Source organism: Pseudomonas sp. W22_MBD1_FP4, from assembly GCF_052113765.1.
In the GTDB taxonomy this organism is placed as follows: domain Bacteria; phylum Pseudomonadota; class Gammaproteobacteria; order Pseudomonadales; family Pseudomonadaceae; genus Aquipseudomonas; species Aquipseudomonas sivasensis.
The window spans coordinates 1-56,244 of record NZ_JBGQOI010000027.1 but is presented as its reverse complement, the minus strand read 5'-3'; the positions used below and the strand labels follow the sequence as shown (position 1 = coordinate 56,244).

The 56,244-nt window shown below is 59.3% G+C and carries 55 protein-coding genes (1 of these 55 only partly in view); 23 read left to right on the top strand and 32 right to left on the bottom strand.

Going from position 1 to position 56,244, the window contains the following annotated elements:
• Window positions 1-286: the 3' portion of a cytochrome c oxidase assembly protein gene (locus ACEN2T_RS26375; protein WP_032885075.1), read on the top strand. 266 nt of this gene lie to the left of the window's left edge; only the last 286 of its 552 coding nucleotides appear in the window; its start codon lies off the left edge, out of view; the stop codon is at window positions 284-286.
• 35 nt (window positions 287-321) lie between these two features.
• A complete protein-coding gene (locus ACEN2T_RS26370; RefSeq protein ID WP_095185294.1) occupies window positions 322-1,209 on the top strand; it encodes a cytochrome c oxidase subunit 3 in 888 nt (295 codons plus the stop codon).
• A gap of 6 nt (window positions 1,210-1,215) precedes the next feature.
• On the opposite strand, the gene ACEN2T_RS26365 is transcribed toward ACEN2T_RS26370, so the two are convergent.
• Window positions 1,216-1,419, bottom strand: coding sequence for a twin transmembrane helix small protein (locus tag ACEN2T_RS26365; RefSeq protein WP_032885073.1), 204 nt, complete (start codon window positions 1,417-1,419; stop codon window positions 1,216-1,218).
• Between the two features lie 47 nt (window positions 1,420-1,466).
• Here ACEN2T_RS26365 and ACEN2T_RS26360 point away from each other — a divergent pair, with 47 nt between their 5' ends.
• From ACEN2T_RS26360 to ACEN2T_RS26340, 5 genes are read left to right on the top strand one after another with little or no spacing between them, the layout of a single operon-like run.
• Window positions 1,467-2,231: an SURF1 family protein gene (locus ACEN2T_RS26360; protein WP_442117798.1), complete on the top strand. Its 765-nt coding sequence runs from the start codon at window positions 1,467-1,469 to the stop codon at window positions 2,229-2,231.
• Window positions 2,197-2,781: a hypothetical protein gene (locus ACEN2T_RS26355; RefSeq protein ID WP_099601830.1), complete on the top strand. Its 585-nt coding sequence runs from the start codon at window positions 2,197-2,199 to the stop codon at window positions 2,779-2,781. The genes ACEN2T_RS26360 and ACEN2T_RS26355 overlap by 35 nt, the downstream gene beginning before the upstream one ends.
• A gap of 10 nt (window positions 2,782-2,791) precedes the next feature.
• Entirely contained in the window at window positions 2,792-3,871 is a 1,080-nt protein-coding gene (locus ACEN2T_RS26350) for a COX15/CtaA family protein (protein WP_032885071.1), read from the top strand.
• Complete coding sequence (cyoE, locus tag ACEN2T_RS26345) at window positions 3,859-4,758, top strand: heme o synthase (protein WP_032885070.1); 900 nt, start codon at window positions 3,859-3,861, stop codon at window positions 4,756-4,758. The genes ACEN2T_RS26350 and cyoE overlap by 13 nt, the downstream gene beginning before the upstream one ends.
• Window positions 4,755-5,390, top strand: coding sequence for an SCO family protein (locus ACEN2T_RS26340; protein WP_032885068.1), 636 nt, complete (start codon window positions 4,755-4,757; stop codon window positions 5,388-5,390). Before cyoE ends, ACEN2T_RS26340 begins: the two co-directional genes overlap by 4 nt.
• A 142-nt stretch (window positions 5,391-5,532) precedes the next feature.
• Here ACEN2T_RS26340 and ACEN2T_RS26335 read toward each other — a convergent pair whose 3' ends face one another.
• The 3 genes from ACEN2T_RS26335 to ACEN2T_RS26325 are packed head-to-tail and all read right to left on the bottom strand — an operon-like array spanning window position 5,533 to window position 8,036.
• Window positions 5,533-6,303 (bottom strand): MetQ/NlpA family ABC transporter substrate-binding protein, encoded by a 771-nt coding sequence (locus ACEN2T_RS26335; protein WP_032885066.1) that lies wholly within the window; start codon window positions 6,301-6,303, stop codon window positions 5,533-5,535.
• A gap of 51 nt (window positions 6,304-6,354) precedes the next feature.
• On the bottom strand, window positions 6,355-7,029 hold the full coding sequence (locus tag ACEN2T_RS26330) for a methionine ABC transporter permease (RefSeq protein WP_032885064.1): 675 nt from the start codon (window positions 7,027-7,029) through the stop codon (window positions 6,355-6,357).
• Window positions 7,029-8,036: a methionine ABC transporter ATP-binding protein gene (locus ACEN2T_RS26325; protein ID WP_032885062.1), complete on the bottom strand. Its 1,008-nt coding sequence runs from the start codon at window positions 8,034-8,036 to the stop codon at window positions 7,029-7,031. Before ACEN2T_RS26325 ends, ACEN2T_RS26330 begins: the two co-directional genes overlap by 1 nt.
• A gap of 265 nt (window positions 8,037-8,301) precedes the next feature.
• Between ACEN2T_RS26325 and katE the strand changes: the two genes are divergently transcribed.
• Window positions 8,302-10,443 (top strand): catalase HPII, encoded by a 2,142-nt coding sequence (gene katE, locus ACEN2T_RS26320; protein WP_122756174.1) that lies wholly within the window; start codon window positions 8,302-8,304, stop codon window positions 10,441-10,443.
• Window positions 10,444-10,545: 102 nt separating this feature from the next.
• Here the strand turns inward: katE and ACEN2T_RS26315 are convergent, their stop codons facing one another.
• Genes ACEN2T_RS26315 through zur form a run of 4 tightly spaced genes read right to left on the bottom strand, consistent with a single transcriptional unit; the run spans window position 10,546 to window position 13,351 of the window.
• On the bottom strand, window positions 10,546-11,265 hold the full coding sequence (locus ACEN2T_RS26315) for a PA5502 family lipoprotein (RefSeq protein ID WP_442117797.1): 720 nt from the start codon (window positions 11,263-11,265) through the stop codon (window positions 10,546-10,548).
• Window positions 11,266-11,302: 37 nt separating this feature from the next.
• The gene (znuB, locus tag ACEN2T_RS26310) at window positions 11,303-12,091 is read right to left on the bottom strand and encodes a zinc ABC transporter permease subunit ZnuB (RefSeq protein ID WP_032885058.1); all 789 of its coding nucleotides are present in this window, start codon (window positions 12,089-12,091) and stop codon (window positions 11,303-11,305) included.
• The gene (gene znuC, locus ACEN2T_RS26305) at window positions 12,084-12,869 is read right to left on the bottom strand and encodes a zinc ABC transporter ATP-binding protein ZnuC (protein WP_032885056.1); all 786 of its coding nucleotides are present in this window, start codon (window positions 12,867-12,869) and stop codon (window positions 12,084-12,086) included. The genes znuB and znuC overlap by 8 nt, the downstream gene beginning before the upstream one ends.
• Entirely contained in the window at window positions 12,869-13,351 is a 483-nt protein-coding gene (gene zur / locus ACEN2T_RS26300) for a zinc uptake transcriptional repressor Zur (protein WP_032885055.1), read from the bottom strand. Before zur ends, znuC begins: the two co-directional genes overlap by 1 nt.
• Before the next feature lie 58 nt (window positions 13,352-13,409).
• Between zur and ACEN2T_RS26295 the strand changes: the two genes are divergently transcribed.
• Window positions 13,410-14,339, top strand: a complete 930-nt coding sequence (locus ACEN2T_RS26295) for a zinc ABC transporter substrate-binding protein (protein WP_442117796.1) — start codon at window positions 13,410-13,412, stop codon at window positions 14,337-14,339.
• A 128-nt stretch (window positions 14,340-14,467) separates the two neighbouring features.
• Here ACEN2T_RS26295 and ACEN2T_RS26290 read toward each other — a convergent pair whose 3' ends face one another.
• The gene (locus ACEN2T_RS26290; protein WP_122754125.1) at window positions 14,468-15,421 is read right to left on the bottom strand and encodes a homoserine kinase; all 954 of its coding nucleotides are present in this window, start codon (window positions 15,419-15,421) and stop codon (window positions 14,468-14,470) included.
• A 56-nt stretch (window positions 15,422-15,477) separates the two neighbouring features.
• On the bottom strand, window positions 15,478-15,768 hold the full coding sequence (locus ACEN2T_RS26285; RefSeq protein WP_032885051.1) for a DUF2782 domain-containing protein: 291 nt from the start codon (window positions 15,766-15,768) through the stop codon (window positions 15,478-15,480).
• Between the two features lie 74 nt (window positions 15,769-15,842).
• Here ACEN2T_RS26285 and polA point away from each other — a divergent pair, with 74 nt between their 5' ends.
• The gene (gene polA, locus ACEN2T_RS26280) at window positions 15,843-18,620 is read left to right on the top strand and encodes a DNA polymerase I (protein ID WP_442117795.1); all 2,778 of its coding nucleotides are present in this window, start codon (window positions 15,843-15,845) and stop codon (window positions 18,618-18,620) included.
• A gap of 269 nt (window positions 18,621-18,889) precedes the next feature.
• Here polA and yihA read toward each other — a convergent pair whose 3' ends face one another.
• Window positions 18,890-19,531, bottom strand: coding sequence for a ribosome biogenesis GTP-binding protein YihA/YsxC (gene yihA, locus ACEN2T_RS26275; RefSeq protein WP_032885049.1), 642 nt, complete (start codon window positions 19,529-19,531; stop codon window positions 18,890-18,892).
• 204 nt (window positions 19,532-19,735) lie between these two features.
• Between yihA and ACEN2T_RS26270 the strand changes: the two genes are divergently transcribed.
• The 6 genes from ACEN2T_RS26270 to ACEN2T_RS26245 all read left to right on the top strand — a co-directional run bounded on the left by ACEN2T_RS26270 (window position 19,736) and on the right by ACEN2T_RS26245 (window position 25,202).
• Complete coding sequence (locus tag ACEN2T_RS26270) at window positions 19,736-19,945, top strand: cytochrome (protein WP_233896924.1); 210 nt, start codon at window positions 19,736-19,738, stop codon at window positions 19,943-19,945.
• Between the two features lie 33 nt (window positions 19,946-19,978).
• Window positions 19,979-20,605, top strand: a complete 627-nt coding sequence (locus ACEN2T_RS26265; protein WP_095185302.1) for a c-type cytochrome — start codon at window positions 19,979-19,981, stop codon at window positions 20,603-20,605.
• A gap of 168 nt (window positions 20,606-20,773) precedes the next feature.
• The gene (gene dsbA / locus ACEN2T_RS26260; protein ID WP_032885047.1) at window positions 20,774-21,409 is read left to right on the top strand and encodes a thiol:disulfide interchange protein DsbA; all 636 of its coding nucleotides are present in this window, start codon (window positions 20,774-20,776) and stop codon (window positions 21,407-21,409) included.
• A gap of 10 nt (window positions 21,410-21,419) precedes the next feature.
• Window positions 21,420-22,301: an endonuclease/exonuclease/phosphatase family protein gene (locus ACEN2T_RS26255; RefSeq protein WP_442117794.1), complete on the top strand. Its 882-nt coding sequence runs from the start codon at window positions 21,420-21,422 to the stop codon at window positions 22,299-22,301.
• Entirely contained in the window at window positions 22,298-24,337 is a 2,040-nt protein-coding gene (locus ACEN2T_RS26250; RefSeq protein WP_442117793.1) for a diguanylate cyclase, read from the top strand. The genes ACEN2T_RS26255 and ACEN2T_RS26250 overlap by 4 nt, the downstream gene beginning before the upstream one ends.
• An 88-nt stretch (window positions 24,338-24,425) precedes the next feature.
• Window positions 24,426-25,202, top strand: coding sequence for an N-acetylmuramoyl-L-alanine amidase (locus ACEN2T_RS26245; protein ID WP_442117792.1), 777 nt, complete (start codon window positions 24,426-24,428; stop codon window positions 25,200-25,202).
• A 3-nt stretch (window positions 25,203-25,205) separates the two neighbouring features.
• Here ACEN2T_RS26245 and ACEN2T_RS26240 read toward each other — a convergent pair whose 3' ends face one another.
• A complete protein-coding gene (locus ACEN2T_RS26240; protein ID WP_032885043.1) occupies window positions 25,206-26,993 on the bottom strand; it encodes an ATP-binding protein in 1,788 nt (595 codons plus the stop codon).
• Between the two features lie 10 nt (window positions 26,994-27,003).
• On the bottom strand, window positions 27,004-28,350 hold the full coding sequence (gene algB, locus ACEN2T_RS26235) for a sigma-54-dependent response regulator transcription factor AlgB (RefSeq protein ID WP_032885041.1): 1,347 nt from the start codon (window positions 28,348-28,350) through the stop codon (window positions 27,004-27,006).
• 377 nt (window positions 28,351-28,727) lie between these two features.
• Between algB and ACEN2T_RS26230 the strand changes: the two genes are divergently transcribed.
• From ACEN2T_RS26230 to ACEN2T_RS26210, 5 genes are all read left to right on the top strand, one after another.
• Window positions 28,728-29,027: a hypothetical protein gene (locus tag ACEN2T_RS26230; RefSeq protein WP_032885189.1), complete on the top strand. Its 300-nt coding sequence runs from the start codon at window positions 28,728-28,730 to the stop codon at window positions 29,025-29,027.
• 85 nt (window positions 29,028-29,112) lie between these two features.
• A complete protein-coding gene (locus tag ACEN2T_RS26225; RefSeq protein WP_003170804.1) occupies window positions 29,113-29,277 on the top strand; it encodes a DUF1328 domain-containing protein in 165 nt (54 codons plus the stop codon).
• A 2-nt stretch (window positions 29,278-29,279) separates the two neighbouring features.
• A complete protein-coding gene (locus tag ACEN2T_RS26220) occupies window positions 29,280-29,747 on the top strand; it encodes an inhibitor of vertebrate lysozyme family protein (RefSeq protein WP_442117791.1) in 468 nt (155 codons plus the stop codon).
• Window positions 29,748-30,459: 712 nt separating this feature from the next.
• A complete protein-coding gene (gene gltP / locus ACEN2T_RS26215) occupies window positions 30,460-31,791 on the top strand; it encodes a glutamate/aspartate:proton symporter GltP (protein WP_442117790.1) in 1,332 nt (443 codons plus the stop codon).
• A 97-nt stretch (window positions 31,792-31,888) separates the two neighbouring features.
• Window positions 31,889-33,118: a nucleoside recognition domain-containing protein gene (locus ACEN2T_RS26210; protein WP_048721443.1), complete on the top strand. Its 1,230-nt coding sequence runs from the start codon at window positions 31,889-31,891 to the stop codon at window positions 33,116-33,118.
• A 93-nt stretch (window positions 33,119-33,211) separates the two neighbouring features.
• On the opposite strand, the gene ACEN2T_RS26205 is transcribed toward ACEN2T_RS26210, so the two are convergent.
• From ACEN2T_RS26205 to ACEN2T_RS26115, 19 genes are all read right to left on the bottom strand, one after another.
• The gene (locus ACEN2T_RS26205; protein ID WP_095185305.1) at window positions 33,212-33,823 is read right to left on the bottom strand and encodes an ABC-type transport auxiliary lipoprotein family protein; all 612 of its coding nucleotides are present in this window, start codon (window positions 33,821-33,823) and stop codon (window positions 33,212-33,214) included.
• A complete protein-coding gene (locus tag ACEN2T_RS26200; protein ID WP_032885033.1) occupies window positions 33,820-34,758 on the bottom strand; it encodes an MlaD family protein in 939 nt (312 codons plus the stop codon). The genes ACEN2T_RS26205 and ACEN2T_RS26200 overlap by 4 nt, the downstream gene beginning before the upstream one ends.
• A 1-nt stretch (window position 34,759) precedes the next feature.
• Window positions 34,760-35,563 carry an ABC transporter ATP-binding protein gene (locus ACEN2T_RS26195; RefSeq protein ID WP_095185306.1) on the bottom strand — a complete coding sequence of 268 codons (804 nt, stop codon included), beginning with the start codon at window positions 35,561-35,563 and terminating at the stop codon, window positions 34,760-34,762.
• Window positions 35,560-36,708 (bottom strand): ABC transporter permease, encoded by a 1,149-nt coding sequence (locus ACEN2T_RS26190; RefSeq protein WP_122754118.1) that lies wholly within the window; start codon window positions 36,706-36,708, stop codon window positions 35,560-35,562. Before ACEN2T_RS26190 ends, ACEN2T_RS26195 begins: the two co-directional genes overlap by 4 nt.
• Window positions 36,709-36,763: 55 nt before the next feature.
• A complete protein-coding gene (locus tag ACEN2T_RS26185) occupies window positions 36,764-37,795 on the bottom strand; it encodes a DUF5924 family protein (RefSeq protein ID WP_032885028.1) in 1,032 nt (343 codons plus the stop codon).
• Window positions 37,796-37,867: 72 nt separating this feature from the next.
• Window positions 37,868-39,250 carry a M16 family metallopeptidase gene (locus ACEN2T_RS26180; RefSeq protein WP_095185308.1) on the bottom strand — a complete coding sequence of 461 codons (1,383 nt, stop codon included), beginning with the start codon at window positions 39,248-39,250 and terminating at the stop codon, window positions 37,868-37,870.
• 57 nt (window positions 39,251-39,307) lie between these two features.
• Complete coding sequence (locus ACEN2T_RS26175; protein WP_095185309.1) at window positions 39,308-40,966, bottom strand: Na/Pi cotransporter family protein; 1,659 nt, start codon at window positions 40,964-40,966, stop codon at window positions 39,308-39,310.
• A 214-nt stretch (window positions 40,967-41,180) separates the two neighbouring features.
• Window positions 41,181-41,948, bottom strand: coding sequence for a TerC family protein (locus tag ACEN2T_RS26170; RefSeq protein WP_032885024.1), 768 nt, complete (start codon window positions 41,946-41,948; stop codon window positions 41,181-41,183).
• A 64-nt stretch (window positions 41,949-42,012) separates the two neighbouring features.
• Window positions 42,013-43,320 (bottom strand): CitMHS family transporter, encoded by a 1,308-nt coding sequence (locus tag ACEN2T_RS26165; RefSeq protein WP_032885023.1) that lies wholly within the window; start codon window positions 43,318-43,320, stop codon window positions 42,013-42,015.
• Between the two features lie 379 nt (window positions 43,321-43,699).
• The gene (locus tag ACEN2T_RS26160; RefSeq protein WP_442117789.1) at window positions 43,700-45,661 is read right to left on the bottom strand and encodes a DUF7844 domain-containing protein; all 1,962 of its coding nucleotides are present in this window, start codon (window positions 45,659-45,661) and stop codon (window positions 43,700-43,702) included.
• Window positions 45,658-45,978, bottom strand: a complete 321-nt coding sequence (locus ACEN2T_RS26155; protein WP_027608008.1) for a DUF2388 domain-containing protein — start codon at window positions 45,976-45,978, stop codon at window positions 45,658-45,660. The genes ACEN2T_RS26160 and ACEN2T_RS26155 overlap by 4 nt, the downstream gene beginning before the upstream one ends.
• Before the next feature lie 39 nt (window positions 45,979-46,017).
• A complete protein-coding gene (locus ACEN2T_RS26150; RefSeq protein WP_032885019.1) occupies window positions 46,018-46,326 on the bottom strand; it encodes a DUF2388 domain-containing protein in 309 nt (102 codons plus the stop codon).
• 105 nt (window positions 46,327-46,431) lie between these two features.
• A complete protein-coding gene (locus tag ACEN2T_RS26145; protein WP_032885017.1) occupies window positions 46,432-46,752 on the bottom strand; it encodes a DUF2388 domain-containing protein in 321 nt (106 codons plus the stop codon).
• Window positions 46,753-47,035: 283 nt separating this feature from the next.
• Window positions 47,036-47,251, bottom strand: a complete 216-nt coding sequence (locus ACEN2T_RS26140; RefSeq protein ID WP_442117788.1) for a DUF1127 domain-containing protein — start codon at window positions 47,249-47,251, stop codon at window positions 47,036-47,038.
• A gap of 318 nt (window positions 47,252-47,569) precedes the next feature.
• A complete protein-coding gene (locus ACEN2T_RS26135; protein ID WP_099601843.1) occupies window positions 47,570-49,063 on the bottom strand; it encodes an acetyl-CoA hydrolase/transferase family protein in 1,494 nt (497 codons plus the stop codon).
• 179 nt (window positions 49,064-49,242) lie between these two features.
• The gene (locus ACEN2T_RS26130) at window positions 49,243-50,679 is read right to left on the bottom strand and encodes an NAD(P)(+) transhydrogenase (Re/Si-specific) subunit beta (RefSeq protein ID WP_095185312.1); all 1,437 of its coding nucleotides are present in this window, start codon (window positions 50,677-50,679) and stop codon (window positions 49,243-49,245) included.
• Window positions 50,679-51,002 carry an NAD(P) transhydrogenase subunit alpha gene (locus ACEN2T_RS26125; protein ID WP_005783507.1) on the bottom strand — a complete coding sequence of 108 codons (324 nt, stop codon included), beginning with the start codon at window positions 51,000-51,002 and terminating at the stop codon, window positions 50,679-50,681. The genes ACEN2T_RS26130 and ACEN2T_RS26125 overlap by 1 nt, the downstream gene beginning before the upstream one ends.
• A 15-nt stretch (window positions 51,003-51,017) precedes the next feature.
• Entirely contained in the window at window positions 51,018-52,139 is a 1,122-nt protein-coding gene (locus tag ACEN2T_RS26120; protein ID WP_442117787.1) for a Re/Si-specific NAD(P)(+) transhydrogenase subunit alpha, read from the bottom strand.
• A 452-nt stretch (window positions 52,140-52,591) separates the two neighbouring features.
• Window positions 52,592-53,491, bottom strand: a complete 900-nt coding sequence (locus ACEN2T_RS26115) for a LysR family transcriptional regulator (protein WP_032885011.1) — start codon at window positions 53,489-53,491, stop codon at window positions 52,592-52,594.
• 157 nt (window positions 53,492-53,648) lie between these two features.
• Here ACEN2T_RS26115 and ACEN2T_RS26110 point away from each other — a divergent pair, with 157 nt between their 5' ends.
• Window positions 53,649-54,830: an acyl-CoA dehydrogenase gene (locus ACEN2T_RS26110; protein WP_003187423.1), complete on the top strand. Its 1,182-nt coding sequence runs from the start codon at window positions 53,649-53,651 to the stop codon at window positions 54,828-54,830.
• Between the two features lie 12 nt (window positions 54,831-54,842).
• Complete coding sequence (locus ACEN2T_RS26105; RefSeq protein ID WP_032885010.1) at window positions 54,843-56,063, top strand: CaiB/BaiF CoA transferase family protein; 1,221 nt, start codon at window positions 54,843-54,845, stop codon at window positions 56,061-56,063.
• Window positions 56,064-56,244 lie beyond the last annotated feature (181 nt).

The following is a 56,244-nucleotide window of genomic DNA, read 5'->3' as shown; positions in this document are numbered from 1 at the left end:
CGCTGTGACCGAGATGCTGTTCGTGGCCCACAACCCCACTGACAAGCCGATGACCGCCCAGGCCGTGCCAAGTATTTCCCCGGCCGAAGCGGCGATGTACTTCCACAAGACCGAGTGTTTTTGCTTCACCCAGCAAGTGCTGCAGCCAGGCCAGCGTATCGAGATGCCCGTGCGTTTCATCGTCGATCGCGACATGCCCAAGGATGTGAAGCATTTGACCCTGGCGTACACGCTATTTGATATCACTGCGCGCCAACCGCCCGTGGCTTTGCATACCGGCGGCTAGCTACTGTTTGCCCCCTCAATCGGGAGAGTGAATACATGTCGAATCATGATACGTACTACGTACCGGCACAAAGCAAGTGGCCGATAATTGCCACGTTTGGCCTGCTGATCACCGTGTATGGCCTGGGCGTGTGGTTCAACGATCTCAAGGCCGCTCGCCCGGAATCCCACGGCCCGTGGATCTTTTTCGTTGGTGGGCTGCTGCTGGCCTATATGTTGTTCGGCTGGTTCGGTGCGGTGATCAAAGAAAGCCGCGCGGGTTTGTACAGTCCGCAGATGGACCGCTCGTTTCGCTGGGGGATGAGCTGGTTCATCTTTTCCGAAGTGATGTTCTTCATCGCCTTCTTCGGTGCGCTGTTTTATGTGCGGCACATGTCCGCGCCCTGGCTGGCCGGTGAAGGCTCAAAGGGCGTCGCGCACATGCTGTGGCCGAATTTCGAATTTGCCTGGCCATTGCTCAACAACCCTGACCCGAAACTCTATCCCGCCCCCGAGGGCACCATCAGCCCGTGGGGCTTGCCGCTGGTCAACACCATCCTGCTGGTGAGCTCCAGCGTGACCATCACCATCGCCCACCATGCCTTGCGCAAAGGCCATCGCGGCGCGCTGAAAATCTGGTTGGCGCTTACCGTGCTGCTGGGCCTGGCGTTTCTCGGGTTCCAGGCCGAGGAATACATCCACGCCTATAAAGAGCTGGGCCTGACGCTGGGCTCCGGTGTGTATGGCGCGACGTTCTTTATGCTCACCGGATTCCACGGTGCCCACGTGACCATCGGCACGATCATTTTGTTTGTGATGCTGATGCGCATCCTGCGTGGCCACTTCAACGCCGAGCACCAGTTTGGTTTCGAGGCAGCCAGTTGGTATTGGCACTTTGTGGATGTGGTGTGGATCGGGCTTTTTTTCTTCGTCTACGTACTGTGAGGCGTCTTACCACGGCGCGTGAGAAACCAGCTGGCCGCTGAAAAATCCCCAGGTAATCAGCATGAGGGTGATCACGGCCAGTACGACACGCACGGTCAAGGCAGTGACGAGGCGGTTGGAGTTGCCCTCATCCTTGACCAGAAAGAACAGGCCACTGAACAGGCTCACAACAGTCGCGATCAGCATCAGGGCAATGGCTGCTTTGAGCATGGTCTGGCTCCTGGATTTTGATGGGCATTGATGAAGAGCGGCGGGCAATGAAAACAAGTATAGCCAGCGCCATAAAACAGTTTCGCCCCGGTATTGCGCCGACATTGGTGGTGTTGGTGCTGCTGCCGTTGATGGTGGGATTGGGTTGCTGGCAGCTGTCGCGCGGGCATGAAAAGCAGCTGTTGCTCGACAGCTATGCCGAGCGCCGCGCGGCTGAGCCGATGAGCAGTGAACAACTCAATGACACGGCAGACCCGGCGTTTCGCCGTGTGCATCTGCGCGGTCAATTCGACGCCGACCATAGCGTCTTGCTCGACAATCGCATGCGCAATGGCAAGGCCGGTGTCGAGTTGCTGCAACCCTTCCACGATCAGGCCAGCGGCCTGTGGCTACTGCTCAATCGCGGCTGGCTGCCCTGGCCGGACCGCCGCACACCGCCCGCCTTCACCACACCAGAGCAGCCGTTGAATATTGATGCGTGGGTGTACGTCGCCCCTGGCGAAACCTTCCAACTGCATGCCGACCCCGCAGCCACGCAATGGCCGCGATTACTCACGGCGCTGCATCCCGCAGTGCTTTGGACGGAGTTGGGCCGCAGTGGCTTTGCCTACGAACTGCGCGCTGAAGCCGGCCCCGGTACCTACGAAACGACTTGGCCGGTGGTCGCCATGGGCCCGGAGAAACACCTGGCCTATGCCGTGCAGTGGTTCGCCATGGCGCTGGCGCTGCTGGTTCTTTACCTCTATCTCGGATCGCATAACAAGAAGGAGAAGCCCCATGGGAGCGGCCACGAATCCACTCAACATGTCTGACCTGCCCGATCGGCGCAAAGGCCGTTGGCAACTGCTGCTGATCCTGCTGATGGTGATCGGCCCGATGGTGCTGGCCACGTTTATGTACAAGCTGCAGTTCTGGGTGCCGGACAGCCGCAGTTATCACGGCGAGATGATCGGCAATGGCCAGACCCGCGCCGATATCGGCGTGCAGGCGGATGAACTGCGCTGGCAACTGCTGGTGACTGCGCCCGCCGCCTGCGCCGCCGATTGCCAGCAGTTGGTGTACCTCGCGCGGCAATTGCAGATCGGCCTGGGGCGCGATGCCTCGCGCGCCAGTCACGCGTTGGCCGGTGCGCAACCGGTCGGTGCCGATTACGAAGCCAAGCTGAAAGCCGAATACCCGCAATTGCAGCGCTATCAACTGGACCTTTCGACGTTTAACAAAAACGCTGCCGCGCCGGGCGATGCGCAGCTGTGGATCGTCGATCCCCACGGCAACCTGGTGCTGCGCTACGACGCCAAGGTCAAGGGCAAGGACCTGCTCAACGACCTGCGCCACCTGCTGAAATTGTCGAACATCGGATAAGGGCATCGTCATGGCCAAACCTGGATTTCGCCTCGCGTTGTTTGCCACCTTGCTGGCGCTGATCGTCGTGCTGCTCGGCGCCTATACCCGCCTGACTCACGCCGGCCTCGGTTGCCCGGACTGGCCGGGTTGTTATGGTTTTATCAGCGTGCCGCAAAGTGAAGCCCAGTTGGCCCATGCCGAATTGCATTTTCCTGACACGCCAGTGGAGGCCGACAAAGGCTGGGCCGAAATGACCCATCGCTACTTCGCTGGCACTCTGGGTCTTTTGATTGCGTTGTTGGCGGCGCGCTCTTGGAGTCATCGGCGTGACCCAGGCCAGCCGGTCAAGTTGCCGTTGTTTCTGCTGGCGGTGGTGTTTGCCCAGGCGGCGTTTGGGATGTGGACGGTGACCTTGAAGCTGTGGCCGCAGGTGGTGACAGGGCATCTGCTTGGCGGCTTTGCCACCTTGAGTCTGCTGTTTTTGCTGACCTTGCGCCTGTCCGGTGTACTGCCCGCGCTAATCGTGCCCAAGCGCCTGCAATATTGGGCGACGGCTGGTTTGGTGCTGGTGATCGGGCAGATTGCGCTCGGTGGTTGGGTCAGCTCCAATTACGCGGCCGTAGCCTGTGTCGACTTGCCCACCTGCCATGGACAGTGGTGGCCGGCGGCAGACTTTGCCAATGGCTTTCACCTGACCCAACACATCGGCCCAAATTATTTGGGCGGCCAGCTCGACAGCGAGGCGCGCACGGCCATTCACCTGACCCATCGTATCGGCGCAGTACTCGTGACCCTGGTCCTGCTCGGCCTGGCCTGGCAGCTGCGCGCGGTGGGCATGACGCGTCTGTCGGGCTTGTTGCTGATCGCCCTCGGCGTGCAAATCTGCCTGGGGTTGAGCAATGTGATGTTCGGCCTGCCGCTGGCGGTAGCGGTCGGGCATAACGCGGGCGGTGCCGGGTTGCTGCTGACCCTGGTGCTGGTCAATTACCACGCCCGCACCAGCCTGGTTCGGGTGCGCAATCAGTTGCCGTTCGGCTGGCGCTTCATCCCGCGCAAACACGTATCAGGCCTCATCACCCTTAAAGGAGAGATGCCATGGCGACCTTGATCGGCGCGCGTCACGATCAGGCGATCTGGCGTGACTATCTAGAGCTGACCAAGCCGAAAGTAGTGGTGCTGATGCTCATCACGTCCCTGGTGGGAATGTTCCTCGCCACCCGCGCGGGCGTACCGTGGACGGTGCTGATTTTTGGCAACTTGGGCATTGCCCTGTGCGCGGGCGGCGCGGCGGCCGTCAACCATGTTGTGGATCGGCGGATCGATGCGGTGATGGCACGCACTCACAAGCGGCCCCTGGCGGAGGGTCGCGTGTCGCCGGTTGCGGCGCTGGCCTTTGCATTGTTTTTGGCTGTTGCAGGGCTGGGCCTGTTGCTGGCGTTCACCAATGCCCTGGCGGCGTGGCTGACCTTGGCCTCGCTGCTCGGCTACGCCGTGATCTACACCGGATTCCTAAAGCGCGCGACGCCGCAGAATATTGTCATCGGCGGGTTGGCTGGCGCTGCACCGCCGCTGTTGGGTTGGGTCGCCGTCACCGGTCACATCAGCGCTGAACCGCTGCTGCTGGTGCTGATCATCTTCGCTTGGACCCCGCCGCACTTTTGGGCCCTGGCCATCCACCGCAAAGAGGAATACGCCAAGGCCGACATCCCCATGCTGCCAGTGACCCACGGCGAGCACTACACCAAGGTGCATATCCTGCTCTACACCTTTGCCCTACTGGCGGTGAGCTTGATGCCCTATGTGATCCATATGAGCGGCCCACTGTACCTGGCGTGCGCGCTGGTATTGGGCGCACGCTTTCTGCAATGGGCCTGGGTGTTGTACCGTGGCGGTCGGCCGCACGCGGCGATCAACACCTTCAAGTACTCTATCTGGTACTTGTTCCTGCTGTTTATCGCCCTGCTCGTAGACCACTACCTACTGTTGAACCTATGACTCGAACTCAAAAAACCGTCTTCATCCTGGTGGCCATCGTCGCGTTGATCATGGGCCTGACCGTCAACAAAGTGCTTAGCGGAAAAGGCCAGGGTGACCCCACCGCGCTGATCGACGCCGGCATCATCCTGCTGCCGCAAAGCCGTCAGCTACCGCCTGTGACCATGACAAATCAGGACGGCCAGCCGGTGGCGTTCAATGAGTTGAAGGGGAAGTGGAGCCTGTTGTTCTTCGGCTACACGTTCTGCCCGGATATCTGCCCGACCACCCTCGCCCAATTGCGCCAGATCAAAAGCGAACTGCCGAAAGAGGCTGTGGATAAGTTGCAAGTGATCCTGGTCAGCGTCGACCCGCATCGCGATACCCCGACTCAGCTCAAGCAGTACTTGGGCTACTTCGATCCGCAATTTGTGGGCCTGACCGGCGCGAATGTGGAGGATGTGCAGAAGGTGTCGAATGCGGTGAGCATCCCGTTTATTCCGGCAGATACCAGCAAGCCGAACTACACCGTCGATCACAGCGGTAACCTGGCGCTCATCGGCCCGGATGGCACGCAGCGTGGGTTTATTCGTTCGCCTTTGAACAACCAGAAATTGGTGGCGCAGTTGCCGGGGTTGTTGCAGCGCAATTAGATGCACCCCAAAACAAATGTGGGAGGTGGCTTGCTCCCGATTGCTGAGTGCCAGTCACTGCATCTGGTGACTGACCCACTGCTATCGGGGGCAAGCCCCCTCCCACATTGTTTGATCTCTGGTGTATTGGAGATCGGGTAGATCAGAACGCCGGCTTGATCGCGCCTTTGTACTTCTCTTCGATGAATTGCTTCACTTCAGGCGTGTGCAGGGCAGCTACCAGCTTCTTCACTGCGTCCGAATCCTTGTTGTCTTCGCGGGTGACCAGGATGTTCACGTAAGGCGAGTCGCTGCCTTCGATCACCAATGCATCCTTGGACGGGTCCAGCTTGGCTTCCAAGGCGTAGTTGGTGTTAATCAGCGCCAGGTCGACCTGGGTCAGCACGCGCGGCAGGGTGGCGGCTTCCAGTTCGCGGAACTTCAGGTTTTTCGGGTTTTCGGTGATGTCTTTGATGGTCGACAGGATGTTGGTCGAGTCCTTCAATTTGATCACGCCGGCTTTATCCAGCAGCAACAGCGCGCGGCCGCCGTTGGTGGCGTCGTTAGGGATCACGACGTTGGCACCGCTTGGCAGCTCGTCCAGCTTTTTGTACTTGCTGGAGTAGGCGCCCAGAGGCTCCAAATGCACCGCGCCGACGCTCACCAGGTGAGTGCCCTTGGCTTTGTTGAATTCATCCAGGTACGGCTGGTGCTGGAAGAAATTAGCGTCCAGGCGTTTTTCCGCTACCTGTACGTTGGGCTGTACGTAGTCGGTGAAGACTTTGACCTGCAGGTCCACGCCTTCTTTGGCGAGGGCAGGTTTCACGAATTCCAGGATTTCCGCGTGGGGTACCGGCGAAGCAGCGACCGTCAGGGTCTCGGCATGGGCGGAAAACGCGGCAACGGCGGCGAAAGCAACCAGTAGTTTTTTCATCCAACAAGCTCCTTGTTCGGGCATGTGCCGGCTTTTGGCCGGCAATGGCCGTTATTTTCGAGAAAAGTGCACCACCAGCCTGTCGCCGACGGTTTGCAGAATTTGCACCAGGATCAACAGCATCACCACGGTGACCACCATCACATCGGTCTGGAAACGCTGGTAACCGAAACGGATCGCCAGGTCGCCCAGGCCGCCAGCGCCGACCACACCGGCCATGGCCGTGTAGGACACCAGCGTAATCGCCGTCACCGTAATTGCCGCGAAGATGCCGGGGCGTGCTTCGGGCAACAGTGCATTGGTGATGATCTGGCGAGTGGTTGCGCCCATGGACTGGGTGGCTTCGATAATGCCGCGGTCCACTTCACGCAAGGCGGTTTCCACCAGACGCGCGAAGAATGGCGTGGCGCCCACCACCAGCGGCGGAATCGCACCGGCCACGCCCAGCGAGGTGCCGGTGATCAGTACGGTGAACGGGATCATCACAATCAGCAGGATGATGAACGGCAGCGAGCGCAGGATATTCACGATCAGCGACAGCAGCGCGTACAGGCCTTTTTGCTCGAACAGCTGGCGCGGGCTGGTCAGGAACAGCAGCACGCCCAACGGCAGGCCCAGTAGCACGGTAAAAAACAGCGAACCGAACAGCATAATCATGGTGTCGCCGGTGGCGAGCCAGATTTCGGACCAGTCGATATTGGCGAAGAAACTCAGGAAGATTTCCATTAGCGCAGCACCTCCATGTGGACGTCTGCGGCGGTGAAGCGGGCAAAGGCCGCTTCCATGTCACCGCCGGTGACCGCGAGGGTCAGTTGCCCATAAGGGATGTCTTTGATGCGGTCGATACGGCCGGCGAGGATGCTGTAGTCCACACCCGTTTCGCGGGCGACGGTACCCAGCAGCGGCGCGTAGGTTGCGTCGCCCTGGAACGTCAGACGTACGATGCGGCCCGGTACGTGGGCGAAGTCATCACGCTGCTCGCCTTCGTCGACCTGTTCGGCTTCTTGTACAAAACGTTTGGTGGTCGGGTGCTTGGGATGCAGGAAAACGTCGGCTACCGAACCTTGCTCGACGATCACGCCGGCGTCCATCACGGCCACCTGGTCGCATACGCGGCGGATCACGTCCATTTCATGGGTGATCAGCACGATGGTCAGCTTCAGCTCGCGGTTGATCTCAGCCAACAGTTGCAGGACCGACGCGGTGGTCTGTGGGTCGAGGGCGCTGGTGGCTTCGTCGCACAGCAAGATCTTTGGCTTGGTCGCCAGGGCGCGGGCGATGCCGACGCGCTGTTTCTGGCCGCCGGACAATTGCGCGGGGTACTTTTTGGCGTGGTCCGACAAGCCGACGCGGGCGAGCAGTTCAGCCACGCGCAGGTCGATGTCTTTACGCGACAGTTCGCCGGCCAGGGTCAGTGGCAGTGCCACGTTATCGGCGACGGTCTTGGACGCCAGCAGGTTGAAGTGCTGGAAGATCATCCCGACCTGCTGACGGAAGCGGCGCAGGCCGTTGGCGTCCAGGGCGGTGACTTCTTCGCCGTCGACTGTGATCTGGCCGCCACTGGGCTCTTCCAGGCGGTTGATCAGGCGCAGCAAGGTGCTTTTACCCGCACCCGAATGGCCAATCAGGCCAAACACTTGGCCGTTTTCGACGCGCAGACTGGTGGGGTGCAGTGCGGGGATATCCTTACCGGCAACGCGGTAAGTTTTATGGACGTTTTGAAACTCGATCACGTAGCGAACCTTGTGGGGCGCATTGAAAAGGGATCAGCGGTTAGCCGGGCGCGCATTTTAGCCTGTCCATCTAGTGTTTCTTAGCATTTATTTCGCATTCAACCTGCGATTTGGCAATAACGCGATCAAAGGTCATAAAAAAGGAACGGCCCAAAACCCCATCAGTCACTACTTAAGCAACTCGATTTCCCAGGTGCCGTGCCTGGGGTTTTGCTCAAACGAGCCGGGCACCGCTCTGGCCACTTTGAATAAGGAGTTTTGACTGATGAGTACCAAGAAGCCAGCCACACCGCCGAAGAGTGACCTTGCGGGCACCGATACCCTGGATCGTGGTAACACCAACGCCAAATTACACAGCCTGGAACAGTTTCGCTCAGACGCCACTGGCCAAGCCTTGCGCACCAACCAAGGTGTGAAGATTTCCGACAACCAGAACAGCTTGAAGGTCGGCGCGCGAGGGCCTTCGCTGCTGGAAGATTTCATCATGCGTGAAAAGATCACGCATTTTGACCATGAACGCATCCCCGAGCGCATCGTGCATGCCCGGGGTACGGGCGCCCATGGTTATTTCCAATCCTATGAGAACCATTCGGCGCTGACCAAGGCCGGCTTCCTACGCGACCCTGGGCACAAAACCCCGGTGTTCGTGCGTTTTTCCACCGTGCAAGGCCCGCGTGGTTCCGGCGATACGGTGCGTGACGTGCGGGGCTTTGCCGTGAAGTTCTTCACTGATGAAGGCAACTTCGACCTGGTGGGCAACAACATGCCAGTGTTCTTCATTCAGGACGCGATCAAATTTCCGGACTTTGTGCACGCGGTAAAACCTGAGCCGCACAACGAGATTCCTACCGGCGGCTCGGCGCACGACACCTTCTGGGATTTCGTCTCTCTGCAACCGGAGTCGGCACACATGGTGATCTGGGCCATGTCCGACCGGGCTATTCCTAAAAGCCTACGGAGCATGCAGGGTTTTGGCGTACATACGTTCCGCTTTATCAATGCCGAAGGCGTCTCCAATTTCGTTAAGTTTCACTGGCGCCCTACCGCCGGTACGTGTTCGTTGGTGTGGGACGAAGCACAAAAGCTCGCAGGTAAAGACACCGACTACCACCGTCGCGACCTGTGGGAGTCCATTGAAACCGGTGATTACCCTGAGTGGGAACTGGGCGTACAGGTAATCCCTGAAGACAAGGAACACGCCTTCGACTTCGATATTCTCGACCCGACGAAGCTGATTCCGGAGGAATTGGTGCCGATTACGCCGCTGGGCAAAATGGTGCTGAACCGCAATCCGGATAACTTCTTTGCTGAAGTTGAGCAGGTGGCGTTCTGCCCTGGGCATATCGTTCCGGGCATCGACTTCTCCAATGACCCACTGCTGCAGGGGCGCCTGTTTTCCTACACCGACACGCAGATCAGTCGCCTGGGCGGCCCGAACTTTCATGAGTTGCCGATCAATCGGCCGGTAGCGCCATTTCATAACGGCCAGCGCGATGCTATGCACCGCACGGTGATTGACAAGGGGCGTGCTGCCTACGAGCCCAATTCGATCGATGGCGGTTGGCCGAAAGAAACGCCACCTGCGGCGCAGGACGGTGGTTTCGAGTCGTACTACGAGCGTGTTGATGCCAATAAAGTGCGTGAGCGCAGTGAATCGTTCGGCGACCACTTCTCTCAGGCGCGCCTGTTTTTCCGCAGCATGAGCAAGCATGAGCAAGAGCACATTATCGCGGCGTACAGCTTTGAGCTGGGCAAGGTCGAGCGTGAGTTTATTCGTGCGCGGCAGGTCAACGAGATCCTGGCCAACATTGACCTGGAACTGGCCAAGCGCGTGGCGCAGAACCTCGGCCTGCCGGTACCGAAAAAAGGCACAGTGGAAGAGCGCGAGACCGCGTTGGCACGCTCGCCTGCTTTGAGCCAGGCGAACTTGCTGCCTGCGGATATCAAGACGCGCAAGGTGGCGATCTTGGCGGCGAATGGCGTGGACGGCGTGGCGATTGCGGCATTGAAGAAGGCCTTGGAAGCCGAGGGTGCGCACGCCAAATTGCTGGGTCCAACCTCGGCACCGGTCACCACGGCGGATGGCAAGAGCCTGCCGGTGGACGCGACGATGGAAGGATTGCCGTCCATTGCGTTTGATGCGGTCTTTGTGCCTGGCGGTAAAGAGTCAGTGAAGGCGTTGAGCGCGGATGGTGTGGCGTTGCACTACGTGCTGGAGGCTTACAAGCACTTGAAGGCTATTACCGTCGCCACTGATGCCAAGTCGCTGTTGGATCTGTTGAAGCTTGAGGTGGATGCGGGGCTGATCGTGGGGTCGGATGCGAAGGCGTTCAAAGCGTTCTTTGCCGCGATTGGGCAGCATCGGGTATGGGATCGTGAGCCTAAGGCCAAAGCAATTCCGGCTTAACTATTTGGGTGTCTGTTAGACCGCTATCGGGAGCAAGCCCCCTCCCACATTTTGAACTGTGAATACACTCAAAATGTGGGAGGGGGCTTGCTCCCGATGCGTTTATCGCGCCTTGCGCGGAATCAACACAACCTGCGCCGGGATGTGTTTCAGAATCTGCCTGTGAATCTTCAGCTCATACGCCGAATCAATGCGTTTCACCCGTTTGGTCAGCAGCGTAGCCAACCACGGGTAATCCTCGGTGCGTGGCGCCTGAATGCTCACGTCGCACTGGTAATTCACCACGTCGGTGGCAATCGCATCCAGTTGATGGCGCAATTCTTCGATATTGGTGAGGTTCAAGGCCACCGTGGTGCTGGGCGCCGCCGGGTCGATGACCTTGGCGGCGGGCTTGGCCTCGGCGGCCTTGAGCGCCTCTTCGGCTTTATCCAGTTCGACCTTGCGGGCGTGGGTAATAGCGCTGTTGACGCCGCCGGTAAGGGCTGGCGCCTTGGGCATCAGCGCGCGGGCGCGGCTCAGGGCGGTGGCGGCGGCGTTGACGTCACCTTTTTGCAGCACGATCTGGCTGCGCTGCAGGTAGGCTTCGGCCAATTGGCGCTGATAAGGCTCTAGTGTCGGGTCGTTAGGCGACTGGGCCTGCAACGCTGCCAACTGGTCTTCGGCAGTGGCGAGCTCGCTGCTGGCGAGGTTTTGCTCCAGCTGCGCGATGGCCGCAGCACGTGGGTCCGGAGCCTCGGGGGCGGCGGGCGGTGTGCTTTGGCAGGCGCCCAGCAGCAGGGAAAATGCGGCAAGGAGCAGATAACGGGAGGTGAACGGCTTCATTCCTGCGACTCTCTATTTGCGCAAAAAGCGAGCAAGTCTACACCCCTCGACGGGGCAGGACAAAACTCAGCAGAAACAGGGCGGCGGCCGCGACCACAATCGATGGTCCTGCTGGCGTGTCCTTGAACCAGGACAGCGCCAGGCCTCCGCACACTGCCAGCATCCCCAGAAGGCTTGCACCGATGGCCATCTGCTCGGGTGAGCGGGCGTGGCGTTGGGCGGCGGCGGCGGGGATGATCAGCAGCGACGTGATCAACAATACGCCTACAATCTTCATCGCGACAGCGATCACCACGGCGATCAACAACATTAGGGCCATGCGCAAAGCCGATACGGGCAAGCCTTCGACCCTGGCCAGTTCTTCATGCACCGTGATTGCCAGCAGTGGGCGCCACAGGACTACCAGAAGCACCAGAACAGCAGCACTGCCGCCGAGGATCCAGGCCAGGTCCGTTGGGCTGATCGCCAACAGATCGCCGAACAGATAGGCCATCAGGTCGATGCGGACTTCATGCATAAAGCTCAGTACGACCAGGCCTAGTGACAACGTGCTCGGCGCCAGAATGCCCAGCAGGGTGTCCGAGGCCAGCGGCTGGCGCTGTTGCAGGGTTACCAGCAGCACCGCCAGCAGCAGGCAGCCCACGGTCACGGCGATGGTCGGGCTTACATCCAGCAGGAAACCCATCGCCACGCCCAGCAGCGCGGCGTGGGACAAGGTGTCGCCAAAGTACGCCATGCGACGCCAGACCACGAATGAGCCCAGCGGGCCAGCCACTAGCGCCAAAGCCAAGCCTGCCAGCAGGGCGTAAAGCAGAAAATCAGCCATGCTTGCAGCTATCTCCATGAACGTGGGTATGAGGTGTGGCCGGGTCGTCAACCACAGCGCCATGCAGGTCATGGGCGTGGTCGTGATGGTGGTGGTAGATCGCCAGGCTCTGGGCATTTTTGCCGAACAACTCGACAAACGCCGGGTCGCCGCTGACCTGTTCCGGGTGGCCGGAGCAGCACACGTGGCGGTTGAGGCACACCACTTGGTCAGTGGTGCTCATGACCAGGTGCAGGTCGTGGGAGACCATCAGCACGCCGCAGCCGTGGCGGTCGCGCAGGCGTGTGATCAGGCTGTACAACTCGGCCTGGCCGGCGACATCGACGCCCTGCACGGGCTCATCTAGCACCAGCAACTCGGGCTCGCGCAGCAGGGCGCGGGCCAGCAGTACGCGCTGCATTTCGCCGCCGGAGATGCTCTGCACCGGGCTGTCGATCACTTGTTCGGCGCCGACTTCCTTAAGTGCAGCCTGTGCGCGGACACGGTCTACGCCAGGCACCAGGCGCAGGAAGCGAAGTACAGAGAGGGGCAAGGTCGGGTCAACGTGCAGCTTCTGCGGCATGTAACCGACGCGCAGCTTGGGCTTGCGCCATACGCTGCCGCTGTCGGGCTTGAGCAGGCCAAGCACGGCACGCACCAGGGTGGTCTTGCCGGCGCCATTTGGGCCGATCAGGGTAACGATCTGCCCCGGCTCTACGCTCAGTGCGATGTTATCCAGCACGCTTTGCCCGGCGAACGTGACCCCAACCTGCTCCAGTCGGATTAACGCGTTGCTCATCAAGCCCCCTGGCAGCCCGCGCACAGGCCGACCACTTCGACCGTTTGCCCTTCGACCCTGAAGCCAACGTCGGCGGAGCTTGTGATAATGGCGTCACTGATGCTTTTTTGTTCAAGTTCGATGGCGGCGTGGCACTCGCGACAGATGAGGAACTGGCCCTGGTGCGCGTGCTCTGGGTGGTTGCAGCCGACAAAGGCGTTGAGCGATGCGATGCGGTGTACCAGGCCGTTTTCCAACAGGAAGTCCAGCGCGCGGTACACGGTTGGAGGCGCGGCGCGGCGGCCGTCCTGCTCGCTGAGCACGCCCAGAATGTCATAGGCGCCCAGCGGCTTGTGGCTCTGCCACACGAGCTCCAGCACCCGGCGACGCAAGGCGGTCAGGCGCAGGCCTTTCTGCGCACACAGGGTGTCGGCTTCCGACAGCGCGGTGTGCACGCAGTGAGAGTGGTCGTGGGGACGGCTGGCAAGCGGTGTTTTAGGCATGAGCGGCGACAGATATTTGATAGAGACGTTATTATGTTACCCGTTCCTACGTCATTGAGTGGTCATCGTGTCCCGACTTTTTCCCGTTTTTGTCGTTTTCATCACCAGTTTGTTCATCGCAGGCACAGTTCAGGCCGAGGTACGGGTACTCACCAGCATCAAGCCTCTGCAGTTGATAGCCGCGGCTGTGCAGGACGGCGTGGCCGTGCCGGAGGTGTTGTTGCCCCCCGGCGCATCGCCGCATAACTTCGCGTTGCGCCCATCCGACGTACGGCGTGTGCAGTCGGTGGATCTGCTGTATTGGATTGGGCCGGATATGGAGAGTTTCCTGCCTCGCGTGTTGAAAGGTCGTACAGCGACGACGGTAGCGGTGCAAGACTTGCCGGGAATGAAACTGCGTCGTTTCGGTGAAGATAGCCATTCTCACGCTGACGATGCCGACGAACATGACCACGATCACCGCCCGGGCAGCCTGGATGCGCATCTGTGGTTGTCCACGGTAAACGCCCGGGTGATTGCTGCACGTATGGCAGCCGACCTGAGCGCCGCTGACCCAGTGAATGCCGAGCGTTACCAGAGCAACGCAAAGGCGTTTGCCGGCCGTCTGGACGCCCTGGATGCACGCCTGAAAAAACGCATGGCGAGCATCGGCGACAAGCCTTACTTCGTGTTCCACGAAGCCTTTGATTACTTCGAAGATGCTTACGGGCTTAAGCACACCGGCGTGTTCAGCGTCGCCTCCGAAGTACAGCCAGGCGCCCAGCATGTAGCGGCAATGCGTACTCGCTTGCAGGAAGTGGGCAAGACCTGCGTGTTCAGTGAACCGCCGTTGCGCCCGCGCTTGGCAGAGACGCTGGTGGCCGGGCTGCCGGTGAAACTGGCTGAATTGGACGCGTTGGGCGGGTATACACCGGCGACGGCTCAGGGTTATGAGCAGGTGCTGGAGAAGCTGGGGAGTGACTTGGCCGGTTGCCTGGAGTCGTTGTAAGCCTCACAACGAAGATCAAATGTGGGAGGGGGCTTGCCCCCGATGAAGGCGCTTCAGTCGATGATAATTTGACTGATGCATCGCCATCGGGGGCAAGCCCCCTCCCACATTTTTGACCGGGTTGCTCCTTAGAGCGCGAATGGCAGGTGGACGTTGACCTGCTGGCGCTGCGCCAACCGATGTTCGAACTCGGCGGGATCGTGAATCAACACGTCCTGGCCGGCAAATGACTCAGCGGCAATCAGCCGTGACAGCCAGAACCGCACGCATGCCACTCGCAACATGGTCGGCCAGAGCTCCGCTTCCTTCGCTGTAAACGGTCGCAGTCCAGCATAAGCGCCCAACAACGCACGAGCGCGTTGTCCGTCGATCACACCATCGTCATCCGAACACCAGTCATTCAGCGCGATTGCCACGTCGTAGAGCATCGGGCCCGAGCAGGCATTGTAGAAGTCGATCAAGCCCGTCAGGTGTGTACCTTCGAACATTGCATTGTCGCGGAACAGGTCGGCGTGCACGTTGGCGCGCGGCAGGGCGAGAATCTCGGCCTTATGGGCTTCGATTTCAGTCAATGCAGCGTTCAGCAGGCTTTGCTGTGCATCGTTCAAATGCGAAATTAGCTGCGCACCTTCGCTGAGCATCCAGTCCAGGCCGCGATCAGTTTTGCGTTCCAGCACCTTCTCGCCTTGCGTCGCCAAGTGCAGGTGACCAAGCAACTCACCTACTTGGGCGCAATGCTGTGCGTTGGCGTCTTTGATGTGCTTGCCGGCCAGGCGTGGTTGCAGCAGTGCCGGTTTACCCTTCAATTCGCGCAAAGCCATGCCATCGGTGGTCCGCAGGGCGTATGGCACAGGCAGATCGGCGTCGTGGAGCACGTCGAGCAGTTCGATGAAGAACGGCATCTCCGCGACAGGGCCGCGCTCAACGAGGGTCAGGACGAATTCGCCCTGCTCCAGGCTGATAAAGAAATTGGTGTTTTCGCTGCCGGCAGCAATCCCCTGGAAGTCAAGCAGGCGGCCGAGCCCGTAAGGGGCGAGAAAGGTTTCCAGCTCGGGCCGAGCCAGGGGGGTGAACACAGACATGGTTAAAACTGCCATTACGGGCGCCGCTGTGGGCGGCGCCAATTGAAGTTAAGAAATCATTTCCATTCGAAGATCTTCCATGACGGGATCAGCATATCCGGCTGGTCAGAGCGGATGAAGTTTGCGTCGGTTCCGTCCGCGCGCACCAGGAAATAGGGAGGAGCACCTTTAACGGTCACCTTGATTGCATACAGGAAGCCGTTTTGACGGTACTCCTGAATAGTCCTGTTGCCTTCCGTGCGAATGGTCACTTCCGGGTCGCCCGAAGGCGCATCGTCTGCCGCCATGGCAGCCATCGGAGCGAGTGCAATCAAGCCAGTCAACAGCAGGCGATTGAATGTACGCATGATAACCTTGTCCCTTTGTTTTCATTGGTCCGGCTATTCTAGCGCCAGACCCGCCGAAAAGGTTGATCCTGCTCATGAGCCAAGCGCCCCTCGTCCTGGTGGACGGTTCTTCTTACCTGTACCGCGCCTTCCACGCGCTGCCACCGCTGACCACTTCCAAAGGCCTGCCGACCGGTGCGGTCAAGGGCGTGTTGAACATGCTCAAAAGCCTGCGCAAGCAGTACCCGGACAGCCCCTTTGCGGTGGTGTTCGACGCCAAGGGTGGGACTTTTCGTGATGACATGTACGCCGAATACAAGGCTAACCGTCCGAGCATGCCCGATGACATGCGCGTGCAGATTGAGCCGCTGCATCAGAGTGTGATCGCCTTGGGCTTCCCGCTGCTGTGCGTTGAAGGCGTTGAGGCCGATGATGTGATCGGCACCCTGGCCCGCAGCAGTGCGGCGGCTGACCGTCCGGTAGTGATCTCCACCGGCGATAAGGACATGGCGCAGTTGGTCGACGGGCACATTACCTTGGTCAATACCATGACCGGTAGCGCCATGGACGTGGACGGCGTAAAGGAGAAATTTGGCGTCGCTCCGGAGCAGATCATCGACTATCTGGCGTTAATGGGTGACTCGTCCGACAACATCCCGGGCGTTCCGGGGATTGGTCCTAAGACCGCTTCCGGCTTGCTGGTGGGTGTGAATGGCGGCCTCAAAGAGCTTTATGAACAGTTGGATATTGTGCCGACTCTGCCGATCCGTGGTGCCAAGACGCTGCCGGCCAAGCTTGAAGAGCACCGGGAGATGGCGTTTCTTTCCTACCAACTGGCGACGATCAAGATTGATGTGCCGCTGGACGTGGGATTGGACGATCTGCACCTGATTGAACCAGACCGCGAGAAGCTGCTGGAGCTTTACACGCTGTTGGAGTTCAAGAACTGGATTGATGAGATTCAGCGCGATGCCAAGCGTGTTGAACTGAAGGCGGTACCGGTGGCTGAGAAAGCTGTTGAACCCCAAGCGCCTGTAGAAGCCTCGTACACCACAATCCTCGACCAGGCCACGTTCGATCTTTGGCTGAAGAAGCTAAACGACGCGAAGTTGTTCGCTTTCGACACTGAAACTACCGGGATCGACGCCCAACAGGCGCAACTGGTCGGGGTTTCCTTCGCTGTGCAGCCCCATGAAGCTGCGTACATCCCGCTGACCCACTCCTACATTGGCGCGCCGGAACAGCTGGATCGTGACACCGTACTGCTGGCCTTGAAGCCGTTGCTGGAAGATCCGTCCAAGCTCAAGGTAGGCCAGCACGCCAAATTCGACATGAATATCTTGGCCAACTGCGCCATTGGCGGCGACCCGGCAAACGGCATCACCGTGCGTGGCATCGCGTTCGACACAATGCTTGAGTCCTACGTGCTGAACTCCACCGCGACGCGCCATGATATGGACAGCCTGGCCAAGAAGTACCTGGACTACGACACTGTCAGCTTCCAGGACATCGCTGGCAAAGGCGCCAAGCAGTTGACGTTTGACCAGATCGCGCTTGAACAAGCGGGTCCCTATGCGGCCGAAGACGCAGATGTAACCTTGCGGTTGCATCAGGAACTGCATGCGCAACTCGCTGCTATCCCGAGCCTGGCCAGTGTGCTGACGGACATCGAAATACCTTTGGTACCCGTGCTGGCCCGCATCGAACGCCAGGGCGCTTTGGTCGATGCGAAGTTGCTCGGCGTTCAGAGTATTGAGTTGGGCAACAAGATGGTTGAGCTGGAACGCCAGGCCTTCGAGATCGCTGGTGAGGAATTCAACCTGGGTTCACCTAAGCAACTCGGGGCGATTCTCTACGAAAAGCTGGGTCTGCCGGTGCTGAAGAAGACTGGCAAAGGACAGGCGTCTACCGCCGAAGAAGTGCTCGCCAAGCTGGCCGAAGATGACTATCCGCTGCCTAAGGTACTCATGCAGTACCGCAGCATGAGCAAGCTCAAAAGCACTTACACCGATCGCCTGCCGGAGCAGATTAACCCGCGCACCGGGCGTGTTCACACGTCATATCATCAGGCCGTGGCGGCAACCGGGCGCTTGTCTTCCAGTGACCCGAACCTGCAGAACATCCCCGTGCGTACCGCCGAAGGGCGGCGGATTCGTCAGGCATTCGTGGCGCCCAAGGGCTACAAACTGCTGGCGGCGGACTATTCGCAGATCGAACTGCGGATCATGGCGCACTTGTCCAAGGATGAGGGGCTTATGAATGCGTTCCGCAACGACCTGGATGTGCATACCGCGACGGCGGCTGAGGTATTCAAGGTCGAATTGGCTGAGGTCACGTCCAATCAGCGTCGCAGTGCCAAGGCAATCAACTTTGGTCTGATCTACGGCATGGGGGCACAGAAGCTCGGCAAGGACATCGGCGTCGATACCAAGACTGCAAAGGCTTACATCGACGTGTACTTCGCTCGCTACCCAGGGGTTCGCGACTACATGGAGCGCACCCGCGCCCAGGCTGCCGATCAGGGGTACGTGGAAACCTTCTTCGGTCGCCGGCTGTATTTGCCGGATATCAATTCCAATAAGCCTCAGGAGCGCGCGGCTGCAGAACGCACCGCGATCAACGCGCCGATGCAGGGCACGGCGGCGGACATCATCAAGAAAGCCATGGTGCTGGTGGACAACTGGCTGACCGACTCGGGCCTCGATGCCAAGGTGATCCTGCAGGTACACGACGAATTGGTGCTTGAGGTGCGTGAGGACTTGGTCGAGCAGGTCAGTGAGAAGATTCGCGAATACATGAGTGCGGCGGCACAGTTGGATGTGCCGTTGGTGGTCGACGTGGGCGTTGGCGATAACTGGGACGAAGCACACTGATATCGGGCGTTTGCCACCACCAGGCGTGGTGGCAGAGTGCTTTAGTTCAAAAGTCGACGTTGGTTATTTCCAATAGTTTTCTGATCCTGCCGGAACTTAACCCGTGAACTGCTACTCAGAGTTACTGAATGGGTGGTGAAGCCCTTCAATGCTCCTATGTTGTGTTAAGTGTTGGCAGATATCTGGGCCCCGCCCTAGCGGTCCAGAACTTGAACCCCGAACTTCCCCTCCCCATACGAAGTCCGGGGTTTTTTTTGCCCGCAGAAAAGTTACTCGGCGATTTCCGCGCCCTTGTCTGCTAATTCCATCCAGCCTGCCAGTACGGTGTAGGCCTCTTCCAGACCCATGCGCTTAGGCGCCGAGAACAGCTGGATGGTGATTGTGTCACCCCAACCTTTACGGATTTCGGCCTGCACTTTGAGCAGAGTGTTTTTGGCGGCGCCGTAGGTCAGCTTGTCGGCTTTGGTCAGCAGGATATGCATGGGCATGCCGCTGGCGACGGCCCAGTCGAGCATCAGCAGGTCGAAGTCAGTCATTGGATGACGGATGTCCATCATCAGAATCAAACCCTTCAAACTCTCCCGGCCACCCAGGTAAGCCTCCAGGTGACGCTGCCAGTGCAGCTTCAGCGGGATAGGTACTTTTGCATAACCATAGCCCGGAAGGTCGACCAGACGCCGATCATCGTCTAGCTTGAAGAAATTGAGCAGTTGCGTGCGGCCCGGTGTTTTCGAGGTGCGCGCGAGGCTGGCGTGGGTCAGGGTGTTCAGCGCGCTGGACTTACCGGCGTTGGAACGGCCGGCAAAGGCGACTTCAAAGCCCTCGTCATCGGGGCATTGGTCTACTTTGGCGGCGCTGAGCATAAAGGTGGACTGTTGGCACAGGCCTAGGATGGGATTCTTGAGTTGCATGAGATTTCCGATGTGGGCGGTGCCGAGAAAGGGTGCGGCAAGCGGTGTCGTTTCCGTTTCAGTAGCGCCAGTATATAATGCCGCAGATTTTGTGTGTGCTTTGTCCCAGCGAAGGATGAGGTACACGGGAGCGAAAGACCTTTATTGCGCATTAGAACGCAAAACGCTCTCAAACCCTGAAAAGGTCGATGTATGACCTGATGGTTGCTCGCTTTTGGTGCCCTGATCCCGCTTTACGGCGCTCAGGCTACACAGGAACCGGAAGCGCTGTACAACCGAGTTTGCGTGGCCACGACAGTGCGACACGTGACCGAGGGTTTCAAGGCAATGCCGCCGCGTGGTTTGTGCATGGACTGCAGTACTGAGGATTACCATGCCGTCATTGAGTTGATGGTGAGTAAACCCGGTAGATAACTCTTAAACCCTTAGCCGTAGTTGGATTAGCTGATGAACAAATTGATCGTGAGTCTGCTGTTGACCTTGGGCATCACTGGCGCTGCCGTCGCTGCAGAGGGCCCCATTAAAGGTGATGCCACTGCCGGTCAAGCGAAAGCCGCTGTGTGTGGTGCCTGCCACGGACCGGATGGCAACAGCCCGGCGCCGAACTTCCCCAAACTCGCTGGCCAGGGTGAACGTTACCTGACCAAGCAGATGCAGGATATCAAGAGCGGCAAGCGCACTGTGCTGGAAATGACCGGCCTACTGGCGAACTCCAGCGATCAGGACCTGGCAGACATCGCGGCGTATTTTGCCAGCCAGAAGGGCAGCGTGGGAGCTGCTGATCCTAAATTGGTGGCACGCGGCAAGAAGCTATTTCGCGGTGGCAATCTGGATAAAGGCCTGCCGGCCTGCACCGGCTGCCACTCACCGAACGGCGCAGGTATTGCGGCAGCGGCCTTTCCTCACTTGAGTGGTCAGCACGCTCAATACATCGCCAAGCAGCTGACGGATTTCCGCAAGGAAGAAGGTGGTCGAGCTAACGATGGCGACGCGGCGATCATGCGTACCATCGCCCGCAAGCTGAGCGATGAAGACATCGCAGCCCTCTCCAGTTACATCCAGGGCCTGCACTAAGCGCCTGCAACGTTAACGCTCGATTAATCCCGCGATGCAAGCATAAAAAGGGTGGCCCAGGCCGCCCTTTTTTGTGGCCGGTGCCGTTACACTAACGAACTCATGCCCGCGTAGACCTGTCACACCTAAAGGTCGCGTAAGGCGACTTTATTTGTCCAGGAGTAAAGCATGCGTAATCTGATCCTCAGCGCCGCTCTCGTCACTGTCAGCCTTTTCGGCATGACCGCACAGGCTGCCGACGTGCCGCTTGAAGCCGGTAAAACCTACGTGGAATTGGCCAATCCAGTGCCTGTTTCTGTGCCGGGCAAGGTTGAAGTGGTGGAGCTGTTCTGGTACGGCTGCCCGCATTGCTACGCGTTTGAGCCGGTCATCAACCCTTGGGTCGAGAAGCTGCCTAAAGACGTGAACTTCAAGCGCATCCCGGCCATGTTCGGCGGTCCATGGGATGCCCACGGCCAGCTGTTCCTGACCCTGGAAGCCATGGGCGTGGAGCACAAGGTCCACAACGCGGTATTCAACGCGATCCAGAAAGAAGGCAAGCGCCTGACCAAGCCAGAAGAAATGGCTGACTTCGTCGCGACCCAAGGCGTCGACAAAGACAAGTTCCTGGCCACCTTCAACTCGTTCGCCATCCAAGGCCAGATCAAGCAGGCCAAGGAACTGGCGCAGAAGTACGGCGTACAAGGCGTACCGACCATGATCGTCAACGGCAAATACCGTTTCGACCTGGGCACTACTGGTGGTCCTGAAAATACCCTCAACGTTGCAGACCAGCTGATCGCCAAAGAGCGCGCAGCCAAGTAAGGGGCTTCCCATGCGCCGCTGGGGCACCACCGAACGTGTCGTTGGCCTGCATGACCCGCAGGTCAATGAGCATCACCTGGAATCGACAGGCTTGCCGGCGGACAATCGTCTGCGTCTGCTCAGTTTCAATATCCAGGTGGGTAACAGCACCGAGAAGTACCGTCACTACATCACCCGTGGTTGGCAGCATTTGCTGCCCCACAACGGGCGGGCCGGTAACCTGCAGAAGATCGGCGACCTGTTGAGTGACTTCGACCTGGTCGCCTTGCAGGAAGCCGACGGTGGCAGCATTCGCTCGGGCTACATCAATCAGGTCGAGCATCTAGCCCATCTTGGGGCTTTCCCCTACTGGTATCAGCAACTCAATCGCAACCTCGGGCGCCTGGCGCAGCACAGCAATGGTGTGCTCAGCCGCTTGAAGCCGACCGCCATCGAAGACCATCCATTGCCGGGTCCAAAGGGGCGTGGGGCGATCCTTGTGCGTTTTGGCGAAGGGCCTGAAGCCTTGGTGGTGGTAATGATGCACTTGGCGCTCGGGGGGCGTACGCGCAACCTTCAGTTGGCTTACGTGCGCGATTTGATTGGCAAATACAAGCATCAGGTGCTGATGGGGGATATGAACACCCATGCCAACGACCTGCTGCAGAATTCGCCGTTGCGCGACCTAGGGCTATTGGCGCCGCAAATCGAAGCCACGTTTCCGAGCTGGCGACCGCAACGCTGTCTTGACCATATCCTGCTCAGCCCGAGCCTCACACTGGAAAGTGTGCAGGTGCTGGCGCAGCCCATTTCCGATCACCTGCCGGTCGCGGTAGAGATTCGTCTGCCGGGCTCGCTCACGGCAGATGCATTACCCGCGTTGAGCCCTGGCCCTCGCGGACCCCTTGCATGAGCGACGACGCCCAGCGCTGGAAAGAAAAATACCTGCTAAGTATCGAGCAACAAGAAAAGCTCGAACGCCGTTGGGCTGCACGCCTTGATCTGCTGCGCCGCGGGCTGGTGCGTAGCACGCTGGCGGCGGAAGGTACCGACCGTGCCGTTGATCAATGCATGAAGGAAATGCGCGACGTTGTGCGCACCGACGACATGGACGCCGCCCTCGCGGCCTTGTTGCCGCGCCTGGAAAAAGCCGTGCTCGATTCTGAGCAACGCCGCGAAACCCGCATTGACCAGATGAGCACCGCACTGACGTCTCTGGTTACGCAGTTGCAAAAGTTGCCGCTGCCCCGTGAGGTAGCCCGTCCGCTGAAAACCTTTGCCAAGCAGTTGGATGGCCGCGTCAGCCAGGCTCGAGAGATTCCTTTGTTGCTCAGCGAGCTGAGCAGCCTGCAAGGGCAGGCGCTGAATAACCTGGAGCCGGAGGGTGAAGCTCCGCGTCCTGGGCCAGGTTTGTTGCAGCGTCTGTTTGGTGCCAAGGACGCCGCGAGCGAAACGGTAGCCACTGAGCCCGTTGCCAGCCCAGCGCCGTCCCCCGTTGTGACCCACGCCGCCGCCGAGCCTCAGGAACCTGAGCAAAACGATGAACTGACGCAAGCCCTGCGGGCCTTTGCGCCGCAGACTCAGGAGCCGGTTGCTGCACAACCTGAACCCGCCAAGGCCGCCAGCGAAGCGTTTGTGTACGAGGCGCCTGCGCAGAGGGTGGCAGAGGTTGCGCCTGTCGCCGAAGCTCCAGCGCCTAAGGCGCCACAGCCTCAGGAGGAAGAGCCAGCGGCCGAAAGCGCCCTCGCGGCCTTAATCGAGACCCCGCCGGTAGCGGTCGAGACGCCGGATGAGACGGTGATCGGTAGTCTCTCGCTCCCGCCTGTGTTGGAGGTCGATGAGCCTGACCCCAACGAGCTGCAATCTGACGGCCCCTATTCCCTGCCTGACTCACCCGAGCCATCCTACAGCTCTGTGGCCAAGCATATTGAAGACACCCTGCTCGGCCTGCTGGAAGAGCTGTCACTGCCCGAGCGCCATCGGCCACAGGCCGAAGCCATGCGCGAGCGCCTGGCCCACGGTCTGAACTGGTACGAACTGCTGCCGATCCTTGATGACTTGGCGGTGCTGATGCTGGCGATCACCGACAGCGGCCAGCACGAGTTCGAGGCCTACCTGAAACAGCTTAACGAGCGTCTTGAGGCCTTCCAGGGCCACCTGCAAGTGGCCAGCGACGGTCATGCCGACAGCCGCTCCGCAGCCCGGGAGCTGGACACGCAGATTCGCGAGCAGGTCGACGGCCTGCAAAGCAGTGTGCAGGACGCCGCGGACTTGGACAGCCTCAAGCAGGTGCTGGAAAGCCATCTTGAGGGTTTGCTCGGCACCATGGACGAGCACCAGCAGCAGCGTGACCAACGCGAGCAGGAAGTGGCGGCGCGCTTGAAAGGGCTGGCCGAGCGGGTTGCCAATATGGAGCAGGAGGCCCAGGGCTATCGCGAGCACCTCGAGGTGCAGCGCCAGAAGGCGCTGATCGATCCGCTCACCGACTTGCCCAACCGCGCCGCCTGGAGCGAGCGCCTCGACCATGAGGTCAATGCTTGGCACCAGCACGGCAATAATTTGTCGCTGGCGATGCTGGACCTGGACCACTTCAAGCGCATCAACGATGGCTACGGCCACCTGGCCGGTGACAAGGTGCTGAAGATTATCGCCAACGTGCTGCGCAAGCGCCTGCGCTCCAACGATTTCATCGCGCGGTTTGGCGGTGAAGAGTTTGTGCTGCTGATGCCTGATTCATCCCTGTCGGATGCCTTGGGCGTGGGTGAAGTGCTGCGTGCGGCGATCGAGGCCTGCCCGTTCCACTTCAAGGGCGAGCCGGTGACGATTACGGTATCCATGGGGGTGGCGCAATTCCAACCGGGAGAACGCAGTGACCTGGCGCTCAAACGAGCTGATGAGGCGCTGTACCGGGCTAAAGCGGCAGGTCGTAACCAAGTGCAAGCGGCATAAAAGTTGTTCTATTTTGTAACTTGACCGCTTGGCCACGGACCGTACGTTACACTGTTGCATTATCGTCTTCAGCGTGCTGTCTTCCGCCATGAAATTCTTGTGCTTCACCTTTGTGCTTCTTCTGCTCGCCGGCTGCGCCAGCGGTCCCCGCCTGAACACCAGCCACCCCTCGGCGAACCACGACAATCGCGTGCAGTTCGTGGTTGTCCACTACACCTCCACCAATCTTGAACAATCACTGGCCCTGCTGACCCACGGCGAGGTCAGTGCGCATTACCTGATCGGCGACGACGCCTCTGCCACCATCTACAAGCTGGTGGATGAAAGCCAACGCGCCTGGCACGCGGGCGAAAGCGAGTGGATGGGGCGTACCTGGCTCAACTCCAGCTCCATCGGGATCGAAATTGTGAACCCCGGCTATAAGGACACGCCCACAGGTCGCCTGTGGTACCCGTATTCCGAGGCCCAGGTAAAATCGCTGGTAGTGCTGCTCAAGGACATCAGCAAGCGCAATGGCATCGACCCCAAGAACATCATTGGTCACAGCGATATAGCGCCGCTGCGCAAGCTGGACCCGGGACCGTTGTTCCCTTGGAAGCGCCTGGCCGATGAAGGTCTGGGTGTATGGCCGGATGCTCAGGCGGTCGCGCGCTTTCAGGTGCAATATGCTGCTGAACTGCCGAGCATCACCTGGTTCCAGGAGGAGTTGGCGCTTCTTGGTTACCCGACACCCCAGACCGGTGTGTTGGATGTCGCAACGCGTCATGTGATCGCGGCGTTCCAGATGCGTTTCCGGCCTTCCCTGTTTGCTGGGGAGCCGGACGCCGAAAGTGCCGCTATTTTGCGTGCCCTCAACCGGCGCTAAAGGTTAAAGCGGTAACGCCATGTAGAACTGAGTGCCCTGCCCCGGCCGCGAATACACCCCCATGCGACCGCCGTGCAGTTGCACAATCTCTTTGCACAGCGCCAGTCCAAGGCCGGCGCCGCCTTTCTTGCGGCCCACCTGGACGAAGGGTTCGAAGATGCGCCCTTGTTGGCCATAGGCGATACCTTCCCCATTGTCCTCGACACTGATGATTACCCGCTCGCCATGGCGTCGCGCCTGCAGGTGAATCTGCCCGCCGTCGGCGGTGTGACGCAGGGCGTTGCCCAAAAGGTTGTCGAGCACACGCTCCAATTGCGCTTGGTCGGCATACAGGCGTGGCAGGTCGGATTGAACTTCTACCAGCAACTCTATGTTCTGCGCATTGGCGGGCTCCACAAAGCGCGCACGAGCGTTTTCAAGCAGGTCGGTCACGTCGCACGGGCCCAGGGTGAGTTTCTGCAGGCCGTTCTGGTAGCGCGAAAAATTGAGCAAGTCGTTGATCAACTGCATCAGGCGCTGCATCTCTTCATTGACCGTATCCAGCAGGTCCGCTTCGCGGGAGTCCGCCGGGAATTTCGCACGTTCGCGGAACAGGCCGAACGCCATGTGCATGCCAGTCACCGGCGTGCGCAATTCGTGGGATGCCCGCAGGACGAACTCGCTGCGTACCCGTTCAAAGGCGCGCTGTTCGGTCACGTCGTGCAGCACCATGACCGCCCCGAGAATATGCCCCTCGGTATGGCTGACAGGTGTGAGGCTGTAGGTCAGCAGGCGCAGTTCGCCCTCGACTTCCACTTCCAGATCATCCGGCGCCCGTTCCAGGTTGCCGCCGCGCAGCACCATTTGCAGCTGTTCATCCAGTTCGGGACGCATCAGGGCTTCGCCCAGGCCTTGGCCGAGGCGTTCCTCGTCCCAGCCCAACTGGCGCTGCGCGACGGGGTTGAGATGTTCCAGGCGGCCTTGGCGGTCAATCATCAGCAAGCCATCGTCGATGCTGTCTAACACCGCTTGCAGGCGCTGCTGGCCGGCCAGCAATTCGTCAACGTTGGTCGCTTGATGCTGGCGAACCGCCTCGGCCATCAGGCCAAAACGGCGGGTTAACAGGTTCATTTCCGCCGCTGAAGAAATCGGCAGCGTCACCTCGAAATCACCTTGGCCGATCTTGTCCGCCGCTTTGGCCAGCGCCTCAATTGGCCCGCCGAATCGCCGGGCGATGCCATGGGCGGTGACAAATCCGATGATCAGCACCGCGAGCCCCACCAGCCCCAGCAAACCAGCGATCAGCAACGCCCGCTCACGGGATTTATGCTCGCTGGCGCTGATGTTATCCAGGGCCTGCTTATGTTCGGTAATCAGCCCGTTGCGCAGCACATTGAAGGTTTCGGTGAGTTTTTCCTTGCTGCCCGGCGGCGGCGACGCTTGCTGGGATTGGTCGAAGGCTTCAAGCAAGTCTTGGTATTGGAGGCGTGCCTGGCTGAAACCGTTGCCATGGCCATCGCGCTGTTCGTGGGCGATACCCTGTTCCAGCAAGTCGAAGTAACGTTTTTTGGAGGCTTGCAGCGCCTCGGGGTCAGGGCGCTGCTCCAGCATCATGATCAACTGGTCGCCAAGGATCTGGCGCAGTTTGAGGCCCAGGTCCAGGGTGACAAAGTTGCTGCGGATCAGCGATTCCTGGGTCTTAGCCATCTGCATCACGCTGACTAAGCCCAGGATCAACCCCAGCAGAGCGACGGTTATCAGCGCTGAAATGCTCAGGAATAAACGAGTGCGCAGTTTCATCGCTAACTTCATAGGGTGCAGCTCACAGGTTGTACTGTTTGCGTTTGCGATACAGGGTCGACGCGTCGATGCCGAGGGTGCGTGCCGCCTGGTCCAAGGTGTCGCTGGTGGCCAGAACCGCACCGATATGGGCTTTCTCCAGCTCGTCCAGACTCAACGCCGCCCCGATACGCGGTGCATTGTTGGTCGGTTGTTCGGCCATGCCTAGGTGGACGATTTCTACCTTTTCCTGCGGGCAGATGATGCTCGCCCGCTCCACGACGTTACGCAGCTCACGGATGTTGCCGGGCCAGCGATAGTTGAGCAGCGCTTCACGTGCTTGATCACTGAAACCCCGCGCCGGCCGGGCGTATTCCTTGACGAAGCGCGCCAGGAAACGGTCTGCCAGCGTCAGGATGTCTTCACTGCGCTCGCGCAGCGGCGGCAAGTGCAGGGTGATGACGTTGAGGCGGTACAGCAAGTCTTCACGGAAACGTCCGTCGCGCACCATGTCTTCCAGGTTCAAGTTGGTGGCGGCGAGGATACGCACGTCGGCCCGGCGGGTGACCGGGTCGCCCACGCGCTCGTATTCCTTGTCCTGGATAAAGCGCAGTAATTTGGGCTGCAACGTGAGGGGAAAATCGCCGATCTCATCAAGAAACAGCGTGCCACCGTCTGCCTGATTGACGCGGCCCAGCGTGCTCTCACTGGCGCCGGTGAAGGCGCCACGGCTATGACCGAATAGCTCGCTTTCCATCAGCTCAGCGGTCAGCGACGGGCAATTGATGGTCACGCAGGATTTCTTGGCGCGTTTGCTCCAGCCGTGAATAGCGCGGGCCAGTTCGCCTTTACCGGTGCCTGATTCGCCAAGGATCAAGATGTTGGCGTCGGTCCCCGCCACCTGGCGCGCGGTTTCCAGCACCACCATCATTGACGGGCTATGAGAGTCGAGGCCGTCTTTGGGCTGGCGCACTGCACCTTCTAAAGCCTCCAAGCGCGCGGACAGTTGGCGCACCTCCAATTGCTTGGCCGTAGCGAGGCGCAGTTGATCGGGGCTGCAAGGCTTGACCAAGTAATCGGCGGCACCGGCCTGGATCGCGTCCACGGCGGTATCGACGGCGGAGTGAGCGGTGACAATCACCACGCGCATCCATGGTGCCTGGATACGCATGTGTGCCAGCACATCCAGACCGTTGTCTTCTCCCAGGCGCAGGTCCAGGAAGCACAGGTCGAACACCTGGCGTTGCATCAGGGCATCGGCCTGGGCGGCGCTGTTGGCGGTGGCGACGGTGTAGCCTTCATCTTCCAGGCAATAACGGAAGGTGCGGAGGATCGCGGACTCGTCATCCACTAAAAGAATGCGGCCTTGAAGTTCCTTGGCTGATTCCATCTGTCCCGCGCTCCTTAACTATAAATGATGGTGTTTAGTCCCGGAATAATCGGGCAAGTTGCATGGTTTATTCTGATTGATAAAAGGCATTGCCGTGCAGGTATCTGCATCTTTTCCTACAAAGCCCCGCCTGATGGCGTTTTCATGCCTTCTTGCCACTTCGGCAACTACTCCGTTGCTTTCGATCCTTTGATCCGACCACTGACCGTCGTGCATTTCGCACGGCCTATAAAGGGCGATCGTGCAGGATGCTGCACTGCCATTGTGTCTTTAATGCATAAGATGCTGATTTTATTGGGTTTTATTTTGTAAAAAAGCTGGCATGCACGCTGCAATACCTCTCTCAACGAATAATCAAAATGCGGGAGAACATCAGCATGACTCGCCAAATCCTCAGCCAATTGTGTGTATCGCCACTGCGCTTACAGCAAGGCATGTTTGCCAGCTTGGCCGTAATGGTCACGCTGATAGCAGGCCAGCAGATGCAACATTGGCAGCAGAGTCAGCAGCAAACCCCGCATTTCGAACGTCCGGCGATGACGCAGACACATTTCAGTTCCATTGGCAGCCGTACCGTCGGTGCTGCTTCTGCTGATGTAACTGCACCGCAATTGAGAGTGGCCGAGCAGGATTCCACCCTGGGCGAGCTGCCAACCCAAGAACGTTGGGTGTTTTAGGCAATAAAAGCGGCCGCTTGTGTAGGGCGGCCGTACGGCACGGCACTACCGCTGTTACCTCTATCGAAGCGTAAGGAGAATCACCATGTTGAGTTGGGCAATCACATTTCTGATCATCGCCATTGTGGCTGCAGTTCTGGGCTTTGGTGGTATCGCGGGCACCGCCACTGGGATCGCTAAGATCCTGTTCGTAGTCTTCCTGGTGATGTTCATTGCTTCGTTCTTCTTTGGTCGTCGCGGCCGAGGCTGAATATGACCACTCTGTGCTTTAAAACCATGGCTGTCGCCCTGCTCTTGGGCGGCAGCGGCCTGGCGATGGCCGCCAATGACGGCCAATCCCGGGCCAACCAATTGCTGACCGCGGACCCGCAGTACCGCGAGACTTGGCAAGACGTGGTGAAAAAAGAAGAGCGCTTGCCGGAATGGGTGATGAACCTGTCAGGCACAGCCGAGCAGATGAACGCCGTGGAAGAAGATGGTGACAAGTACTTGGTCGGGCCGCTTTGCGAAACTGCAGACACGTGCAAGAACCAGCGCCTGATCGTCGCCTTCAGCTTCGACAAGGAAGACGCCTACGCCATGTTGGTGGAAGTGCCCGCCGGTTTGCCGGCAGATAAATCCCCAACACGCCATGCCGATTACCGTTTTATCGGTAAGCCGGATGAAGGCATGCAGAAGCTGCTGATGGAGCAGTTGAAGAAAGATCCGAATTGGTACTAGGTCCCGGCTGCGGGGCCAGCGTCCATAGAAAGAAGCACCCTTGCTTCTTTCTGTTTGCACCCCTCGCCAAGAGCGGTGCATGACCAAGGGGCTGGGTTGCTCTGATCAAATGGGATCGGCGTGACCTACGGGTACAGGGAGTGCCTGCGCAAGGGCCGGGTCAGGCGAAAAGCTGCGACGCAAGTTCACAAGCCTCCTGCTTGCTGAACTTGCGGCGGGCTTATGACTTTCATCCCAGCCTTTTATGCCGCCCATAGCTGCGAATTTTCTTTTTGCTTGTTCCCAACCATTACTTGGTGTGTCGGGACGACCATCTATCGAGAAAGTTTTGTCGCCGCTATAGGACATTTCTGACGCAATGCCGCGTGATTCCCAGGCATTTCTGCCAACGCACCAAACACGTGCAGAATCTCTGCGCGAGCCTGAATTGGCCGGTTCACGGCATATTCACCTGACAATATGTCGCATATGAACTGACCGTTCGGACAGTTATTATGAAAAAAAGTCATGCCGATTCGGCATAGGGTAGGCGTTTACGGCATTAGACGTCGCTCCCTTGCATCGGAATAGTTGCGCCTTTTTTCGCCTGCCAGTAAGCCATTTCGGCCACGCTGCGGTGACCTTTCATGGAGGCAGATGCACACACTTTTTCGCTTTCGAGCGGTCCAGCTGGCGCATTTGCCTTAAGTTCACTTGAAGTAAGGGTAATGACATGAAGAAGGCAAAGCTAAGCCTCGCCTGGCAGATCCTCATCGGTTTGGTGCTGGGGATCGCAATCGGCGCAGTGCTCAACCATTTCAGTGCTGAAAAGGCCTGGTGGATCAGCAACGTGCTGCAGCCAGCGGGCGATATCTTTATCCGCCTGATCAAGATGATCGTGATCCCGATTGTGATTTCCTCGTTGATCGTCGGCATTGCCGGTGTCGGTGACGCGAAAAAGCTCGGTCGTATCGGCGTCAAAACCATCCTTTACTTCGAAGTCGTCACCACCATCGCCATTGTGGTCGGCCTGTTGCTGGCCAACCTGTTCCATCCGGGCGCGGGCATCGACATGAGTACCCTCGGTACGGTGGATATCTCCAAGTACCAGGCGACCGCCGCCGAGGTGCAGCATGAGCATGCGTTTATTGAGACCATCCTCAACCTGATCCCGTCGAACATCTTCGCCGCTGTTGCCCGTGGCGAGATGCTGCCGATCATTTTCTTCTCAGTGCTGTTCGGCCTGGGTCTGTCGAGCCTCAAGCCTGAGCTGCGTGAGCCGCTTGTGACCATGTTCCAAGGCGTGTCCGAGAGCATGTTCAAAGTCACCCACATGATCATGAAGTACGCCCCGATCGGCGTATTCGCACTGATCGCAGTGACTGTCGCTAACTTTGGCTTTGCCTCCTTGCTGCCGCTGGCCAAGCTGGTGATCCTGGTTTACGTCGCCATCCTGTTCTTCGCTCTTGCAGTATTGGGCCTGATCGCCCGCCTGTTCGGCTTCTCGATTCTCAAGCTGATCCGCATCTTCAAAGATGAGCTGGTACTGGCTTACTCCACCGCCAGTTCCGAAACCGTGCTGCCGCGCGTGATCGAGAAGATGGAAGCTTATGGCGCGCCAAAAGCTATCTGCAGCTTCGTGGTGCCGACCGGTTACTCGTTCAACCTCGACGGTTCGACCTTGTACCAGAGCATCGCGGCAATCTTTATCGCCCAGCTGTATGGCATTGACCTGTCGATCGGTCAGCAACTGATGCTGGTGCTGACTCTGATGGTCACCTCCAAAGGCATCGCCGGCGTGCCGGGCGTGTCCTTCGTGGTGCTGCTGGCCACCTTGGGCAGCGTCGGGATCCCGCTGGAAGGCCTGGCGTTCATCGCCGGTGTGGACCGTATCATGGACATGGCGCGTACCGCCCTCAACGTGATCGGTAATGCCCTGGCGGTATTGGTCATCTCCCGTTGGGAAGGCATGTACGACGACGCCAAAGGCGAGCGCTACTGGAATTCGCTGCCGCACTGGCGCACCAAGCAAGCCCTGCCGACTGCCCAAGCCACTCGCGGCTGATAGTCCGACGGCTCTAAGACAAACCCCGGTAAATCCGGGGTTTGTCGTTTCTGCCAGCCCCGCTATCATTCGCCCCATCTTTCGGGGGATTTAACTGATGCTCAATGGCCTGTGGCTTGGCTTCTTTGTCGTGGCGATGGTGTCAGCACTGGCGCAATGGCTGGTGGGGGGTAACGCCGGGATTTTTGCGGCGATGGTGGAAAGCATTTTCGCCATGGCCAAATTGTCGGTGGAAGTGATGGTGCTGCTGTTCGGCACCCTGACCCTGTGGCTGGGCTTTCTGCGTATCGCCGAGAAAGCCGGGATCGTCGATTGGCTGGCCAAGGCCCTTGGCCCGCTGTTTCGCCGCCTGATGCCGGAAGTGCCGGCCGGCCACCCTGCCATCGGTCTGATCACCCTCAACTTCGCCGCTAACGGCCTGGGCCTGGATAACGCGGCCACTCCAATCGGCCTAAAGGCCATGAAGGCGTTGCAGGAGCTCAACCCCATCCCCAACACGGCGAGTAATGCACAGATTCTGTTCCTGGTGCTCAACGCCTCGTCTCTGACACTGCTGCCAGTGACCATCTTCATGTACCGCGCCCAGCAAGGCGCCGCCGACCCGACGTTGGTGTTCCTGCCGATCCTGTTGGCCACCAGCGCTTCTACTCTGGTGGGCCTGCTGTCGGTGGCGGTGATGCAGCGTCTGCGGCTGTGGGATCCGGTGGTGCTGGCTTACCTGATTCCGGGTGCGTTGGTGCTGGGCGGCTTTATGGCGTTATTGGCCACGCTATCTGCCACGGCGCTGGCCGGTTTGTCGTCGATCCTCGGCAACCTCACGTTGTTTGGATTGATCATGCTATTCCTGGTGATCGGCGCGTTGCGCAAGGTGAAGGTGTACGAGGCGTTTGTCGAAGGGGCCAAAGAAGGCTTCGACGTGGCCAAGAACCTGTTGCCTTACTTGGTTGCGATGCTCTGTGCCGTGGGTGTTTTGCGCGCCTCCGGGGCCTTGGACTTTGGCCTTGAGGGGATTCGCCATCTGGTCGCTTGGACCGGCATGGACACGCGCTTTGTCGATGCATTGCCGACTGCAATGGTCAAGCCATTCTCCGGCAGCGCTGCGCGGGCGATGTTGATCGAGACCATGCAGACTCAAGGTGTGGACAGCTTCCCGGCTCTGGTGGCGGCGACGATCCAGGGCAGTACGGAAACCACCTTTTATGTGTTGGCGGTGTACTTCGGCTCGGTGGGCATTCAGCGGGCGCGGCATGCCGTGGGCTGTGCGTTGCTGGCTGAGTTTGCTGGTGTCGTGGCGGCGATTGCGGTGTGCTACTGGTTCTTTGGCTGAGGCTCGGATCGCTATCGGGAGCAAGCCCCCTCCTACATGTTGATCTGTGAACACATTCAAAATGAGGGAGGGGGCTTGCCCCCGATGAGGCCCTCAGCGTTTCGCAACACCGTTGCCCTGCTGAACAACCCACTCCACCACCTGCCTGCTCAACTGATCCCCGGCCACTCCAAACCCGGCCACCACCGCCGGCACCTTGGTATCGCTCACCGCTTGGTGCACTTCAAACCGCCGGCTGGCAATAATCCGCTGATCACTGCCACGCACCAGGCGTGCGTCGAGGCGGATCACCACCTCCACCGCACTGCCCCGGTACTCACTCTGAAACGCCTGCAACTGCCCGCCCAGCTCATAGTCGGCCTGCAGATTGGTGTCGTCGGTGCTCAGCAGTGTCACCCGACCGTCACGCTGGAAGCCGTCCAGCAGGCGATTACGCAACAGCACCGGCGCGGGATCGCTCCAGCGCGAGTTGGCGTAGCTGCTGATCAGGTCGCCATTGGGCACCACGGCGATGCGTGGGCTGTCGAGGAACTCGCTGGTTTGTGGCTTGGTCAGGCGTAGCGACCAACCTACCGGGGTGCCTTGAGTCGTCGTCTGGGCGGAGGCCAGGCGGTAGACGTCCGACGGGTCGGCTTTAGGCAGGATCGAGCATGCGCTCACCAGTGCCAGCGCCACAGGAGCGATCATTTGATAAGCACGCTTCATGGCGTGAACTCCTTGTTCTTATCACTGCCCAGCAGGTAACCGCTGGGGTTGGCTTCCAGGCGGCGGGAGATGGCGCGCAGCGAACCGAGTGTTTCGCGCAGTTCGCGCACCGCCGGTGCCAGTTCGTTGAGGCCCTGCATGCCACTGTTCACCGAGTCTTTGTTATTGGTCAGCAAGGTATTGATGGTGGCGGTGCTTTGCTCCAGGGATTTCATCGCTTGTTCGGCGCTGCCGAACGCTTGTTTGCCTTGATCGTTGAGCAACCCGTTAGCGTTACGCATCAGCACCGTGGTCTGCTCCAGAGCAGCGGTGGCTTGTTTGCTGACTTGCATCAGTTGTTGCATCACCACCTTGATATCGCCGCGTTGGTCGGCAATGGCGCCGGTGGTTTGTTGCAGGTTATCCAGGGTCTTGCTCAGTCGCTCGACGTTATCCGAGGAGAACATCTCGTTGGCGTTGTGCAGCAGCAGGTTGATGCCGGTCATCAGGTCATTGCTGTTGTTCAGCAGCCGCGCGATGGGTGATGGCGAGGCGATGATCTGCGGCAGGTTGCCATCCTTGCCCTTGAGCACCGCACTTTGAGGTGTCCCGCCGCTGAGTTGGATGATCGACGTGCCCGTGATGCCGGTCAGCGCGAGTTTGGCTTGGGTGTCTTCCTTGATCGGCGTCTGCCCGGCCAGGCGGATACGCGCGAGTACGCGGCGCGGGTCGTTGGGGTCCAGGCTCAGGCTGATCACGTCGCCCACCTTGATCCCGCTGTATTGCACCGAGCTGCCTTGAGACAAGCCGCTGACCGCCTCGTTGAAGATCACTTCGTAATCCTGGAAGGCGCTGTCGACGCTGGATTTGGCCAGCCACAGGCCAAACAGCATCGCGCCGACCACCACGATCACGCTGAACAGACCGATCATCACATGATGGGCTCGGGTTTCCATGTCATACCTCGTTGAGCGGTTGAGCGGCATCCAATGCCGCGCGGCCTCGGGGGCCGTGGAAGTATTCGTGAATCCAGGCGTCGTCCGTTTCCGAGACGATATCGATGGCGTCCGCCACCAGCACTTTCTTCTGCGCCAGCACCGCCACGCGGTCGGTGATGGTGTACAGCGTGTCCAAGTCATGGGTGACCAGGAACACGCTCAGGCCCAGCGCGTCGCGCAGGGTCAGGATCAGTTGGTCGAATTGCGCCGCGCCAATCGGGTCGAGGCCGGCGGTGGGCTCGTCGAGGAACAGGATGTCCGGGTCTAGGGCCAGGGCCCGGGCCAGTGCGGCGCGCTTGATCATGCCACCGGAGAGCGACGCGGGGTATTTGTCGGCGGCCGACAGCGGCAGCCCAGCGAGGGCGAGTTTGACGGCCGCCAAGTGCTCGGCGTCTCGACGGCTGAGGCCTGCATGCTCGATCAGTGGCAGCGCGACGTTCTCGGTCACGGTCAGCGAGGAAAACAGCGCGCCCTTCTGGAACAGCACGCCGAAGCGCCGCTCTACCAGCGAACGCTCATGCTCCGGCAGGCTCGGCAGATTCTTGCCGAACACCCGCACTTCGCCCTCGCTGGGGCGGCGCAGGCCGACGATGCTGCGCAACAGCACCGACTTGCCACTGCCGGAGCCGCCGACCACCGCAAGGATTTCGCCCTTGTACAAATCCAGGTCGAGATTCTCGTGCACGCTCTGGCTGCCGAAGCGATTGCACAGGCCACGCACTTCAATCACCGCCTCGGTGGGCGAACGGTGTAGACGACTCACCAGCCCATCTCCATGAAGAACAGCGCGGCAACCGCATCCAGCACGATCACCACAAAGATCGATTGCACCACGCTGGAGGTGGTGTGGGCGCCGACCGATTCGGCACTGCCGCTGACCTTGAAGCCTTCCAGGCAGCCAATGGCTGCGATCAAAAAGGCGAAGATCGGTGCTTTCACCATGCCCACCAAAAAGTGCTGCACGCCAATGTCCGATTGCAGCAGCGAGAGGAACATCGCGGGCGAAATATCCAGCGCCACGGCACACACCACGCCGCCGCCGACGATCCCCGAGAGCATCGCCAGAAAGGTCAGCATCGGCAGCGCGATCAGCAGCGCGAGTACGCGGGGCAGTACCAGCAACTCCATCGGATCCAGGCCCAGTGTGCGGATGGCGTCGATTTCTTCGTTGGCCTTCATCGAACCGATCTGCGCGGTAAACGCACTAGCGGTGCGGCCGGCGATCAGGATCGCAGTGAGCAACACGCCGAATTCCCGCAGGAAGGAGAACGCCACCAGGTCCACCGTAAAAATTGTCGCGCCGAAGCTTTTGAGTACCGTGGCGCCAAGAAACGCCACCACGGCACCGACTAGAAAGGTCAGCAACGCCACGATAGGCGCGGCATCGAGGCCGACCTGTTCGAGATGGGCAACCATCGGCGTCAGGCGCCAGCGCTTGGGGCGGAAAATGCCACGGGCAAAGGTTTCGAGGATCAGGCCGACAAAACCCAATAATTGCTTGCTGTCCTGCCAGACGGTATCCACCGCCCGCCCGATGCGTGCCAACACCTGGATACCGGCAGCCTCTTCCGGTGCTTTTTCCGGTACGCAAAAATCGTTGAGTGAGCGGTAGACGGTCTTGAGCAACGCGCGGTCGGCAGCGGACAGGCTGCAATCGGTCTGCTCGGCGGATTGCTCGATACGGGTTGGCCCAAGCAGTTCCACCAGCAGCGAGGCGCCGGCGGTATCCAGGGCGCCGAGCCCATTGAGGTCTATGCGTGCGCCGGCGTCGTATTGGCCGTCGAGTTTGTCCGACAGCTTCTTTAGGTTTGCGTAGTGGGCCAGCGTCCAGTCCCCCGTAATCCGCAGTAACGGAGGGGCGGTGGAGGTATCGAGGTGGGCTGCGCCGGCCGTGGGACTACTGGTCATAAGCTCCGAGCTTGTATTGGCTATCCACAATTCCTACGTAATAGCACGATACAGCCTACTTCGGGTTGTCCGTTTGTGCTGCGTCAGTCACTTTGAAGCGCAGCACGCCGATCACCTGCCCGTCTTCGGTCAGCACTTGAACTTGCCAGCGCCCCGCCGAATCGGGCGGGAAGTTCTGTTTGTGGGTCCAGGCGCGATAGCCTTCCTTGCGCCCGCCGTGGATGTCCAGGGCAATGCGGTCGACCTCTTTGCCGTTGAATTTCCACACGTGGTAGATCCGCTCATTCAGCCCGCGTGGCGCGTTGATTGCGGTATAGGCATACAGCCCGCTGCTGCGCAGTTGAGCAACGGTCACTTCCTTGAGGTCATCGCCTGGCGTGCGGTCTTGCAACTGGGTGCTGATGGCCACTTCGGTCATCCACAGCGTGGCCGGCGGTACCCAGCTGCGTAGGAACCAGCCTGCGCAACCAATCGCGGCGGTCACCCCCAGCAGCATCGCCCAGCCCTTGAGGCTGCGCAGCGGCATGCTCACTGCCAGGCTCGGGATCGACAACGCCATGGCTACGCCGAGGGCGAGCTTGTAACTCTCGGCGGTGGTCAGGTGCAGGATGATCGGCAGCGCGGTGAGCAGCGCGGCGAACAGCGTCAGGGTGTGCAGCGCCAGGAACAGCGAGCGCTTGGGCGCCAGCCATTTGTAGTACAGCGGGTCGATGATCGACACCAGTGCCGCTGCGCCGAGCAGGCCGGTGAATATCGATTGGCCACTGTTCCACGCCGTGGTGATGAAAAAGAACGGCAGCACGAAGAACAGACTTTCCTGGTGGATCATCTGGGTGGCGTAGCGCAGCAGGGGTTCGGGAATTTCCCGCTTGAACACCTTGGTGAACAGCTGGGTAAAGCTGTTCTCCAGCATCAGCCACAACCAGCTCACCAGCATGATGACCGCGATCCAACTGGCCATGCCCTGCTGACGGTCCACCAGAATGAAACTGCACACACCCGAGATGAAGCCGCCGAGTGCAATCACCCCTGGGTAGCGCTTCATCAGTTCGAGGATGCGGGTGATTAAACGGGTTACGTTTTGCATTCGGCGGTTCGCAGTCTTTGTAGGAAAAAATCCCAGACAGAATAACGTCTTAGCCCGGCGTTCGGTGCCCGATTACGTGATCCGTTTGCGATAAAGCCGCACGCCGATCAACACAATGGCGATCAGGCCGAGCACGCCGGCGCCGATCCAATTGAGCATGTCGTAACTTAACAGCGGTTTTTCGATGCGCCAGTAGCCAGGCTGCTTGAGTACCTGGCGCATGGCTTGGTTCGCCTGATCCAAGTTGACGGCCTTGATGCGTTTGACCGGGTCGCTGAAGCGGCCTTTGTCGTAGTCGGCCAATGCCGCCCAATAGTAGTCGGCCAACGCGCTATTGCCCTGCACGGCCCAGGCTTGCCGAGCGATGGCGGCCTGTTGCAGGCGGGCGAAGGTGGCCGGGTCGAGGCCGTCTTTGAGCAACTGCGCGGTGAGGTCGTGCAGTACCTGTTCGGCCTCAGGGAGGTTTTCTCGCTCAAGGTCGGCATTCAGGCTGAGGAAACCGACGCCGCCGAGCACTTCGCGTTCGCTCCAGGGGCCGTAGGACAAACCGTGCTTGAGGCGCAGTTGACGGTACAGCGCCCAGTCGAGGTAGTCCTTGAGCAGGTCGTAGGTTTCATCGTGCTGGTCGTCCAATACCGGTTCTGGGAACAGCCAGTGCAGTTTGGCGCTGTTGCCTACCCAGCCGTGGATCAGTTCGCGGTGGCTGTTGGCGGTGTGCTGGATTTCCGGCAGGGGCCTGTGCTCGGTGGGGTCTACCGGGTCGAGTTCGCCGTAGGTGCGTTCCAGGTAGGCCGGCAGCAGTTTGTCGAGTTCGCCGACGACGATCAGGGTCATGTTGTTGGGGGCGTACCAATTCTTGCGCAGTGTCTGCAACTGGTCGCGGGTCAGTTGCTCGACCTCGGCGCGTTCGGCGCATTTGAGGCCCAACTCGACGGCCAGTTGATTGCTGGCGGTGTGGCCCAGGTCCTGACGGTCCAGCAGGCGTTGCAGGTGCGAGTAATGGCCGCCGTCTTCGCGCTCTACTACTTGTTTGGCCGCATTGATATTGGCGTCGGTCAACTCAGTGCGGGTGATGATTGCCAGTAACAGGTCGAGCACCTTGCGCTGGTTTTTCGCGGGAGCCTCAATTACGAAGGTGGTGTCGGCATTGCTGGTGTAGGCGTTCCACTCGCCGCCCAGCGCCTGCATGCGCTCTTCGAGGTCGCCTTCGCCGCCGCCGTCGATGCCACTGAACAGCAAGTGTTCGAGCAAGTGCGGCAACTCCTTTTCCTCACAGCCGAAGTCATCCAGGCCCACACCGACCACCAAACGGATCGCCACGTGCCCACGTTCGGTGCCCGGCTTGAGTAGCAATTGCAGGCCGTTGGGCAAGGTGTAGCCCTCGACTTGCAGGCGGTCAAAGGCAAAAGCGTGGGCAGAACCCATAAGCAGGCAGGCGAATAACAGGCGACGCATAACTGGCTTCCTGGCGAGTGAGGTCAGCTCTAACTGACTTCACGGGCCATCGTACGTTCAGGGCGAATGCGTGATGTCGGCAATATCTTCGGCCGAGAGCGCGCCTGTGTCGGACGTTTCCAACACTACATACGCACTGCTACAAAACAACGAATTGAGGCGTTTCATGTCGGCAATCAGCTCTAGGTGCAGGGAACTGGTCTCTAGGCTCTGTACGATTTTGCGTTGCAGACGGCTCACATGGGCGTGGGCCAAGCGGCGCTCCTGGGCGCGAAAGCGGCGCTTTTCGCGTAGCAATTGGCGTGCGCTTTCCGGGTCGGCGCTGAGGAATACCGAAAGGCCGAGTCGCAGATTGGCTATCAACTGGCTGTGCAGGCCGGTGAGTTCTTCCAGGCCTACTTCGGAAAACTGGCGGCGCTGAGAGGTTTTCTGCTGCTGGACTTTACGCAGCATGCGTTCGATCAGGTCGCCGGCGAGCTTCAGGTTGATCGACAGTTCGATGATCTCGGCCCAGCGGCGACTGTCCTGTTCGCTCAGGTCTTCGCGGGGCATTTGCGCCAGGTAGAGCTTGATTGCGCTGTAGAGCGCTTCGACGTCATCACTGAGGCTGCGCATCTCCTGGGTGATCGCAGTTTGCTTGCCGCGCAGTACTTCTTGCATGGCGGTGAGCATGTTGTCGATCAGGTCGCCCAGGCGCAGGGTTTCGCGGGCTGCATTGGCCAAGGCCAGGCTGGGCGTGGTGAGGGCCGTGGGGTCCAGATGACGGGGTTTGGCCTTGCCGTTGGCCTCTTCTCGCTCGGGCAGCAACCACGCGCAGAGGCGCGCCATTGGGCCGATGGTCGGCAGCAGGATCAGGCAGCGACTGACGTTGTAGAGCAGGTGGAAGGTGATGACCATGCCTTGGGTGTTGTAGTCCAGGCCGTCCATCCACAGTACCAGTGGGTCGAGCACCGGAATGATCAGCAGCAGGCCAATCAGTTTGTACAACAGACTGCCCAGTGCCACTTGGCGCCCCGCGGCGTTCTGCATGCTGGTGCTGAGGAAGGCCAGCACGCCGCTGCCGATGTTGGCGCCGATCACCAGGCCGATGGCCACGTGCAAGCCGATCACCCCGGCGCCGGCGAGGGTGGCGGTCAGCAATACGGCGGCCAGGCTGGAGTAGGAAATCATCGCAAACAAGGCACCGACCAGTGCGTCGAGCAAAATGTCGCCGGTCAGCGAGGCGAACAGCACTTTCACGCCCTGGGCGTGGGTAATCGGGCCGGCGGCTTCCACGATCAATTGCAGCGCGAGGATGATCAGACCGAGGCCTATTCCTACTCGCCCCAACTGCCCTGCCCGCGTCTGTTTGCGCGAAAGAAAGAAAATAACGCCGAGAAAGATCAACAGCGGCGACAGCCAGGACAAGTCAAAGGTCAGCACCCGCGCCATCAGCGCGGTACCGACGTCGGCGCCGAGCATAGTCGCCAGGGCGGGCATCAGGCCCATCAGGCCCTGGCCCACAAATGAGGTCACCAGCATGGCCGTGGCGTTGCTGCTCTGCACCATGGCTGTCACCAGGATGCCGGCGACAAACGCAAGCCAGCGTTTGGACATGTTATGCCCGATGACTTGACGCAAGTTAGAACCGTAGACCCGCAGGATCCCGGTACGGACGATGTGCGTGCCCCAGATAAGTAGGGTCACGGCGGAAAGCAGATTGAGCAAGGTCAGCATGCTCGGCCCCCCGTGTAGGTGTGCTCCAACAGGAGCGAAGGAAAGTTGCCGCGTGCCGCTCTACGTCTTGTACTTAAGCTGTAGTTGGCGAATGGGCTCGGCGCCAGCATCGCATAGCTAAAGTGGGGATTGAAACAAAACTGTCATGAAATCAGCTTTTTGCGGATGAAAAAAAACGGGACGCAAGCGCCCCGTTTTTTACGACTGGCTCGGGTTATTGACCCGGGATGTCCTTACGCAGTTTCACAGGATCCTGCTGTTTCTTCTTTTTCGCGATGGCGGTGCGCATCTTGATGTTCACCGCTTCTACCGCCAGCGAGAATGCCATGGCGAAGTAGACATAGCCTTTAGGCACATGCACGTCGAAGGATTCGGCGATCAGCACTGTACCCACCACCAGCAGGAACGACAGCGCCAGCATTTTCAGCGACGGGTGCTTGTCGATGAAATCGCTGATGGTGCCGGCAGCCAGCATCATCACCAATACGGCAACCACAATCGCGGCAACCATGACCGGTACGTGGGAGACCATGCCGACGGCGGTGATCACCGAGTCCAGGGAGAACACGATGTCGATGATCGCGATCTGGATGATGGTGTAGATGAACTTGCCACCGGCGCCTTTCGGCTCGTCCTGGGTTTCGTCTTCACCTTCCAGTGCGTGGTACATCTCTTGGGAGCTTTTCCACAGCAGGAACAGGCCACCGAAGAACAGAATCAGATCGCGACCGGAAATGCCTTGGCCAAACACCACAAACAGGTCGGCAGTCAGTTGCATGACCCACGTGATCGACAGCAGCAACAGGATGCGCGTGACCATGGCCAGCGCCAGGCCGAATATCCGAGTGCGAGCCTGCATATGCTTAGGCATGCGGCTGACCAGGATCGAAATCATGATGATGTTATCGATGCCCAGGACGATCTCTAGGGCCGTCAGGGTGAAGAAGGCAATCCAGATTTCCGGATTGGTCAGCCATTCCATGTGTATTCCTTTGAGCGTGTGTTAGGCCGCACCGGCGTAGGGCCGGCGCAGCTGGGTTGTACGATTATAGAGTGCTGAACAGCGGAAAAATCCCCATCAGCAATGCGGCGAACATTATGCACAGGCACACCAGCACTGCCCACTTCAGGGTGAAGCGCTGATGATCGCCAAATTCGATACCGGCCAGGGCGACCAGCAAGTAGGTCGACGGTACCAGCGGGCTGAGCAAGTGCACCGGTTGGCCAACGATGGAGGCGCGGGCCATTTCCACTGCGGTGATGCCGTAGTGGCTGGCGGCTTCGGCCAGTACTGGCAGTACGCCGTAGTAGAACGCATCGTTGGACATGAAGAAGGTGAACGGCATGCTCACCAGTGCGGTGATAACGGCCAGGTACGGGCCCAAGGCGTCAGGGATGACCGCCAGCAGGCTCTTGGACATGGCATCGACCATGCCGGTGCCCGACAGGATGCCGGTAAAAATACCCGCGGCGAAGATCAGCCCTACCACCGCCAGTACGCTGCCAGCATGGGCGGCGACGCGGTCTTTCTGCTGTTGCAGGCACGGGTAGTTCACGATCATCGCGATACTGAACGCCACCATGAACAGCACCGGCAGCGGCAACAGGCCGGCGATCAGTGTGCACATCAGGGCCAGGGTCAGTGCGCCGTTGAACCAGATCAGCTTCGGACGGCGGGCGTCTGGAAATTGCGACACGCTGATTTCGCTATGGTCGATCTCGTCGCCCTGCAGGTGCAGTTCGCCCAGGCGAGCACGTTCGCGCTTACCGTACATATAGGCGATCGCGAGGATAGCGACGACGCCGGCGGCCATGGCCGGAATCATCGGTACGAAAATATCCGAAGGGTCCACATGCAGCGCACTGGCGGCGCGGGCGGTCGGGCCACCCCAAGGGGTCATGTTCATCACGCCACCGGCGAGAATGATCAAGCCGGCCATGATCCGCGGGCTCATGCCGATGCGCTTGTACAGCGGCAGCATGGCGGCCACGCAGATCATGTAGGTGGTGGCGCCGTCACCGTCCAGGGACACCACCAGGGCCAGTACGGCGGTGCCGACTGAAACCTTCAGCGGGTCGCCTTTGACCATCTTGAGGATCTTGCGCACGGCCGGGTCGAACAGGCCGGAGTCGATCATCAAGGCGAAGTAGAGGATGGCGAACATCAGCATCACGCCGGTTGGCGCGAGCTTGGTGATGCCTTCGAGCATCATCGGGCCGATCTTCGGTGCGAAACCGCCGAACAGCGCGAACAGGATTGGCACGATGATCAGGGCGATCAGCGCAGACAGGCGCTTGGTCATGATCAGGAACATGAACGTGATGACCATGGCAAAGCCAAGGAAAGTCAGCATAGGAATACTCCAGGCGTAGCGCGGCTAGGGAATGGCGAACCGGGATGGGTCAGCGCAGAACGAAAGGCACGAGGCGTACGGGGGGAGTTGGGGCGAACAGGCGGGTACGGACGGACATCGGGAATCACCATTGTTGTTGTAAACAGCCGGTCTTTTGCCGGCAGTGGGGGCGATCCTAGACGTGAAAGCTTTCAGCCAGCTTTCGCTGGCTAAACAGGTGATATGGAAAAGACGCACGGTCTTCAAGGGTGCACAGGTGAAAATGTGGGAGGGGGCTTGCTCCCGATAGCAGAGTGTCAGTCACTGCATGTGCAAGCTGACCCACCGCCATCGGGAGCAAGCCCCCTCCCACATTTGATATGTGTTTATTTCGGCTGCTTCAGGGCAGCTCAAGGCCGCCCGCTGCTTTGTGCAGTTTGCGCAGGTGTTCGCCCACCTGCTTGAGGTTGGCTTCGCATGCGGCGATTTCTGCGGCGCGAGCAGGGTCCAGCAGCGCCCTCACCTCTTTATCCAGCTCGCCGGTCAGCGATTGCAGCTGTTTCTGGCGTTCGGCGCTTTCCGATTCCAGGCGTTTGGCTTCCGACGGTTGTGGCAGGCCGTAGCCGCCGCTGCCGAGCAATTCTGCTGGCCTGCTGAGGAACCCACTGTTGGCGAGGATCTGTTGCAGCGTGGCGTTGGCTTTTTCCATGCCGCCGTTTTTCAGCTCGCGGGCACCGAGATAGCGCTGTTTGACCTCATCCTGAGCCAGCATCAGCTGCTTGCGAAAGCTTGCCTGTTCCAGCAGCAACAACGCGGCGCTGGTGCGCAGATCGGCCTGGTCGAACCATGGGCGCCGTTGCGCTGCGCTGAGCGATAGCCAATCTTCAACCTGGGTCTGTTTGATCGGCAGGTGTTTGCGCAGCACATCGAACATCGCCTGATAACGCTCGCGGAACGAGTCAAAGTGATAGCCCAGGCGCAGGGCTTCACGTTTGTCATTCAGCACGCGGGTATCGGCCAGGCCGCGGGCTTGTAGCACTTCAAGCAGGCCGTTGGGGGTGATGTTGTCCAGGCCGGTGAGTTGCGGGTTCGCGCTGCCGCTGCGTAACAGCTTCAGGCTTTCGACCGCGCAGTTATTGGACAGGAAGAAGTAGTTGCCGTCGTAGCTCCAGTGCATCTCTGCAGCGTGTTCGACGGTGTCGTTGATCTCTTGTCGTGACAGTCTCAACGGCACGGAAGCCAGGCCGCGCAGCTCGGTCTTGGTGTATTCGTCGATCACCTGGGCCAACGGAAGCACAAACAGGCGTGACGGGTACTTGCCCACCAGGCCATCCCAACTCGACAGTTGTACGTCACCGACGAACGCGCGGTAGGACAAGACCAGATGCTGCTCCAGGTCCAGCCGGCAATCTGGTCCGCGGGGACGGCCCGGTGCGCAGATCACCAGGCGCAACATGCTGTGGCCCCAGCGGCTGACCAGGTTCTGGTTGGCTTCGGCCAGCAGATAGTCGATTTCATAGACCCGCTCCGGGTCCACGTGGCCCAACGGCGTCTTTGCAAAGTCGTTGCCCGCATTGAGGAACGGGTAGGCCTTGGCGCAGGCATCCTGTTCAGGCGGTGCCCAGCCGAAGTGTTGCTGGTAATAGCGGAACAGTGCGGGGCGTCGGCAGGCGTAGCTTGGATCGAGGAGGAAGTACTCCATGTTGACCGCGACGAACTCCAGCGGGCTGCTGGTTTCGTAGATGTCTGGGCTGCGCACGATCTGGCGGTTGTGCTGCTCGCGCTCACCGCGCCGGCCGACGTACTGCGGCCAGCCGGCGAGGTCCAGCAGGCGCGGGTCATCGCTGAGGGTGAAACGGCGTTCATTCTGGCCACGGCATTGATCGGGCAGGCCGATCAGGCCGGTGATGCTGTTCTGGCGGCTGCAGCGCTGGATCAGTGCGCGCTCGTCCTTGGACCACAGGCGCGCACGGTCATAGATATGGGTCAATTCATGCAGCACGGTGGCGAGCATTTCCCGGCGCACGGTGCCGTGGGGGCGATTGGTTTTCTGGGTGGCGGCGCTGCCATCGGTCAGGGGAGCGAGCAGATTGCGGTTGAGGTCCAGTTCGGACACCAACGAGGCCTGACCATAGGCATTTTCGGGCATCTTGTCGGTCCAGCCGACATCGATGCGTCGGTCCAACTGCTCGATAAAGCGCGGCGGCAGTGAGCGCATCGCTTCATCGAGCAATGCCTGGCTGGCCTGCTGTTCGGCCGGGCTCAAGCCTTCTGTCTTGAGCCGCAGTTGCAGGCTGGCCTGGGCTGCGCTGGCACACAGCAGCACAGTCCCGGCCAGGAGCCAGGCAGCGAGGCGCCTCACAGAGCGAGGATGGCTTCGGCGAGGGTCTGGTCGCTGGCGTCGCGGGCTTCCGGCAGGCGGGTGCGCAGGGTATCGAAGGCGGCTTCCAACTGTGCGCCTCGGATTTCGCCATTGGTGGCGACGAAACTGGCGGCGTCATCGTGAGCTTCGCGCACGACTTTGGAGTCGCGGATGGAGGTGGTGGTGTCCGAGGTGAAATCAATGGTGCGGCCGGAGGCGCGGACAATGATGTTACTGGTGGCCACCAGGGTATGCGCCTGGGCAACGTCGGCCAACAACAGCAGGCCAAGGGTGGCGGCGATCAACGGGCTACGCATGGAAGAACTCCGAATACAAAGATGGAAACACAAAGATGATTATTGGACGAGAATTGCCTGCGCCAGTTCAAGGTCGCTTGCATGAAGTTTTGGTTGGTTCCGGCGCAGGTAATCCAGTGCCGATTCCAGCCGCGCTCCACGCCATTGGCCGTCAGTGGCGATGAACGCGGCGGCGTCATCCTGAGCGGCCACTACTACTTTGCGGTCGAACGGTGCGGAGGTCACCTTGCTGGTGGCATACGCGCTCGCAACGGTGCTCTGGATGGTCAGGTCAAAGGCCGAAGCCAGTGGCGACCAGCCAGCGAAAAACACGACAGGGACAATTAACAGGCGGTATGAAAAAGCCATGGGACTCGACAACTGAAAACGAGCGCCAAGGCTAGCGCAATGCCCCGGCGAGAGCCAGCGCCGAGGCATTCAAGAGCAACTGGCGCTCGCTCATATCAGGTGCGATCAGATAGCCAGGATGGCTTGAGCCAGCTGTGCGTCAGTCGCGGTATTCAGTTGTGGTGCTTGTTGGCGGATCTGGGCCAAGGCGCTTTCCAGCTTCACACCACGAATGGCTCCTTCGCTGGCGACAAAGCTGGCAGCGTCGTCTCGGGCGGCACGCACGACTTTGTTATCGCGAAGGGACGAAGTTGCATCGGAGGTGGCGTCTGAAGTGGCCTTCAATGCGCCGACGATGGAGTCGGTGGTCACTATAAAGCTGGAGGCATTGGCGTTTGCAGCCAGGACCAACAGGGCGGCGGCGCTGAGCAGGCGAAGACGGGACATGGGGTGACTCCTATAGATGAGCAATAAAGGTGGCGCAGAGACTCGCCGAATGTTGATTGGATATTAGGCCGCGGCTTATCAGTTCGGATAGGTTTTGTGCAGTTCTGAAAACTGTACCTATTATATTATTTATTTATGAAACTGTACCTGTTCCTCTAAAAGCATTGCTGGAAACGCACGCGCCTAAAACAACAAAGCCCGCCTCCGGTCTCCCGGGGCGGGCTTTGTTTTGAAAAATCAGTGCTGGCAGTGGACCCGGTGGGTCAGGGCCAGCGAGCGCTAATTAGCGCCAGAACGGCTTGCTCAGCTCTTCGTAGCGTTGAGCTTCGCTGATACCGGCGTCAGCCAGCAGACGCGAATCCAGACGAGCCAGTTGGTGGCGGCTGGAGATGCGGCGCTGCCACAACATCAGGTTGGCCAGAACGCGCAAAGGCATGGAAGCCTGGGTGTTTGCAGCTTTTTCTTCGAAGAACAATTCGGAACTGAGTGTACGTTCCATGATGACATCCTTCCGCTTATGGCGGCATTAGGTAGTGGTTTAACTGATGCCAATGATCCTCCTCCGGCGCAAGACTCTCTAGATACAGTTCACCTGTATTGTGAGGGGCCAGTTAACTGTTTATAGGTGCTGTACGGTACGAAAATGGGGCAACTGTACTTGTCTGCACTTTAATGGTGCGAAATTGATAGTTATGGGGATATGCGTAAGATTTTTCTGTCGGAAAAGACCAGTACAGCAGTACAGTTTTATTAAGAAGTGACGATCAGGAAGCCGAGCTGATGAAGGTGTGTTTGCATCAGCCCGGATCTGTATCCATCAAGCCTTGAGCATATGCCCGGTTTCTTCCAGGTTAATGTGCCAACTCAGTGCTTCTCGCAGGATGTGTGGGGTGTGTCCGCCGATGGCGCAGGCCGCATTGAAGTAATTGTTCAGCGCATCGCGGTACGCCGGGTGCACACAGTTGTCGATGATCACCCGTGCGCGCTCCCGTGGCGCCAGGCCGCGCAGGTCAGCGAGGCCGACTTCGGTGACAAGGATGTCGACATCATGCTCGGTATGGTCCACATGACTGACCATCGGCACCACGCTGGAAATCGCGCCACCCTTGGCAATTGACTTGGTTACGAAGATCGCCAAGTGCGCGTTACGCGCGAAATCGCCTGAGCCACCAATGCCGTTCATCATCCGCGTGCCGCAGACGTGGGTGGAGTTGACGTTGCCGTAGATGTCGAACTCCAGCGCCGTGTTGATGCCGATAATGCCCAGGCGACGCACCACTTCGGGGTGGTTGGAGATTTCCTGCGGGCGCAGCACCAGCTTGTCCTTGTAGTGCTCCAGATTGCCGAACACATCGGCGTTGCGCCGTTCCGACAGCGTGATCGAGCTGCCCGACGCGAAGCTCAGCTTGCCGGCGTCGATCAGGTCGAAAGTCGAGTCCTGCAGCACTTCGGAATACATCGTCAGGTCTTCGAACGGCGAATCGATCAATCCGCACATCACCGCGTTGGCGATGTTTCCGATACCCGCCTGCAGGGGGCCGAGCTTGTTGGTCATGCGACCGGCATCCACTTCCTGTTTGAGGAAGTGAATCAAGTGATTGGCGATCCCTTGGGTGTCACTGTCAGGAGGTGTAACAGTAGAAGCTGAGTCCGCCTGGTTGGTGATGACAATGGCGACAATCTTTTCCGGCGGGATGGGAATCGCGGTGCTGCCGATGCGGTCATCGACCTTTACCAGCGGGATCGGCGTGCGAGTCGGGCGGTAGGTTGGGATATAGATGTCGTGCAACCCTTCGAGATTCGGGTTGTGTGCCAGGTTGATCTCGATGATCACCTGCTTGGCGAAAATCGCGAAGCTGGCCGAGTTACCCACGGAGGTGGTGGGCACGATATGCCCTTGTTCGGTGATCGCCACGGCTTCGATCACAGCAATGTCTGGCAGCTTGAGCTGGTTGTTGCGCAGTTGCTCGACGGTTTCCGACAGATGCTGGTCGATAAACATTACTTCGCCGGCATTGATTGCCTTGCGCAGCGTGCTATCGACTTGAAACGGCATGCGTCGTGACAGCACGCCAGCTTCGGTCAGTTGCTTGTCCAGGTCATTACCCAGGCTGGCACCGGTCATTAGGGTGATTTTCAGCGGGGACGTCTTGGCGCGTTCGGCCAGGGCGTGGGGGACGGCCTTGGCTTCACCGGCTCGGGTGAAGCCACTCATGCCGACGGTCATGCCGTCCTCGATCAGTGCGGCGGCGTCTGCCGCGCTCATGACCTTGTTCAACAACGAAGGCAAGCGGATACGATCACGGTACATGAATTGTTATCTCAGGCTACGGAAGCAAGGTGGGCAGTGTAGTGATTTCAAAAAGTTTCGGCCCGCTACCATGGTCGAATGCCGAGTAGTGTTTTAGAGCCTTTGGTCGGGTTTCATGCGGTAATAAAAAACCCCAGCCTATCGCAGGCCGGGGTTTTGAGTATTGCGCTGAAGCAGTGTTACTCGACGGCTTTGACCATGTCTTCGATGACCTTCTTCGCGTCACCGAAGACCATCATGGTCTTGTCCAAGTAGAACAACTCGTTATCCAAACCGGCATACCCGCTGGCCATCGATCGCTTGTTGACGATGATGGTTTTGGCCTTGAAGGCTTCCAGAATCGGCATCCCTGCAATTGGCGAGTTCGGATCGTTCTTCGCGGCCGGGTTGACCACGTCGTTTGCGCCCAGCACCAGGACTACGTCGGCCTGGCCGAATTCCGAGTTGATGTCTTCCATTTCGAACACTTGGTCGTAAGGCACTTCCGCCTCGGCCAGCAGGACGTTCATATGCCCAGGCATGCGGCCTGCCACCGGGTGGATCGCGTACTTCACGGTCACGCCGCGGTGAGTCAGCTTCTCGGTCAGTTCCTTCAGCGCGTGTTGCGCACGTGCCACCGCTAAGCCGTAGCCTGGAACGATGATCACGGTGTCGGCGTTGGTCAGCAGGAAGGTTGCGTCGTCGGCCGAGCCGGACTTCACCGGGCGCGCTTCTTTCGAGCCTGCCGCAGCACCGGCATCCGGCGCATTGCCGAAACCGCCGAGCAGTACATTAAAGAAGGAACGGTTCATCGCCTTGCACATGATGTACGACAGGATCGCGCCGCTGGAGCCCACCAGGGAGCCGGCGATGATCAGCATCGAGTTGTTCAGCGAGAAACCGATACCCGCCGCTGCCCAGCCGGAGTAGCTGTTGAGCATCGACACGACGACCGGCATGTCGGCGCCGCCGATTGGGATGATGATCAGCACGCCCAGCACGAAGGCCAGGGCCAGCATCAGCGCGAAGGCGGTGAGGTTGCCGGTGAACATAAAGGCCAGGCCCAGGCCGAGGGTCAGCAGGCCCAGCACCAGGTTCAGTTTGTGCTGACCGCCGAACTGTACCGGTGCGCCCTGAAACAGGCGGAACTTGTACTTGCCCGACAGTTTGCCGAAGGCGATCACCGAACCCGAGAAGGTGATTGCACCGATAGCAGCGCCGAGGAACAGTTCCAGGCGGTTACCGGCAGGGATTGAATCGCCCAGGTGCTTAACGATGCCCAACGATTGCGGCTCAACCACTGCTGCGATAGCGATAAACACCGCAGCCAGGCCGATCATGCTGTGCATGAAGGCAACCAGTTCCGGCATCTTGGTCATCTCTACGCGCTTGGCCATGATCGAGCCGGCGGTACCACCGACCAACAGGCCGACGATTACGTAGCCGATACCGGCGGTGGCGAGCTCAGCGCCCAGCTTATAGATGAGGCCCACAGTGGTGAGCACCGCCAGCGCCATGCCAAGCATGCCGAACAGGTTGCCGCGTCGCGATGTGGTCGGGTGCGACAGGCCCTTAAGGGCCTGGATAAAGCAGATCGACGCGATCAGGTAGAGCGTCGTTACCAGATTCATGCTCATTACTTCTGCACCTCTTCTTTCACAGCTTTGGGCGCTTTCTTCTTGAACATCTCAAGCATCCTACGAGTCACCAGGAAGCCGCCGAACACATTGACTGCCGCCAAAGCGACCGCCAGCGTGCCCATGGTCTTGCCCAATGGCGTCACTGTGAGGGCGGCGGCCAGCATGGCGCCGACGATCACAATCGCGGAAATGGCGTTGGTTACCGCCATCAATGGCGTGTGCAGCGCGGGGGTAACGTTCCAGACCACGTGGTAACCGACATAAATCGCCAGCACAAAGATGATCAGGTTGTAGATACCGGGGGAGATAAGCTCTTCCATCGTCTGAATCCCTGCTTAGGCGTTTTTGCGGATGACTTGGCCGTCGCGGCACATCAGGCACGCGGCGACTATGTTGTCTTCGAGGTTGAGTTCAAACTGCCCTTCCTTGTTGAAGACCAGCTTCAGGAAGTCCAGCAGGTTGCGCGCGTACAAGGCTGACGCGTCGGCGGCGACAGCACCGGCGAGATTGGTCGGGCCACAGATGATCACGCCGTTTTCCACGACGGTTTCGTCAGCCACGGTGAGCGGGCAGTTGCCACCTTGGGCGGCGGCGAGGTCGATGACCACCGAGCCAGGCTTCATCTGCGCGACGGTCTCGGCGCTGAGCAGTGTGGGTGCTTTACGCCCGGGAATCAGTGCGGTGGTGATGACGATATCGGCTTGCTTGGCGCGCTCGTGCACGGCCAGGGCCTGGCGCTGCATCCAACTGGTTGGCATCGGGCGTGCGTAACCACCGACGCCGACGGCGCATTCGCGTTCTTCGTCAGTCTCGTAGGGCACGTCGACGAACTTGGCGCCGAGGGATTCAATTTGCTCTTTGACGGCCGGGCGCACGTCAGACGCTTCGATCACTGCGCCCAGGCGTTTCGCCGTGGCAATCGCCTGCAGACCAGCAACACCGGCGCCGAGGATCAGCACGCGCGCGGCTTTGACGGTGCCGGCGGCGGTCATCAGCATTGGCATGAAGCGCGGATAGTGATGAGCAGCCAGCAGTACGGCTTTATAGCCCGCGATGTTGGCCTGAGACGACAACACGTCGAGGCTCTGTGCCCGTGAAGTGCGTGGCGCGGCTTCAAGAGCGAAAGCGGTGATGCCCTTCTCCGCCAGCTTGGCAATGGTTTCGTTGCTGAACGGATTGAGCATGCCCACCAACACGGTGCCGCTTTTGATCAGCGTAAGTTCGCTGTCGCTGGGCGCTACCACCTTGAGGATCAGCTCGGCGCCGAACGCATCGTTGGCACTGCCAATGGTTGCGCCTGCCGTTTCATAGGCACTGTCGACGACGCTGGCTTTCAGGCCAGCCCCGCTTTGTACAGTGACCTTATGGCCCTGGCCGATCAGCTTCTTGATGGTTTCCGGGGTGGCAGCCACCCGCGTTTCACCGGTCTGGGTTTCGAGAGGAACACCAATGTGCACGTCAAATCTCCTGCATGATCTTTTTGCTTTTGATCTTTTTGTAAAAAGGCCAGTGCACCGCGAGTGGCGCAACTGGGGCGGCCGATCAGCACGATCCCGCTGAAATGACAGCGGGGCGCGGCATTTTGCAGGCGAACTTTACGGCCTTCAAGGGATTATGACGGGTGACGAAAAATTAACTACAAGTCACCCTGTGACTGATTGTCGCAACATGCTGAAATAACCTCTTTAAATACAGGTAATTAAAGGGCCCTAGGTGATTTTTTGGCGTTTGCCCATGATTGATGTGAATAGTCGGGCATTGGCCTGTTGGGGTCGCTGCAAGCCACTAAAATCATGGTGTTAAGCCCTATTTTTGATGGATAGATACAGTCTGTGAAAATGCGACATATACGTATATCTGTAGGATCAAAAATTAACTGACTACAGAGTCAGCATGAGGGCTTTGGCCTTTAATTACTGGGGCTATAGCGCTGGGATTGGTCAATGAGCCAGTCCCGAAACGCCTGCAATGAGGCTGATTCGACTTTCCTGTCAGGAATCATCAAGTAATAAGCCTTGGTGCTTGTTAGCGCGTCAGGGTTGGCGATCACCAGTTGATGCTCGTCCAGTTCTCGCTGGATCAGGAACGGTGGGATCAGCGCGATGCCCATGTCGTGCATGGCTGCTTGGGACAGCATCGAGAATAGCTCGTAACGCGGGCCTGTCATGTCACGCGGGACGTTCAACTGCTGAGCGTTGAACCATTGGCGCCAGGCGTACGGACGGGTGGTCTGCTGAAGCAGTGGCAGTTCCCCGATCTCCTGTGGCGTGAAACGCTTGCGGTCACCCAAAAGGCGCGGGCTGCACACGGGGACGGGATTTTCTCCCAGCAGCCGGTGGGACTCGGTGCCGGACCAATCAGCGTCGCCGAAGTAGATCGCCGCGTCGAAGTCGGTATCGGCGAACAGAAAGGGGCGTGTGCGGTTGGTCAGATTTACAGTCACCTCTGGGTGCTGCCGTTGAAAGTCCTTGAGGCGAGGGATCAACCATTGGGTACCAAAGGTGGGTACTACGGCCAACTCGATAGTGTTGGCGCCCTGCTGGCCCATGACTGACAGGGTGTCGCGTTCCACGGCATCCAGCTGAGTTGCCACTCTGCGGCTGTAGGACAGACCTGCTTCCGTCAGCTTTACCCCACGCCGTGATCGCCGAAATAGCTCGACACTCAAAAACTCCTCAAGGCTGGCTATCTGCCGACAAATGGCACCCTGGGTAATGGAGAGCTCGTGCGCAGCCTTGGTAAAGCTCTCGTGGCGTGCGGCCGCTTCAAAACTGACGAGGGCGGTTGTGCTTGGTATTTTTCTGCGCATGTACCTTGTACTCACATATAAAGCGCGCTTGCGCAGTTTCTGAGTGTTACGGAGTGAGAAATTAGCACAAGGCTATGCGGAAACCTCGTTTGCTCTCCCCGCTCGCTCGGCCTAGGCTCCCCCCCACGACATCTGATTTCTTTGCGAGGACTTATTCATGGCTGGCAAGGCAAGCTTTAACTGGATCGATCCGCTACTGCTGGATCAACAGCTCACCGAAGAAGAGCGCATGGTGCGTGACAGTGCTGAGCAATTTGCCCAGGACAAGCTGGCGCCCCGTGTTCTCGAAGCCTTCCGCCATGAAAAAACAGATCCGGCGATTTTCCGTGAAATGGGTGAAACCGGCTTGCTGGGGGCGATGATTCCTGAGCAGTACGGTGGCAGTGGCTTGAACTATGTCAGTTACGGGTTGATTGCGCGTGAAGTTGAGCGCGTCGACTCCGGTTACCGTTCCATGATGAGTGTGCAGTCGTCATTGGTAATGGTGCCTATCAATGAGTTCGGCACCGAAGCGCAAAAGCAGAAGTACTTGCCCAAGCTGGCCTCCGGCGAATGGATTGGCTGTTTTGGTTTGACCGAGCCTAACCACGGCTCTGATCCAGGCGCGATGATTACGCGTGCGCGCAAAGTGGACGGCGGCTACAGCCTTACGGGCGCCAAGATGTGGATCACCAATAGCCCGATTGCAGACGTGTTTGTGGTGTGGGGTAAGGATGACGCCGGTGATATCCGTGGTTTTGTCTTGGAGAAAGGCTGGAAGGGCCTGAGTGCGCCAGCGATTCACGGCAAGGTCGGCCTTCGCGCCTCTATTACTGGTGAGATCGTGATGGACAACGTATTTGTGCCGGAAGAGAACATTTTCCCGGATGTGCGTGGCTTGAAAGGTCCTTTCACCTGCCTTAACTCGGCGCGCTATGGCATCTCCTGGGGGGCGTTGGGCGCTGCCGAGTTCTGCTGGCACACCGCTCGCCAGTACACGCTTGATCGTCAGCAGTTCGGTCGTCCATTGGCGGCTACCCAACTGATCCAGAAGAAACTGGCGGATATGCAGACCGAGATCACTCTGGCGCTGCAAGGTTGCTTGCGGCTGGGGCGTATGAAGGATGAGGGAACGGCTGCGGTTGAGATTACGTCGATCATGAAGCGCAACTCGTGCGGCAAGTCTTTGGATATCGCTCGTATGGCGCGGGACATGTTGGGTGGCAATGGGATTTCCGACGAGTTCGGGGTGGCGCGTCATTTGGTGAATCTTGAAGTGGTTAACACCTATGAGGGCACGCATGACGTTCACGCCTTGATTCTGGGGCGCGCGCAAACCGGTCTTCAGGCGTTCTATTAATAGGAGAACGGTATGGGCGCGCTTTCGCATCTGCGGGTACTGGATTTGTCGCGAGTGTTGGCGGGCCCTTGGTCCGGACAGATCCTTGCGGATCTTGGGGCTGAGGTGATCAAGGTCGAGCGTCCCGGCAACGGTGACGATACGCGTGCTTGGGGCCCGCCCTTCCTTAAGGATGCTTATGGCGAGAACACCAGTGAGGCGGCGTACTACCTATCCGCTAATCGTAATAAAGAGTCGGTGACTATCGATTTTACGCAACCGGAGGGTCAGCAATTGGTCCGGGACCTGGCAGCCAAGTCCGACATCCTGATCGAGAACTTCAAGGTCGGTGGCCTGGCGGCATATGGGCTGGACTATGAGTCACTCAAGGCCGTTAATCCGGAGTTGATCTATTGCTCCATCACTGGGTTTGGTCAGACCGGACCGTATGCCGGCCGTGCGGGCTACGACTTCATGATCCAGGGGCTGGGCGGGCTGATGAGTCTGACCGGTCGACCGGAGGGTGATGAGGGTGCGGGGCCGGTGAAGGTTGGGGTGGCGTTAACTGACATCCTTACTGGGCTCTACTCGACGGTGGCGATTCTTGCTGCGCTGGCGCATCGCGATCACGACGGTGGTGGTCAGCATATCGATATGGCATTGCTTGATGTGCAGGTGGCGTGTCTGGCTAATCAGGCGATGAATTACCTAACGACAGGGGTGTCCCCAAAGCGTCTGGGTAACGCTCATCCGAATATCGTGCCTTATCAGGACTTCCCTACAGCCGATGGTGATTTCATTCTGACGGTGGGAAATGACAGCCAGTTTCGCAAGTTCGCCGAAGTGGCTGGTCAGCCGCAGTGGGCGGATGATCCGCGCTTCTCTACTAATAAGGTACGAGTGGCTAACCGTGCAGAGCTGATTCCGTTGATTCGCCAGGCTACTGTCTTCAAAACGACCGCTGAGTGGGTGTCGCGGCTGGAGCGGGTGGGTGTGCCTTGTGGGCCGATCAATGATTTGGCGCAGGTGTTTGCTGATCCGCAGGTCAAGGCGCGTGGGTTGGCTATGCAGCTACCACATGCGCTGGCGGGGATGGTGCCTCAGGTTGCCAGCCCCATTCGGTTGTCCAAGACGCCTGTGGAGTACCGCAGTGCGCCTCCGCTGTTGGGTGAGCATACAGCTCAGGTACTACAGCGTGTGCTCGGGTTGGGGGCTGCGAATGTGGCTGCTTTAAGGGGGGCAGGTGTCATCTAGATGTTCTGCTCTATATATAAGGCACTCGGTTGACTGTTTTTTAATCAATTCTAGCCAATTGATAGATATAGCAAATTAAAAGGTTGACGTGAGATTCTGGGAGCCTATAATTCGCCCCACTTCCGGCGCAGTCGAAACGGAAAACTCCTTGGTAAACAATGAGTTGCGCAGTTTTCGGCGG

Coding starts and splice junctions, on each gene's coding strand:
- ACEN2T_RS26370 (WP_095185294.1), top strand. CDS start 322: ATGTCGAATCATGATACGTACTACGTACCGGCACAAAGCAAGTGGCCG.
- ACEN2T_RS26365 (WP_032885073.1), bottom strand. CDS start 1,419: ATGCTCAAAGCAGCCATTGCCCTGATGCTGATCGCGACTGTTGTGAGC.
- ACEN2T_RS26360 (WP_442117798.1), top strand. CDS start 1,467: ATGAAAACAAGTATAGCCAGCGCCATAAAACAGTTTCGCCCCGGTATT.
- ACEN2T_RS26355 (WP_099601830.1), top strand. CDS start 2,197: ATGGGAGCGGCCACGAATCCACTCAACATGTCTGACCTGCCCGATCGG.
- ACEN2T_RS26350 (WP_032885071.1), top strand. CDS start 2,792: ATGGCCAAACCTGGATTTCGCCTCGCGTTGTTTGCCACCTTGCTGGCG.
- cyoE (WP_032885070.1), top strand. CDS start 3,859: ATGGCGACCTTGATCGGCGCGCGTCACGATCAGGCGATCTGGCGTGAC.
- ACEN2T_RS26340 (WP_032885068.1), top strand. CDS start 4,755: ATGACTCGAACTCAAAAAACCGTCTTCATCCTGGTGGCCATCGTCGCG.
- ACEN2T_RS26335 (WP_032885066.1), bottom strand. CDS start 6,303: ATGAAAAAACTACTGGTTGCTTTCGCCGCCGTTGCCGCGTTTTCCGCC.
- ACEN2T_RS26330 (WP_032885064.1), bottom strand. CDS start 7,029: ATGGAAATCTTCCTGAGTTTCTTCGCCAATATCGACTGGTCCGAAATC.
- katE (WP_122756174.1), top strand. CDS start 8,302: ATGAGTACCAAGAAGCCAGCCACACCGCCGAAGAGTGACCTTGCGGGC.
- ACEN2T_RS26315 (WP_442117797.1), bottom strand. CDS start 11,265: ATGAAGCCGTTCACCTCCCGTTATCTGCTCCTTGCCGCATTTTCCCTG.
- znuB (WP_032885058.1), bottom strand. CDS start 12,091: ATGGCTGATTTTCTGCTTTACGCCCTGCTGGCAGGCTTGGCTTTGGCG.
- znuC (WP_032885056.1), bottom strand. CDS start 12,869: ATGAGCAACGCGTTAATCCGACTGGAGCAGGTTGGGGTCACGTTCGCC.
- zur (WP_032885055.1), bottom strand. CDS start 13,351: ATGCCTAAAACACCGCTTGCCAGCCGTCCCCACGACCACTCTCACTGC.
- ACEN2T_RS26290 (WP_122754125.1), bottom strand. CDS start 15,421: ATGTCTGTGTTCACCCCCCTGGCTCGGCCCGAGCTGGAAACCTTTCTC.
- ACEN2T_RS26285 (WP_032885051.1), bottom strand. CDS start 15,768: ATGCGTACATTCAATCGCCTGCTGTTGACTGGCTTGATTGCACTCGCT.
- polA (WP_442117795.1), top strand. CDS start 15,843: ATGAGCCAAGCGCCCCTCGTCCTGGTGGACGGTTCTTCTTACCTGTAC.
- yihA (WP_032885049.1), bottom strand. CDS start 19,531: ATGCAACTCAAGAATCCCATCCTAGGCCTGTGCCAACAGTCCACCTTT.
- ACEN2T_RS26265 (WP_095185302.1), top strand. CDS start 19,979: ATGAACAAATTGATCGTGAGTCTGCTGTTGACCTTGGGCATCACTGGC.
- dsbA (WP_032885047.1), top strand. CDS start 20,774: ATGCGTAATCTGATCCTCAGCGCCGCTCTCGTCACTGTCAGCCTTTTC.
- ACEN2T_RS26255 (WP_442117794.1), top strand. CDS start 21,420: ATGCGCCGCTGGGGCACCACCGAACGTGTCGTTGGCCTGCATGACCCG.
- ACEN2T_RS26250 (WP_442117793.1), top strand. CDS start 22,298: ATGAGCGACGACGCCCAGCGCTGGAAAGAAAAATACCTGCTAAGTATC.
- ACEN2T_RS26245 (WP_442117792.1), top strand. CDS start 24,426: ATGAAATTCTTGTGCTTCACCTTTGTGCTTCTTCTGCTCGCCGGCTGC.
- ACEN2T_RS26240 (WP_032885043.1), bottom strand. CDS start 26,993: ATGAAGTTAGCGATGAAACTGCGCACTCGTTTATTCCTGAGCATTTCA.
- algB (WP_032885041.1), bottom strand. CDS start 28,350: ATGGAATCAGCCAAGGAACTTCAAGGCCGCATTCTTTTAGTGGATGAC.
- ACEN2T_RS26230 (WP_032885189.1), top strand. CDS start 28,728: ATGACTCGCCAAATCCTCAGCCAATTGTGTGTATCGCCACTGCGCTTA.
- ACEN2T_RS26225 (WP_003170804.1), top strand. CDS start 29,113: ATGTTGAGTTGGGCAATCACATTTCTGATCATCGCCATTGTGGCTGCA.
- ACEN2T_RS26220 (WP_442117791.1), top strand. CDS start 29,280: ATGACCACTCTGTGCTTTAAAACCATGGCTGTCGCCCTGCTCTTGGGC.
- gltP (WP_442117790.1), top strand. CDS start 30,460: ATGAAGAAGGCAAAGCTAAGCCTCGCCTGGCAGATCCTCATCGGTTTG.
- ACEN2T_RS26210 (WP_048721443.1), top strand. CDS start 31,889: ATGCTCAATGGCCTGTGGCTTGGCTTCTTTGTCGTGGCGATGGTGTCA.
- ACEN2T_RS26205 (WP_095185305.1), bottom strand. CDS start 33,823: ATGAAGCGTGCTTATCAAATGATCGCTCCTGTGGCGCTGGCACTGGTG.
- ACEN2T_RS26200 (WP_032885033.1), bottom strand. CDS start 34,758: ATGGAAACCCGAGCCCATCATGTGATGATCGGTCTGTTCAGCGTGATC.
- ACEN2T_RS26190 (WP_122754118.1), bottom strand. CDS start 36,708: ATGACCAGTAGTCCCACGGCCGGCGCAGCCCACCTCGATACCTCCACC.
- ACEN2T_RS26185 (WP_032885028.1), bottom strand. CDS start 37,795: ATGCAAAACGTAACCCGTTTAATCACCCGCATCCTCGAACTGATGAAG.
- ACEN2T_RS26180 (WP_095185308.1), bottom strand. CDS start 39,250: ATGCGTCGCCTGTTATTCGCCTGCCTGCTTATGGGTTCTGCCCACGCT.
- ACEN2T_RS26175 (WP_095185309.1), bottom strand. CDS start 40,966: ATGCTGACCTTGCTCAATCTGCTTTCCGCCGTGACCCTACTTATCTGG.
- ACEN2T_RS26170 (WP_032885024.1), bottom strand. CDS start 41,948: ATGGAATGGCTGACCAATCCGGAAATCTGGATTGCCTTCTTCACCCTG.
- ACEN2T_RS26165 (WP_032885023.1), bottom strand. CDS start 43,320: ATGCTGACTTTCCTTGGCTTTGCCATGGTCATCACGTTCATGTTCCTG.
- ACEN2T_RS26155 (WP_027608008.1), bottom strand. CDS start 45,978: ATGCGTAGCCCGTTGATCGCCGCCACCCTTGGCCTGCTGTTGTTGGCC.
- ACEN2T_RS26150 (WP_032885019.1), bottom strand. CDS start 46,326: ATGGCTTTTTCATACCGCCTGTTAATTGTCCCTGTCGTGTTTTTCGCT.
- ACEN2T_RS26145 (WP_032885017.1), bottom strand. CDS start 46,752: ATGTCCCGTCTTCGCCTGCTCAGCGCCGCCGCCCTGTTGGTCCTGGCT.
- ACEN2T_RS26140 (WP_442117788.1), bottom strand. CDS start 47,251: ATGGAACGTACACTCAGTTCCGAATTGTTCTTCGAAGAAAAAGCTGCA.
- ACEN2T_RS26135 (WP_099601843.1), bottom strand. CDS start 49,063: ATGTACCGTGATCGTATCCGCTTGCCTTCGTTGTTGAACAAGGTCATG.
- ACEN2T_RS26130 (WP_095185312.1), bottom strand. CDS start 50,679: ATGAGCATGAATCTGGTAACGACGCTCTACCTGATCGCGTCGATCTGC.
- ACEN2T_RS26125 (WP_005783507.1), bottom strand. CDS start 51,002: ATGGAAGAGCTTATCTCCCCCGGTATCTACAACCTGATCATCTTTGTG.
- ACEN2T_RS26115 (WP_032885011.1), bottom strand. CDS start 53,491: ATGCGCAGAAAAATACCAAGCACAACCGCCCTCGTCAGTTTTGAAGCG.
- ACEN2T_RS26110 (WP_003187423.1), top strand. CDS start 53,649: ATGGCTGGCAAGGCAAGCTTTAACTGGATCGATCCGCTACTGCTGGAT.
- ACEN2T_RS26105 (WP_032885010.1), top strand. CDS start 54,843: ATGGGCGCGCTTTCGCATCTGCGGGTACTGGATTTGTCGCGAGTGTTG.